This window comes from Bacillus sp. IT-79MI2, from assembly GCF_949768135.1.
GTDB lineage: Bacteria > Bacillota > Bacilli > Bacillales > Bacillaceae_G > Bacillus_A > Bacillus_A pseudomycoides.
Genome location: NZ_CATKPV010000047.1, coordinates 1 through 57,671, shown reverse-complemented (window position 1 = coordinate 57,671; position 57,671 = coordinate 1). Strand labels below are relative to the sequence as shown.

Annotated in this window: 48 protein-coding genes and 1 pseudogene (1 of these 49 running past the window's edge); 27 read left to right on the top strand and 22 right to left on the bottom strand. The window is 34.2% G+C overall.

The window, feature by feature from the left end; all coding sequences use genetic code 11:
- The 3 genes in view from ACM6HU_RS04990 to ACM6HU_RS04980 are tightly spaced (at most 18 nt apart) and all read left to right on the top strand, a layout consistent with a single transcriptional unit that may run on beyond the window.
- On the top strand, window positions 1-557 hold the 3' portion of the coding sequence (locus ACM6HU_RS04990; RefSeq protein WP_016113795.1) for a GTP pyrophosphokinase family protein. It extends 82 nt beyond the left edge of the window; 557 of the gene's 639 nt are visible here — the last part of the coding sequence; its start codon lies beyond the left edge, outside the window; it ends in the stop codon at window positions 555-557.
- A gap of 18 nt (window positions 558-575) precedes the next feature.
- On the top strand, window positions 576-1,373 hold the full coding sequence (locus ACM6HU_RS04985; RefSeq protein ID WP_016113796.1) for an NAD kinase: 798 nt from the start codon (window positions 576-578) through the stop codon (window positions 1,371-1,373).
- A gap of 15 nt (window positions 1,374-1,388) precedes the next feature.
- On the top strand, window positions 1,389-2,276 hold the full coding sequence (locus tag ACM6HU_RS04980) for an RluA family pseudouridine synthase (protein ID WP_016113797.1): 888 nt from the start codon (window positions 1,389-1,391) through the stop codon (window positions 2,274-2,276).
- 34 nt (window positions 2,277-2,310) lie between these two features.
- Here ACM6HU_RS04980 and prpE read toward each other — a convergent pair whose 3' ends face one another.
- Window positions 2,311-3,051 carry a bis(5'-nucleosyl)-tetraphosphatase PrpE gene (gene prpE / locus ACM6HU_RS04975; RefSeq protein ID WP_414848049.1) on the bottom strand — a complete coding sequence of 247 codons (741 nt, stop codon included), beginning with the start codon at window positions 3,049-3,051 and terminating at the stop codon, window positions 2,311-2,313.
- A 76-nt stretch (window positions 3,052-3,127) separates the two neighbouring features.
- Window positions 3,128-4,288 carry an FtsW/RodA/SpoVE family cell cycle protein gene (locus ACM6HU_RS04970; RefSeq protein ID WP_098205916.1) on the bottom strand — a complete coding sequence of 387 codons (1,161 nt, stop codon included), beginning with the start codon at window positions 4,286-4,288 and terminating at the stop codon, window positions 3,128-3,130.
- Window positions 4,289-4,977: 689 nt separating this feature from the next.
- Here ACM6HU_RS04970 and ACM6HU_RS04965 point away from each other — a divergent pair.
- Both ACM6HU_RS04965 and fabI read left to right on the top strand, forming a co-directional pair.
- Entirely contained in the window at window positions 4,978-5,214 is a 237-nt protein-coding gene (locus ACM6HU_RS04965; RefSeq protein WP_414848048.1) for a hypothetical protein, read from the top strand.
- Between the two features lie 141 nt (window positions 5,215-5,355).
- Complete coding sequence (gene fabI / locus ACM6HU_RS04960) at window positions 5,356-6,132, top strand: enoyl-ACP reductase FabI (protein WP_097835465.1); 777 nt, start codon at window positions 5,356-5,358, stop codon at window positions 6,130-6,132.
- A gap of 577 nt (window positions 6,133-6,709) precedes the next feature.
- Here the strand turns inward: fabI and ACM6HU_RS04955 are convergent.
- On the bottom strand, window positions 6,710-6,940 hold the full coding sequence (locus ACM6HU_RS04955) for a CGEA protein (RefSeq protein ID WP_097835464.1): 231 nt from the start codon (window positions 6,938-6,940) through the stop codon (window positions 6,710-6,712).
- Between the two features lie 536 nt (window positions 6,941-7,476).
- On the opposite strand from ACM6HU_RS04955, the gene ACM6HU_RS04950 reads away from it, so the two are divergent.
- Window positions 7,477-8,568 carry a glycosyltransferase gene (locus tag ACM6HU_RS04950; protein ID WP_414848047.1) on the top strand — a complete coding sequence of 364 codons (1,092 nt, stop codon included), beginning with the start codon at window positions 7,477-7,479 and terminating at the stop codon, window positions 8,566-8,568.
- A 330-nt stretch (window positions 8,569-8,898) separates the two neighbouring features.
- Here ACM6HU_RS04950 and pseI read toward each other — a convergent pair whose 3' ends face one another.
- Genes pseI through pseB form a run of 6 tightly spaced genes read right to left on the bottom strand, consistent with a single transcriptional unit; the run spans window position 8,899 to window position 14,623 of the window.
- Entirely contained in the window at window positions 8,899-9,948 is a 1,050-nt protein-coding gene (pseI, locus tag ACM6HU_RS04945) for a pseudaminic acid synthase (RefSeq protein ID WP_414848046.1), read from the bottom strand.
- Between the two features lie 15 nt (window positions 9,949-9,963).
- Complete coding sequence (locus ACM6HU_RS04940; protein ID WP_414848045.1) at window positions 9,964-10,542, bottom strand: formyltransferase family protein; 579 nt, start codon at window positions 10,540-10,542, stop codon at window positions 9,964-9,966.
- Window positions 10,543-10,559: 17 nt separating this feature from the next.
- On the bottom strand, window positions 10,560-11,645 hold the full coding sequence (gene pseG / locus ACM6HU_RS04935; protein WP_414848044.1) for a UDP-2,4-diacetamido-2,4,6-trideoxy-beta-L-altropyranose hydrolase: 1,086 nt from the start codon (window positions 11,643-11,645) through the stop codon (window positions 10,560-10,562).
- A 5-nt stretch (window positions 11,646-11,650) separates the two neighbouring features.
- A complete protein-coding gene (locus ACM6HU_RS04930) occupies window positions 11,651-12,388 on the bottom strand; it encodes a cytidylyltransferase domain-containing protein (RefSeq protein ID WP_414848043.1) in 738 nt (245 codons plus the stop codon).
- A gap of 20 nt (window positions 12,389-12,408) precedes the next feature.
- Entirely contained in the window at window positions 12,409-13,602 is a 1,194-nt protein-coding gene (gene pseC / locus ACM6HU_RS04925; RefSeq protein WP_414848042.1) for a UDP-4-amino-4,6-dideoxy-N-acetyl-beta-L-altrosamine transaminase, read from the bottom strand.
- 55 nt (window positions 13,603-13,657) lie between these two features.
- Window positions 13,658-14,623, bottom strand: a complete 966-nt coding sequence (gene pseB / locus ACM6HU_RS04920) for a UDP-N-acetylglucosamine 4,6-dehydratase (inverting) (RefSeq protein WP_414848041.1) — start codon at window positions 14,621-14,623, stop codon at window positions 13,658-13,660.
- A 642-nt stretch (window positions 14,624-15,265) separates the two neighbouring features.
- Here pseB and ACM6HU_RS04915 point away from each other — a divergent pair.
- The 3 genes from ACM6HU_RS04915 (at window position 15,266) to ACM6HU_RS04905 (ending at window position 20,585) form a co-directional block, all read left to right on the top strand.
- Window positions 15,266-17,962 (top strand): glycosyltransferase, encoded by a 2,697-nt coding sequence (locus tag ACM6HU_RS04915; protein WP_414848040.1) that lies wholly within the window; start codon window positions 15,266-15,268, stop codon window positions 17,960-17,962.
- Window positions 17,963-18,120: 158 nt separating this feature from the next.
- Window positions 18,121-19,356, top strand: a complete 1,236-nt coding sequence (locus ACM6HU_RS04910) for a surface carbohydrate biosynthesis protein (RefSeq protein ID WP_414848039.1) — start codon at window positions 18,121-18,123, stop codon at window positions 19,354-19,356.
- A 488-nt stretch (window positions 19,357-19,844) separates the two neighbouring features.
- Window positions 19,845-20,585: a sugar phosphate nucleotidyltransferase gene (locus ACM6HU_RS04905; RefSeq protein WP_414848038.1), complete on the top strand. Its 741-nt coding sequence runs from the start codon at window positions 19,845-19,847 to the stop codon at window positions 20,583-20,585.
- Window positions 20,586-21,043: 458 nt separating this feature from the next.
- On the opposite strand, the gene ACM6HU_RS04900 is transcribed toward ACM6HU_RS04905, so the two are convergent.
- Complete coding sequence (locus tag ACM6HU_RS04900; protein WP_414848037.1) at window positions 21,044-22,012, bottom strand: CgeB family protein; 969 nt, start codon at window positions 22,010-22,012, stop codon at window positions 21,044-21,046.
- A 912-nt stretch (window positions 22,013-22,924) separates the two neighbouring features.
- Between ACM6HU_RS04900 and rfbC the strand changes: the two genes are divergently transcribed.
- From rfbC to ACM6HU_RS04880, 4 genes are all read left to right on the top strand, one after another.
- On the top strand, window positions 22,925-23,491 hold the full coding sequence (gene rfbC / locus ACM6HU_RS04895) for a dTDP-4-dehydrorhamnose 3,5-epimerase (protein WP_414848055.1): 567 nt from the start codon (window positions 22,925-22,927) through the stop codon (window positions 23,489-23,491).
- Window positions 23,488-24,465: a dTDP-glucose 4,6-dehydratase gene (gene rfbB / locus ACM6HU_RS04890; RefSeq protein WP_414848036.1), complete on the top strand. Its 978-nt coding sequence runs from the start codon at window positions 23,488-23,490 to the stop codon at window positions 24,463-24,465. Before rfbC ends, rfbB begins: the two co-directional genes overlap by 4 nt.
- A 15-nt stretch (window positions 24,466-24,480) precedes the next feature.
- Window positions 24,481-25,344: a dTDP-4-dehydrorhamnose reductase gene (gene rfbD, locus ACM6HU_RS04885; protein WP_414848035.1), complete on the top strand. Its 864-nt coding sequence runs from the start codon at window positions 24,481-24,483 to the stop codon at window positions 25,342-25,344.
- A 340-nt stretch (window positions 25,345-25,684) separates the two neighbouring features.
- Complete coding sequence (locus ACM6HU_RS04880; protein ID WP_414848034.1) at window positions 25,685-26,488, top strand: FkbM family methyltransferase; 804 nt, start codon at window positions 25,685-25,687, stop codon at window positions 26,486-26,488.
- Window positions 26,489-26,752: 264 nt separating this feature from the next.
- Here the strand turns inward: ACM6HU_RS04880 and ACM6HU_RS04875 are convergent, their stop codons facing one another.
- Together ACM6HU_RS04875 and ACM6HU_RS04870 are read right to left on the bottom strand one after the other, a co-directional pair.
- A complete protein-coding gene (locus ACM6HU_RS04875) occupies window positions 26,753-28,126 on the bottom strand; it encodes a sugar phosphate nucleotidyltransferase (protein ID WP_414848033.1) in 1,374 nt (457 codons plus the stop codon).
- 907 nt (window positions 28,127-29,033) lie between these two features.
- The gene (locus ACM6HU_RS04870; protein ID WP_414848054.1) at window positions 29,034-29,486 is read right to left on the bottom strand and encodes a class I SAM-dependent methyltransferase; all 453 of its coding nucleotides are present in this window, start codon (window positions 29,484-29,486) and stop codon (window positions 29,034-29,036) included.
- A gap of 526 nt (window positions 29,487-30,012) precedes the next feature.
- Between ACM6HU_RS04870 and ACM6HU_RS04865 the strand changes: the two genes are divergently transcribed.
- The 4 genes from ACM6HU_RS04865 (at window position 30,013) to ACM6HU_RS04850 (ending at window position 36,488) form a co-directional block, all read left to right on the top strand.
- Window positions 30,013-31,635: a glycosyltransferase family 4 protein gene (locus ACM6HU_RS04865; RefSeq protein ID WP_414848032.1), complete on the top strand. Its 1,623-nt coding sequence runs from the start codon at window positions 30,013-30,015 to the stop codon at window positions 31,633-31,635.
- 159 nt (window positions 31,636-31,794) lie between these two features.
- On the top strand, window positions 31,795-34,143 hold the full coding sequence (locus ACM6HU_RS04860) for a glycosyltransferase (protein ID WP_414848031.1): 2,349 nt from the start codon (window positions 31,795-31,797) through the stop codon (window positions 34,141-34,143).
- Window positions 34,144-34,370: 227 nt separating this feature from the next.
- The gene (locus ACM6HU_RS04855; RefSeq protein ID WP_414848030.1) at window positions 34,371-35,456 is read left to right on the top strand and encodes a glycosyltransferase family 4 protein; all 1,086 of its coding nucleotides are present in this window, start codon (window positions 34,371-34,373) and stop codon (window positions 35,454-35,456) included.
- Window positions 35,457-35,660: 204 nt separating this feature from the next.
- Window positions 35,661-36,488 carry an SAM-dependent methyltransferase gene (locus tag ACM6HU_RS04850; protein WP_414848029.1) on the top strand — a complete coding sequence of 276 codons (828 nt, stop codon included), beginning with the start codon at window positions 35,661-35,663 and terminating at the stop codon, window positions 36,486-36,488.
- A 118-nt stretch (window positions 36,489-36,606) separates the two neighbouring features.
- On the opposite strand, the gene ACM6HU_RS04845 is transcribed toward ACM6HU_RS04850, so the two are convergent.
- From ACM6HU_RS04845 to ACM6HU_RS04835, 3 genes are all read right to left on the bottom strand, one after another.
- Window positions 36,607-37,539 (bottom strand): GDP-mannose 4,6-dehydratase, encoded by a 933-nt coding sequence (locus tag ACM6HU_RS04845; RefSeq protein ID WP_414848028.1) that lies wholly within the window; start codon window positions 37,537-37,539, stop codon window positions 36,607-36,609.
- Window positions 37,536-38,501, bottom strand: coding sequence for a GDP-mannose 4,6-dehydratase (gene gmd / locus ACM6HU_RS04840; protein ID WP_414848027.1), 966 nt, complete (start codon window positions 38,499-38,501; stop codon window positions 37,536-37,538). Before gmd ends, ACM6HU_RS04845 begins: the two co-directional genes overlap by 4 nt.
- A 342-nt stretch (window positions 38,502-38,843) precedes the next feature.
- Complete coding sequence (locus ACM6HU_RS04835; RefSeq protein ID WP_414848026.1) at window positions 38,844-39,617, bottom strand: FkbM family methyltransferase; 774 nt, start codon at window positions 39,615-39,617, stop codon at window positions 38,844-38,846.
- An 869-nt stretch (window positions 39,618-40,486) separates the two neighbouring features.
- On the opposite strand from ACM6HU_RS04835, the gene ACM6HU_RS04830 reads away from it, so the two are divergent.
- A complete protein-coding gene (locus ACM6HU_RS04830) occupies window positions 40,487-41,578 on the top strand; it encodes a CgeB family protein (RefSeq protein ID WP_414848025.1) in 1,092 nt (363 codons plus the stop codon).
- Window positions 41,579-41,701: 123 nt separating this feature from the next.
- Here the strand turns inward: ACM6HU_RS04830 and ACM6HU_RS04825 are convergent, their stop codons facing one another.
- Entirely contained in the window at window positions 41,702-42,280 is a 579-nt protein-coding gene (locus ACM6HU_RS04825) for a hypothetical protein (RefSeq protein ID WP_414848024.1), read from the bottom strand.
- A gap of 548 nt (window positions 42,281-42,828) precedes the next feature.
- Here ACM6HU_RS04825 and ACM6HU_RS04820 point away from each other — a divergent pair.
- Window positions 42,829-43,533, top strand: coding sequence for a CotO family spore coat protein (locus ACM6HU_RS04820; RefSeq protein WP_414848023.1), 705 nt, complete (start codon window positions 42,829-42,831; stop codon window positions 43,531-43,533).
- A 63-nt stretch (window positions 43,534-43,596) separates the two neighbouring features.
- On the opposite strand, the gene ACM6HU_RS04815 is transcribed toward ACM6HU_RS04820, so the two are convergent.
- On the bottom strand, window positions 43,597-44,247 hold the full coding sequence (locus ACM6HU_RS04815; RefSeq protein ID WP_414848022.1) for a CotY/CotZ family spore coat protein: 651 nt from the start codon (window positions 44,245-44,247) through the stop codon (window positions 43,597-43,599).
- Window positions 44,248-44,374: 127 nt separating this feature from the next.
- Here ACM6HU_RS04815 and ACM6HU_RS04810 point away from each other — a divergent pair, with 127 nt between their 5' ends.
- Both ACM6HU_RS04810 and ACM6HU_RS04805 read left to right on the top strand, forming a co-directional pair.
- Entirely contained in the window at window positions 44,375-44,734 is a 360-nt protein-coding gene (locus ACM6HU_RS04810) for a DUF1360 domain-containing protein (protein WP_414848021.1), read from the top strand.
- A gap of 62 nt (window positions 44,735-44,796) precedes the next feature.
- Window positions 44,797-45,003 carry a cytochrome C oxidase subunit III gene (locus ACM6HU_RS04805; RefSeq protein WP_140386064.1) on the top strand — a complete coding sequence of 69 codons (207 nt, stop codon included), beginning with the start codon at window positions 44,797-44,799 and terminating at the stop codon, window positions 45,001-45,003.
- Between the two features lie 281 nt (window positions 45,004-45,284).
- Here the strand turns inward: ACM6HU_RS04805 and ACM6HU_RS04800 are convergent, their stop codons facing one another.
- The 5 genes from ACM6HU_RS04800 to ACM6HU_RS04780 all read right to left on the bottom strand — a co-directional run bounded on the left by ACM6HU_RS04800 (window position 45,285) and on the right by ACM6HU_RS04780 (window position 49,854).
- On the bottom strand, window positions 45,285-45,752 hold the full coding sequence (locus ACM6HU_RS04800; RefSeq protein WP_088094188.1) for a CotY/CotZ family spore coat protein: 468 nt from the start codon (window positions 45,750-45,752) through the stop codon (window positions 45,285-45,287).
- A 170-nt stretch (window positions 45,753-45,922) separates the two neighbouring features.
- On the bottom strand, window positions 45,923-47,986 hold the full coding sequence (locus tag ACM6HU_RS04795) for an ATP-dependent helicase (RefSeq protein ID WP_088094189.1): 2,064 nt from the start codon (window positions 47,984-47,986) through the stop codon (window positions 45,923-45,925).
- A gap of 100 nt (window positions 47,987-48,086) precedes the next feature.
- Window positions 48,087-48,509 (bottom strand): GNAT family N-acetyltransferase, encoded by a 423-nt coding sequence (locus tag ACM6HU_RS04790; RefSeq protein ID WP_414848020.1) that lies wholly within the window; start codon window positions 48,507-48,509, stop codon window positions 48,087-48,089.
- Between the two features lies 1 nt (window position 48,510).
- Window positions 48,511-49,029 (bottom strand): YjcG family protein, encoded by a 519-nt coding sequence (locus ACM6HU_RS04785; RefSeq protein WP_016113817.1) that lies wholly within the window; start codon window positions 49,027-49,029, stop codon window positions 48,511-48,513.
- Between the two features lie 93 nt (window positions 49,030-49,122).
- The gene (locus ACM6HU_RS04780; protein WP_016113818.1) at window positions 49,123-49,854 is read right to left on the bottom strand and encodes an alpha/beta hydrolase; all 732 of its coding nucleotides are present in this window, start codon (window positions 49,852-49,854) and stop codon (window positions 49,123-49,125) included.
- Between the two features lie 376 nt (window positions 49,855-50,230).
- Between ACM6HU_RS04780 and ACM6HU_RS04775 the strand changes: the two genes are divergently transcribed.
- The 6 genes and pseudogenes from ACM6HU_RS04775 (at window position 50,231) to ACM6HU_RS04750 (ending at window position 57,377) form a co-directional block, all read left to right on the top strand.
- Window positions 50,231-51,142 carry a DMT family transporter gene (locus tag ACM6HU_RS04775; RefSeq protein WP_016113819.1) on the top strand — a complete coding sequence of 304 codons (912 nt, stop codon included), beginning with the start codon at window positions 50,231-50,233 and terminating at the stop codon, window positions 51,140-51,142.
- Window positions 51,143-51,575: 433 nt separating this feature from the next.
- On the top strand, window positions 51,576-52,157 hold the full coding sequence (locus ACM6HU_RS04770) for a DUF4256 domain-containing protein (RefSeq protein ID WP_016113820.1): 582 nt from the start codon (window positions 51,576-51,578) through the stop codon (window positions 52,155-52,157).
- 488 nt (window positions 52,158-52,645) lie between these two features.
- A complete protein-coding gene (gene ppsA / locus ACM6HU_RS04765; RefSeq protein ID WP_088094193.1) occupies window positions 52,646-55,261 on the top strand; it encodes a phosphoenolpyruvate synthase in 2,616 nt (871 codons plus the stop codon).
- 112 nt (window positions 55,262-55,373) lie between these two features.
- Window positions 55,374-55,790, top strand: a pseudogene (locus ACM6HU_RS04760) (glycosyltransferase family 1 protein); the annotation flags it as partial.
- Window positions 55,791-56,135: 345 nt separating this feature from the next.
- A complete protein-coding gene (locus ACM6HU_RS04755) occupies window positions 56,136-56,837 on the top strand; it encodes a TCR domain-containing protein (protein ID WP_016113823.1) in 702 nt (233 codons plus the stop codon).
- Between the two features lie 66 nt (window positions 56,838-56,903).
- Window positions 56,904-57,377, top strand: a complete 474-nt coding sequence (locus ACM6HU_RS04750) for a hypothetical protein (protein WP_016113824.1) — start codon at window positions 56,904-56,906, stop codon at window positions 57,375-57,377.
- Window positions 57,378-57,671 lie beyond the last annotated feature (294 nt).

Sequence of the window (57,671 nt, the reverse complement as noted above, 5' to 3'; positions counted from 1 at the left end):
CTCAGTTTACAATGTTAACAGAACACTCTCCGATCGAGTTTGTAACAGGTCGGGTAAAGTCGGTTGCAAGTATTATTGATAAGGCGGAAAAGAGAAATGTACCGCTTGACCGACTCGGAGAAGAAATGCAGGACATCGCTGGTCTTCGGATGATGTGTCAATTTGTTGATGAGATTAAGCCTGTTGTCGAATATCTTCGAAAACGAAATGACTTTGAAATTGTGGAAGAACGAGATTATGTGACGCAAAAGAAAGAAAGTGGTTATCGTTCGTATCACGTTGTAATTAGTTATCCTGTTCAAACGATTTGTGGAGAGAAAAAAGTATTAGTTGAAATTCAAATTCGAACATTAGCAATGAATTTTTGGGCAACAATTGAGCATTCTTTAAATTACAAATATAGTGGGCGTTTTCCAGAAGATATTAAAGTGCGCCTTCAGCGTGCGGCAGAAGCAGCATTTTTATTAGATGAAGAAATGTCTTCGATTCGTCTTGAAATTCAAGAAGCACAAAAGGTTTTTTCGCGCAAACAAGAAGCGAAAGAATCCGAATCATAAACTAAAGGGTGTTGGGCGATGAAATTTGCAATTATGTCAAAGGGAGATCAATCATCAAACGCACTTGCAAGTACAATGACAGATTACTTGCAAGATTTTGGGTTTACAATGGATGAGGCGGAACCCGATATTGTAATTTCTGTTGGGGGGGATGGGACGCTCTTATACGCGTTTCATCGTTACTATAATCGATTAGATGAGACAGCTTTTGTTGGTGTACATACGGGACATTTAGGGTTCTATGCAGATTGGTTGCCAACAGAAGTAGAAAAACTTGTGATTGCAATTGCGAAAACACCGTTTCAAGTGGTGGAATATCCGCTTTTAGAAGTCATTATTCGCTATGTGAATGGAAGTAAGGAATCGCAGTATTTAGCAATGAATGAAGCGACAGTAAAAAGCGCAGAAGGAACATTAGTAACAGAGGTGGAAATTCGCGGAGAATATTTTGAAACGTTCCGCGGGGACGGTCTTTGTATTTCTACTCCTTCTGGAAGTACAGCCTATAATAAAGCGCTAGGCGGAGCAATCATTCATCCTTCGATTGAAGCGATACAAATTGCGGAAATGGCTTCGATTAATAACCGTGTGTTCCGTACAGTCGGTTCACCGCTTGTTTTACCGAAGCACCATACATGTGTTTTAAAGCCATCGGCAGGAATGAATTTACAAATTACGGTCGATCATTTAACGATGGTTCATCAAGACGTAAAGTCAATTCAATACCGCGTTGCAAACGAGAAGGTGAGATTCGTTCGTTTTCGCCCATTCCCATTTTGGAAACGTGTTCGCGATTCGTTCGTTGCGGGTGAATAGAGAGGATTTATGTATTTGAGAAGATTTACATTAAAATGGTGTATGACAGAAGCAGAGAAGGGAATGCTCATTCGGGAATTTCTAAAAACGAAAGGGATTTCTAAAGCTGCTTTGACAGATATAAAGTTTCAAGGTGGGGCAATTGAAGTTGACGGTAAGCATGCGACGGTTCGGCACGTATTACAGGCCGAGGAAGAATTGCAAGTGTTTTTTCCAGTTGAGGAGAGAAGTGAAGGAATGCTGGCTGAAAATATTCCGCTGACTGTCCTGTATGAGGATGAATCCGTACTGGTAATCAATAAAGAACCATACATGTCAACCATTCCGTCAAGGGAACATCCGGCAGGAAGTGTTGCGAATGCGCTTCTTTATCATTATGACAGGCAGAATCTTGCAAGTACGGTGCATATTGTAACGAGACTGGACCGTGATACGTCAGGACTTATGCTGATTGCGAAAAACCGTTTCATTCACCATCTTTTATCAAAACAGCATCAGCAAAAACAAGTGAAACGAACATATGAAGCCATTGTTCATGGAGAATTGCTAGAAGAGTCGGGAACGATTGATGCGCCAATTGGAAGAAAAGGCGATAGCATTATTGAACGAATGGTATGTGAAGACGGTCAAAAAGCAGTTACGCATTTTCAGGTGATAGAGAGATTTCCTGATAAAACAAGAGTCTCACTGCAGTTAGAAACAGGAAGAACACATCAAATTCGTGTACATATGGCATATTTAGGCCATCCGCTATTAGGGGATGACTTGTATGGGGGGAGTAAGTCGCAGATGAAACGACAAGCGCTCCATAGTACGAGTTTAACCTTCTATCATCCTATTTTAGAAAAACAGATGACCTTTCATGCGGATGTGCCAGAAGATATGGAAGAATTATTAAAATAAGCTGCCTTCGCATGAGGGCAGCTTTATTTTTTAGTTATGTAATTGGACGAAATTTCTCAGGCACAAACGGCATCGAAGAAGGTACAGAAACGGTCTCCATTTCAGGGTACCGAAGGGCTGTTAGCTTCCCGCCAAATACAGCTCCTGTATCAATATTTACCGTATGATTGACAAAACGGGGTTCTGCCACAGGGGTATGTCCGTATACAATCCAAGCTTCTCCTTCATAATATTTCGCCCAATCACGGCGGACAGGTGAACCATCAGGGTGTTTTTCTCCAGTAATGTCCCCATATAATACGAAAGTTTGGACTTTCTTATCACTTCTTCCGATATAATCTTGGCGAATACCAGCGTGACAGACGATGAGTTTTTTGTTATCAAGCACATGATAGAGAGGTGACTGTTCGTAAAGATCGATAAATTTTTTCTGTACTATTTTTTGTTCGCGAGTTTGAAGGGCTTCATATTCAGCGACGGTTGTTTCTAATCCGTGTGCGATTGTTACGTTACGTCCGATGAAAAATCGGTACAACTTATTACAATGATTTCCCGGAGCGTAATAAGCTGCTTTTTTATTTATTACAAGCTCCCATACAATTTCAATCATTTTTAGGGATGCTGGACCACGGTCAGTAATATCTCCGACAAAAGCAAGTTGTCTTTTCTCTGGATGGATAGGAAGACCGCTATCCCAGTTATAACCGAGCTGCTCTGTTAACGTTTGAAACTCTTCTAAACAGCCGTGTATATCTCCGATAATATCATACTGCATTTTATAACCTCCATCTCAGTTTTTTCTTAGTATACCTAAATTGGATATAGAAAAAACCATACCCACTGGATATGGTCTAATCAAACATAAACGTTTTTGTTCGCGATCGTACGTTCAGTACAAAACCAATCGCAATCATATATGTCAGTAAGGAACTACCGCCATAACTCATAAGAGGAAGAGTAATCCCCGTAATTGGAAGCAGTCCAATTGTCATCCCAATATTTTGGAATACTTGGAATGTAAACATTCCAATCGTTCCTGCACATAAATAGCTACCGAATGGATCATTACTTTCTAAAGCGATATGAATCATTCGATAAATAAGGAGGAAGAAAAGTGAAATAACAACACTTGCTCCTAAAAATCCAAATTGCTCAGCAATGTTTGTAAAAATAAAATCTGTATGCGGTTCTGGGAAATATACTTGACCATTCTCCCATCCTTTACCGTGCAATTCACCTGATCCGGTTGCTAAAACAGCTTGCCTTAACTGATACCCTTGCGTTTCGTATTCATAAGGTGCTAACCAGCCGTAGAAACGATCTAATTGATATTCTTTTAAAATATGTTCTTTAAAGAATGCTGTATGCGCAAAGTAAGTGTACGTTAACGCAGAACCAGCCGCTATAACAAGTGTAGCTAAACCGAAAATAAAGCGCCAGCGTATACCTGAAACTAAAATCATCGCTGCTAACATCGCTGAAATAACCATTGTATTTCCTAAGTCTGGTTCTTTCGCAATTAAAAGTAGTGGTGGTAAACTTGCGCCAAATATTTTGCCGAGTAAAATGAGATCCTCACGCGGCGTCCGAAACGGATACTTTTCATTATGATTGACGATAATGCGGCCAACGACAATGATTAAAAATAACTTCATAATCTCGGAAGGCTGGAAGTTACCAAGGCCTGGAACACTGTACCAAGCAGTAGCCCCTTTAATTGTTACAGCTCCAGGAACTTTTAATTCAAGTCCAATAAGTAAAATCATCGCAAATCCATATAAGTACCAAGCGATTTGTTTATATCGGTCAAAATCAATAACCATAATCGCAAAAATTGCGATGGCCCCAATGACATACCATTGAATTTGTTTCGCAACAAAGTTTACCTGTTGTAAAGCCGGTGGTAAAGATGGTTGTGCACTTGCGATAGCAAAACAACTCACAGCCCCGATTACGAGTACAATCAGGATTAATATGTAATCTATTCGATATTGAGAATTCTTATCTTTCAACGTACGTAGTCCTTTCTATTGCTCTTTGCGTAATACAAAAAAGACGCTATTACCATATTAGCGGATTTTGGACTGTTTGCAAATATGTTGTTTGGATTTTGAGTGTGAGATGTTAGATTATATAAATATAAATTGAAGAACTGAGATAAAACCTTTCTTTTTTAGATGGGAGGGAGTGTCCGACCATGCATAGAAGCGGTCAGTGCCTATTTTAGCCCCGTGCCAAGTTTAAAACAAAGGGAGGAAGTGAGAGTAGGTCAGCTTGAGTTTTCGTAGCAGTAATTTATATGTTAAACCCGAAAAGTATGATTGGTGATGGAAGTGTGACTTTGTATAAATACAAATAAAAAACCACTCTTTTTGGATGGAAGAGAGGATCCGTCCGTGTGTAGAAGCGGTTAGGGCCTATTTTAGCCCCATGCCAAGTTTAAAACAAAGGGAGGAAGTGAGAGTAGATCTCTTTGGGTTTTCATAGCAGTAATTTAGATACGAAAGCCGAAAAGTGTGATTTTACATAAATACAAAATAAAAAACTACTTTTTTGGATGGGAGAGAGGATCCGCCTGTGGGTAGAAGCGGTCAGTGCCTATTTTGGCTCCCATGCCGAGTAAAAACAAAGGGAGGAAGTGAGAGTAGGTCAGCTTGAATTTTCGTAGCAGTAATTTATATGTGAAACCCGAAAAGTATGATTGGCGAAAGAATTAGAGAGTCGTGTTGGAACAATTGAAACGACGAGAGGAAATAAAAGCCAACGTGTAGAAGAATTTATTAGACATCGCCTTGGTTATTTTACAAAAGAAGATATTCGAAATGCTTGTCCAGATGTAGCAGAAGCAACAATTAACCGAGTACTAAAATCCTTGCGAGATCAAAAGAAAATTGAACCCGTTGGTAAAGGTAGAAATGCGAAGTGGATGAAAATATAATGAGGGAATGACGTTGAAATAGCCCGCATTGCTGAGAATCGGTGATTTTTTATTTTGCCTTCTCGTATATTTGTGATATTATAAATATATTACCAGGTACTAATAACTGATATTATTTAATAAATTTAGGGGGATAAATAAATGAATCTTCTCAACTTAAAAGGAAAAAACATTATCGTAATGGGAGTTGCGAACCAACGAAGCATCGCTTGGGGTATCGCTCGTTCACTACACGAGGCAGGAGCAAACTTAATTTTCACATATGCAGGTGAGCGTCTAGAAAAAAACGTACGTGATCTAGCAGAATCATTAGAAGGACAACAATCACTTGTGTTACCATGTGATGTAACAAACGATGAAGATATCGCGCGTTGCTTCCAGTCTATTAAAGAAGAAGTTGGAGTTGTTCACGGATTAGCACACTGCATCGCATTCGCAAATCGTGATGACTTAAAAGGTGAATTCGTTGATACATCTCGCGACGGCTTTTTACTTGCACAAAACATTAGCTCATTCTCATTAACAGCTGTAGCAAGAGCAGCGAAGCCATTAATGACAGAAGGCGGCAGCATCGTTACATTAACATACCTTGGCGGAGAGCGCGTTGTAGCAAACTACAACGTAATGGGCGTTGCAAAAGCATCACTAGACGCAAGCGTAAGATACTTAGCAAACGACTTAGGACAACACAACATTCGCGTAAACTCTGTATCAGCAGGCCCAATCCGTACGCTATCAGCAAAAGGTGTTGGCGACTTCAACAGCATCTTAAAACAAATCGAAGAACGCGCACCACTTCGTCGTAACGTAACACAAGAAGAAGTAGGTAACACAGCGTTATTCTTATTCAGTGATCTAGCAAGTGGTGTTACTGGTGAGAACATTCATGTGGATTCTGGGTATCATATTTTAGGGTAATAAAGAATTTTATTAAGCTGTAGGATTAAAATTTGATGTAATATTTTAGGCGGGAAATCACCACATATGTTCATCAAACTAAGATAAGCTCGCATCCATATAACATAAAGAAAAAACGCTATCCTTTTTGCAAAAATATGCGGAAAGGATGGCGTTTTTATGCTTATTTTGATTTAAGACGAATTGTAATTCTTATTTGTTTTTCTATTATGCTTTAGATGGAAGAACTAGTACTAAGGGAAAATAAAAGAACTAATTGAATATAAAACTATAAATAGTACAAGGAAATATTCAAGAACACACAAAGATTTTTTGCAAATTTCATTTGTTAGAAAGGCGGAAGAAAGTCTCAGCTTTATAAGGAAAAAACTTTTTCATACTAGGTGTTGTCTAAAAGTATGCTGTGCCTGATACAACGATCATTTCATTTTACAAAATTAAACCTGAGAGAGTGTATTTATCATGTATGTTTTTAGGATTAGAAATAATTGTTTTTTAGATTGGATTTATTGTGAGAATGATTGGAGATCCTTTTTCTTCAGTTGAAAATATAAATTAATTTGTACAGTTCATTAATTTAAGAAGGGACAGTAACACTTTCTATATCTTCACAACTTATGAATATAATATTAGTAGATGGTGGTGTTATTGAACTTTCTTCTTCTAATATAACTAGGCAAAGATCAGAATAAAACGCAATAAGAGAAGCGGGTCCAATAATTTGTCCTGATCTGGTTGTAATTGTAATAATAGTTCCTGGTGGCCAAATGTTAAATAAAAAACAAGCTATACCTGTGCAATTTGCCATTTTTTTCACCTAACCTTAAATTTGATATTAGAATACATGTATTCTAAATAAAGATATGGTCAGTATATGTATGGGGAATATAAAATGTTTGGGAAAATAAAACATGGGTGATTTTCTCGAAATAACAGGAATAAACTGTAGTAATCATTCATCTTATTGTAACGGTTACTTGAAGCAGAAGGCACAATCTTGTCTTGTTATTTTATCCCGCTATTCGCGGGCAGTAATATCCCTACCTCAAAATTCAGCAAAAGCAAAGAAGTTAGGTGGGGGATAAACTGCCCGTAAAAGCCCGATTCGTGAGGGCTAATAATCAGTGGGGGATGAAGAAACACTCCGCTGATTAAAGTTTCACTTTATGTGAAAATAAATAGTGTAATATTTTTGTTTACGAAAATATATATTTATAAATTACCAATAGTTATTATTCATTATTGAAAATGATTATAAATGGTAAATAGGAAAATTCAGATGAAGGAGGGAGAGTATTGTTGGAGAGAGACGGTGCTCCAAAAAAGAAGGGCGTTTTATTTGTGATGAATCCTATAGGTGGAGGAGTAGAATATTATCAAAATACGTATATTGAGCAGAATAAGCATAAGTATAGAATTCATAAGATGACGTTTAGAGCTGGAATGTTTCGTATAGAAGATATGAATCAGGAAAGCACCCTGTACTATGAGTTAGAGTTTCGTAATTATAATGAAAATAGCTTTCGATTACTACTAAAGTCAATGGATATTGAATTAATTTACATAAATCACATTATTGAATTCCCTATATTAAAATTTATAGATTTTATCCGATATTCTGGAATTGATTATATTTATTTTATACATGATTTTTTTTGTATATGTCCTCTTGTTAATTTGATTAAAAGAAATGGTTCTTACTGCAATAATGAAACAGATGTGAATAAATGTAATACGTGTTTGAGTGGGGGGAGAGAAACAGATATTCAAACTTGGAGAAAAAAGTTTAAATCTTTTTTATCAAATGCTCAGAAGGTAATTGCTCCAAGCAACAGTACAAAAGAAATTGTAAAAAAACATTTCCCTGACATTGTTATAGATGTACAGGAACATCATTTATCTCCTAATATCCACTATACATATAATCCCGAATTTGCAAGTGAAAAAAAGCTTAATGTTGCCTTCGTAGGAAATATACAAAAAAATAAAGGATCGTACATTTTATATAGACTTAAAATGGAAATTGAAAGGAGGAAACTACCTTTTTCTATAAAAGTAATTGGATTAACGGATAGGCATAAAAGGAGATTTGTCAGCCCAAGCGGACATTTTATTGTAACAGGACCATATGATAACAGACAAATTTCTAATCTTTTGGCTAAACATAAAATAGCTATCGTTATAACTTCTTCTATATGTCCAGAGACATTTTCTTATACAACCAATGAAGTTATGTTTTCAGGGTATCCTGTCATTGCATTTGATATGGGGGCGCCAGCTGAGCAAATAAAAAAGTATAATGGGGGATGGATTTTGAAAGAAATTAGTAGTAGGAGTGTCTTACAATTGTTACAGAAGTTCTTGGTAAATCGCGTTGAAATTTTTGAAAAAGCGCGTAATCTATCGGTAGTTTGTCAAAATAAAGGGATTTTCTAATCTTTTCCTCAATGAAAAGGAGGAAAAGATGCATTAAGATATTATCGTGTTTTGTAACTCAAATTCAAAAATGATAATTGTGTATATAGAAGAGTCGCATTAAATCGTTCTATAATGGATGAATTATAGACTCTTAAAGACCGATAGAACATCCGTTGATAAAGAAGTTTTTAGAGGCTTTTTTTCAATTATATTAAATGAAGGGGGCTGTTTGACGGAATATGACAATAGCCCCAAATAGGAAATGCTTTCATAGGTAAAAAGAAATTTATGTGAGAATTTGATTTACAGAGATAGGAGGTTTACTTTATGTTTTTAAGAGGCTTTTCGTTAAATCAAATCCCAATTTACAGGTGTTCCCTTAGCAATATCTTTTTTTACTTTTTTTCCTAGTAAAATAGGAAGGTATTTTGGTGCCAAACCATAGCCAGGTCGAATGGCTTTTATATTTTCGGTTGTTAAAAGATCACCAGCTTTCATATCTTGTGCCACATATAGAGAACGTCGAAACTTTAATGAATTTTTTTCCTTATCAGTTGGTCCATAATAAATTTTCCCTAGTGCCTTCCACGCTCTTTCTGTTTCAATAACAAGAGATTTTAGTTCATCTGGTTCCATTGAAAACGTGGAGTCCACTCCGCCATCAGCTCTAGATAAAGTGAAATGCTTTTCAATTACAGTCGCTCCCATTGCAACACTTGCGATTGCAGCCCCCACTCCTAATGTGTGATCTGACAAACCCACTTCACATTGGAATAAATCCCTCATATGAGGGAGTGTATAAATGTTGGTGTTTTCTGGAGAAGCTGGATACGTACTCGTACATTTTAACAAAATAAGGTCTTTACACCCTGCTGCTCTGGTAGCTTTGACAGTTTCATCTAATTCTGAAATTGTAGCCATACCTGTGGATATAATAAGTGGTTTTCCGGTAGAGGCAGCTTTGCAGATTAGAGGAATATCAGTATTTTCAAAAGAAGCAATTTTATAACAAGGGACATTTAGAGATTCAAGAAAATCCACCGCTGTTTCATCGAATGGTGTGCTGAATAGGGTTATACCTAATTCTTTACATCTATCAAAGAGTGGTTTATGCCATTCCCATGGTGTGTAAGCTTTCTGATATAATTTGTAAAGTGTGTTTCCTTTCCATAAGCTATCTGTATCTTCTATTTTAAAATCTTTGTTATCTATATCGAGTGTCATGGTATCAGCTGTGTAAGTTTGAATTTTTAGAGCATGTGCTCCAGCTTTTGCTGCAGCTTCAACTATTTGCAATGCACGTTCTAATGACTGGTTATGGTTTCCGGACATTTCAGCAATGATAAATGGTTGGTGATTGCGACAGATTTCCCTTCCATTAATTTCAATTTCATTCATTTTATCTTCTCCTTTTTAACCATTCATTTTTGCTTTACCGATTATATCTTTTACTGACGTATTCCATCCATTAGTAAGTAAATGCAAATATATTTTTTTATCTTTTAATCTATGATAACTACCGCCAGAAGGTTGCGGTTTCCTCATAACTTTTCCAGAATGAATAAATTTCCAATTTTCAATGAAAAGTCGTTCTATTTCTTGGCATAGTCTATCGTAGGAGGTTTTTAATGTATCATTTTCTTTGTAGGGAACTTCCGATTGAGCGATAATATCTCCCGTATCTAACCCGTTATTCACATAATGAATTGTAACCCCTTTAGGTGTATCTTCAAGGAAACTCCATAAATTTGGATCAGCACCCTTATTCCAAGGAAGATAAGAGATATGCAAATTAATAATTTTGTTATTAAATTTCTCAATAATAGAAGGAGGAATCATATATCTGTATCCATAGCTGACGATAAAGTCAATATTAATAAGAATAGGTGAGTGAATGTCTATTCTATTTTCATGGAAAACAACACTATTTCCAGATGATTTAAGAAAACTGTACAAATTATTACATTTATATCCTAATAATAGAATGTTCATAATATCTTCCTTAACATTTAATATTGTAAAATCTTTGATACTACACGTGTCTTTCCAAAAGCGTCTACAATCTCCAATGCTTTTCTAGAAGATCCCTCTAAATCAAAGTTTCCGCTCCTAACAATCTCAAGGGCATTACAAATATCCTTCTCGTAAATTTCTTCTGATTTTCCAATGTAAAAATCAATCCCTAAATCTCCTACTGTTTTACATATTTCAACTTGATTATGCGCTACTGAGATTAATAGTGCGGGTAATCCTAAACAATATCTTTCCCAAGTGGTTGAACCTCCAGCACATATGGCTAAATCCGCTTCATTCATTAAGCTAGACATATAATCAATATTATGATGAAAGACCGTATTTGGATGCTTTTTGCATAAATTTTGGATGAAATCTTTTTGAGGATTTGATCGACCGATAACTACATGAATAAGAAGCTGCGTATATTCTATTGCTTCTAGAGCTTTGATTACTTTGGAAGTTTCATTAGTGGGATCACTTCCACCAAAAAATATGAGTATTGTTTTAAGGGGATTTGTTCTTTTTCTTACATTTTTTCGTGCTTTTAAAAATTCGGATCTTAACAATGCATATTTGGGGCCTAATAATTTTATACAATTTATAGGGATTAATTCTTCGTATCTTTGATCTATGTTTGCATAATAATTTTGATCTAGCAGTAGATCACATATATGTAACCTATCTGCTAAATCATCTATAACCATTAGATAGCGGGCGAACTCCTTTAACTTTTCTTCCCACTTTTTATCTAAAGCATAATGATCTACAATGAGCCAATCAGCAAAGCGAATGCTCTTACGTATCATTTCTATTGTTTGTTGAGCATCAATTTCCCAGCTCGTTTGAAGCCATTGAGCATGTGTAGTATTACAATTATTTCTTACTAACTTCATTTTGGGTAACATATATAATGTGTGTCCCTGAGATTTTATAAAGTTACACATATGACCGTCCAATTCCCTAGATATAAAGGAGATCTGATGTCCTTGATTTTTTAACTCTTCTGCTAAGGTTAAACATCGCATAACATGCCCTGTTCCAATCTCTATAGAAGCGTCAACACGAATGAGTATGTTCATTTAAACTATATCTCCAGTTTTTTTTGTTCTATATGGCTATTAATATAAAACAGGTCTGGTTCTTGTTTTAATAAATTTAAAATATCAATGAAAGAAAATTGGGGATTAACTGGATATAGTTTTGTAATAATTTTTTTTATAAAGATAAAGTCTTCTTTCGTATCTACAGTCCAGCGATGTTTACTTTCATCTAAGTGATTCTGGACATTGAACAGTTTAAACGTTTTAGGGGTGTTATATATATATGCAGTCACATGCTCGCGATAGGATGGCTGATTTGCTTCTTCATATGTTTGTTTTAAAATTCGGTAGGGCATAACTTCTGTATCTAAACCTCTTGGATAAGTACGGATTAATGTGTTAGATACATAATCATATTTATTTTGATGTTCTAAATAGCAAGTAACTATCTTATCAATAATATCAGGATCAATAACGGGACAATCTGAAGTTAATCGAACTACAACATCTACAGAAAATTGTGTTGTAGCTTCATAATAACGTGATAATACATCATCTTCTGATCCACGATAATAAGGAACAGAAAGTTGTTCGCAAAGCTCAATGATTGGATTATCATTTTGATTTGTAGTAGTCGCTACGATAATTTGGTTAATTGTTTTTACTCTTTTTACTCGTTCAATTTGATATTCTAATAGTGTTTTATCAAGAACTTTCTTCATTATTTTCCCCGGAAGTCTAGTTGAGCCCATTCGAGCTTGAATAATAGCGGCAACTTTCATTTCATCACCTTTTTATTCACTTATTTTTTATAGAAATTGATTACTTTTTTAACTGCTTGAATGACGTCATTAGCGTCTTGTTCACTCATTTCTGAAAATAATGGTAGAGTAATGATACTTTCATATAATTTTTCAGCATTAGGACAAATTCCTTTTTGATAACCTAATTTTTGATAGTAGGGTTGTAAATGAATTGGAATGTAGTGAACATTGACACCAATATTTTCTTGCTGTAACGCTTGAAAGATTTCTTTTCGATCAACTTTTAGCATTGGTAAATTTAACTGAATGATATACAAATGCCAACTTGAATCAACATGATTCAATTGTTTTGGAAGAATAATTTCAGGTAAATCTTTTAGCTCCTTATCATACATTGCTACATATTGTTTTCTTTTAGCAATAAAAGAATCTAATTTTTGCAGTTGTGATAATCCAAGAGCAGCTTGGATATCTGTCATTCGGTAGTTATAGCCAAGAAATTGCATTTCATAGTACCAAGGGCCATGATTCTCAGTTAGATTGTTGGGATCTCGTGTGATCCCGTGTGTTCGAAACTGAAGAAGTTTTTGATAGTAGTCCTTATTATTTGTTGTAATGATTCCACCTTCGCCTGTTGTGATATGTTTGACGGGATGAAAACTGAACATGGTCATATCGCTAATTGAACCGATTTTTTTCTCTTTATACGTAGCCCCTAATGCATGAGCTGCATCTTCTATTACTGTTAAGTCGTGTTCTTGGGCGATTTTTAAAATCTCGTCAAGTTCAACTGGCTGTCCTGTAAAATGTACAGGTATAATTGCTTTTGTTTTATCTGTAATCTTATCTTTTATTAACACAGGATCAATATTGTAAGTATCGGATTTAATATCCGTAAATACTGGCACTCCGCCTTGATAAAGAACACAGTTGGAACTGGCAGCGAACGTCATTGATGTCGTGATGACTTCATCATCATTGGATATCTCCGCTGCAAAACAGGCGCCATGTAATGCCGCCGTTCCGTTTGAAAATGCTACGGCATATTTTGCACCTACATATGTTGCCACCTGATCTTCAAATTGTTTTATTGTGGGACCGGTTGTAATAAAATCACTTTGTAAAGCGTTTATCACTGCATGGATATCATCTTTATCAATGGATTGCTTGCCGTATGGCAAATAATGATCCCGCACGGGTTTTCCTCCATGAATCGCTAGAAGATGCTTCATCATCATTAATACTCCCTTATATATTGTTTTAATTAATGTAAGTCATTCTCTTATCTTATTCATTAATTAATCTTTTTAATTCGTCCTTTGTTAACCAATGTTCATTTTTGTCACTTGTATAACTAAAACCTTCTGGAAGCGGTTTGCTTTCACTTGAATTTGTTTTATCCCACCAATTAAATTCTGGTTGAATTATATAATGATCTTTAAATTCCAAAGTATGACGTGCATCATCTTCAGTTATCATAGTTTCATGAAGTTTTTCTCCTGGACGGATGCCTATAAACTCAATTTTACATTCGGGTGCAATTACTTTTGCCAAGTCTGTTACTTTCATGCTCGGAATTTTAGGAACAAAAATTTCCCCACCCTTCATCCGTTTAAGATTATCAATAACAAATTGAACTCCTTGATCAAGTGTTATCCAAAATCGTGTCATACGTTCATCCGTAATAGGAATTTTCCCAGTTTTTTTTATGCTTTTAAAAAATGGAATTACACTTCCTCTACTTCCTACGACATTTCCGTAACGTACTACTGAAAATCTAGTATTCTTCTTCCCAGCATAAGCATTTGCAGCAACAAAAAGTTTATCTGATGCTAATTTTGTTGCACCATATAAGTTAATTGGAGATGCAGCTTTATCTGTGCTCAAAGCAATGACACGTTTCACACCACAATCTATAGCAGCTTCAATTACATTCTGAGCACCATAGATATTTGTTTTAATTGCTTCAAACGGATTGTACTCACATGCACCTACATGCTTCAGAGCAGCTGCATGAACTACAATATCGACCCCAGCAAATGCTCGGTATAAACGAGCTTTATCACGTACATCCCCAATAAAAAAACGAATACGTGAATCTGTATACTCTTGAGCCATTTCATATTGTTTCAACTCATCACGACTAAAGACAATGATCTTGCTTACACCAAGTTCCAGAACTTTTTTTATAAATCTCTTACCGAAAGAGCCTGTTCCACCTGTAACTAAAATTGTTTTTTCTGTTAAATCCATTTTATTCACAGCCTTTTTTATTGAATACATTTTCTTTATCTATTACTATGACTACTTCAGAAAAACGTTTGGGTATCATATCCATATTTCCTTATAAATTTACCGAAATAGTGAATAAACCTAGATTGAAATTTACTTTTAACTGTGTTTTACCGTTTTTTATTTATTTCTTGGTTCCGGAAATGATAAATCTGTTAAATAGTTTCTTTTATATTATTGAAAGGCTAGAAATCAAAATTCTCATTTTTAGATATAAGAGGTATCATCAGGTTTTTTAATCAAAAAGTGTTACAGGTTTATAAGCGTCCAAGCTCAGAGAAGGGATTATTTATTAAATATAGAGCATAATGCATCATCTGTTTTCAAGCTAGGCTATGTAACTATACAAAAAGACAAACAAAACATAGCATGATAAAAGTAAAAGCCTAAGTCCGATTTTTATTGTTCGATCGCATAGTTTACACCATTAATTAGTAATTAATAAAAACATCGGTCGTATATAACTAATTAATTATAAAATTCAAATGGTAATAAAAATTTTATCATCATTGATAAAAAAATATTTACATCTTTTAATTTTAATAGTTAAATGTTTTTGTTTTTTGAATTGTAGAATGAATTATATAAGAGAGGGTGAACAATGTGTTTCAAGGATTTTTAAATTTCAAAGGGCAAGAAATAGTAATGACAAAGGATTTGTTTAGAAATATTAAAAATAATTTTACCTATGAGTTTTGGATAAGACCCCAAAAGGAACTTAACTTAAATTTGGAATCGAATGAAGGAAAGCATGGGATTTTCGGTCAAAGATTCATTATTGGTCCAGGAAATCCTGAAATTGAACAACAAGATCAATCGGGCGCTGGAGTATCAGTTGGAACGAATGGTATAACGGTATATGAATATAGCTGTAATTATTTATTTCCTCTACTCACATATGAAATAGAAATAGAAAATTGGACTCATATAGCTATTGTTTATGAAAATAAAACCCCAAACTTATATGTGAACGGAAGTTTTGTAAAAAAAGGATTAAAAAGTACTAAGATTAGTGTCTTTGTTTCAGGAAGTATTGGAGGATATGGGTCATATGGCAATTTTGAAGGACAAGTAAATAATTTGAGAATTTGGGATTATTCAAAAAACGAAAAAGAAATTAAGTTCCATATGGATAAATATTTAAATGGTGACGAACAAGGGTTGATTTTAAATTTGAACTACGAAAAGCCAACATGTATCCAATCTATTTCCAGTACAAATGAGGAAGCTGATGAACTATCTTTTTTAAATGATTCTATACTTAATCAATTTAGTTTAGAAACATTTAATGAGCTAAATTATATGGCATACGATGATAGCTTATTTAAAGATATTGAAGTAGATGTAATTATACCAATATATAATGGTTATGAATTTACAAAGAGATGTATAGAAAGTATATATAATAATGCAGATCTTCGTTTTAATTTATTTTTGATTAATGATGCTAGTTCAGATGAAAGAATCTATAGTTTTCTAGAAAATTTGAAGTCTCATGACTTACCTGGAAAATTAAAAAAATTAGTGGTTATACACAATGAGATAAACCTTGGATTTGTGAAAAGTATTAATAAAGGTTTACTTTTAACAACAAATCACCCCATTTTATTAAATAGTGATACAGAAATTCCTCCACATTGTTTTCAGCGTTTAATTAATCCAATTCTAGTAAATGATAAGGTCTCATCAGTTACCCCTTTTTCAAATAGTGCTACAATTTGTTCTTATCCTAATTTTGTTCAAGATAATGAATTACCCTACAATATGACTGTAAACGAAGTGGATTCCTATTTTTCAAAATTCGTTATTAACAAAGGGATAGAAATTCCAACAGGTGTAGGCTTTTGTATGGCATTAAATCGAAGTGTTATCAATGATATTGGAATGTTTGATGATGAAGTTTTTGAAAAAGGATATGGTGAGGAAAACGATTGGTGTATGAGAGCTTGTAATAAAGGGTATAAAAATATATTAATTCCAAATTTATTTGTTTACCACAAACATGGTGTAAGTTTTAATCAAATAAACAGTAGTAAAAAAGAAATGATGGCAAATAATTTAAAGAAATTACTTGATCGATACCCAGATTACAATAAGATAATACAAAAATTCATAGCTTTGGATCCAATAAAAAATATAAGAGAATTTATGAAAAGTGTAATGGTCGCTAATAAATATGCTTACAGAAAGGGGATATTATTTATCGATCACGGTTTAGGCGGTGGTGCTTCAATATATCAAACTAACTATATAAAAACATTAAAAGATGATCAAAGAGTATTCACACTAACACCTGGAACCGATTATGTAATTTTAACTGATCATAATCATGAAGAAAATATAATTTATAAACTTAGCATCGATAGGTTAAATGAAATTAATTTTAAAAAATTATTAAATGCTTTAAGAATTGATCTAATTTATATTAATCACTTATTTAAGTATCCAATTGAAAAGATGTTCAGTTTAATAACACACTCACTTGTGGATTATTGTTTTTATGTTCATGATTTTTATTGTATTTGCCCCAGCTATAATTTAATTAATCATCAAAAGAAATATTGTAATGCTGAAACAAACCCAGAAATCTGTCAGGGGTGTATTGCAAAATTATATCCAAAACAAACTATTAATATTGAAGATTGGAGAAAAGCGTTTCATTCTTTTTTAGTAGGGGCAAAAAATGTGATAGCACCTAGTCATAACACGAAAGAAATTCTTTTAAAATATTATAAAGATATTGAGATAGAAGTAAGAGAACATTCCATTGATTCAAAAGTAACATACACTTTTAATAAGGATGTTTTAAATAAACAAGATTTAAATATTGCTTTTGTGGGAGCAATTGATTTTCCAAAAGGCTCAAGTATCATATATGAATTAAAGGATTTAATTATTAAAGAAAATTTACCAATAAACGTAAAGGTGATTGGTATAACAAATATTCATTTTAACCCATGCAAAAGTGATGAGGGCAAGTTTGAAGTAACAGGGAGATATGAAGTTGATGATTTATCATATATATTAGCTGAAAAAGAAATAGCATTGGTTATTACTCCTTCAATTTGTCCTGAAACGTATTCATATACAACAAGTGAAGTGATGTTATCGGGATACCCTATTATTACATTTAATCTAGGTGCTCCTGCTGAAAGAGTGAAAAAATACCAATGTGGATGGATTATTGATAATATGACTAGTACTGAAATATTAAACGTATTAAAAAGATTATTAAAAAACAGAGAAGAAATTAACGAGAAAGCAACAAAATTGAAAGTTTTTCAGGAAAGGGATGAATGATAGGTAAATATTAATGTATTCAGTAAGTTTATAACATGAACATTCGATTCAACAATTTTCATTATTATCTTTGTGGTTTCTTTTATAAGAAAAAATATAATATATGGTACTAAAGGCACGAGTATTTTTGATTGAAAAAATAAGAAGGGGTGATGTTTATGTCACAAAAGTTTCTCTACTTACCAATCGAATCAAAAACAAGGGAATTAGACGCAAAATTACTCTTAACCTATTATGCAATTAAAGGGAATTATCGAATTATTCTGGGAACACATACACCTATTCTCTCTCATTTGGAGTTATTACCTAAGGGTATCATTTGTTCAAAGGGAACTCCTTATGGTGATGCAAGGAAAGAATATATGGATCATGCATACAAACTAGGCTATTCTATTGTCGAATTAGATGAAGAAGAAGGATTATTCCTTAATAGTAATAATTATAGTCGTCTTGGAAAAGATGATAATTATGTTAAAATACTCGAACATGTATATTGCTGGGGAGATGCTCATAAAGAAATAGTTACGAATATTTTTCCTAAATTTAAGCAAAAATTTCATTTAACTGGTCATCCACGGTTCGATTTACTCAAGAAAAAGTTCCGAGGTTTATATAGTGATGAAGTTAAAATGATTGAACAGCGGTTTGGAGACTTTATTTTAGTGAATACAAGATTTACTCAATATAATCACTTTTTAAGAGGATTTAATCCTAATGAACGTTATATAAAGAAGGTATATGAACATTTTATTCAATTAATTAAAGAATTAAGTGAGAAATATCCGAATCTTAATATTGTCGTTCGTCCTCATATTCATGAAAATTTAGAGAGTTATCGAAAAGAATTGTCGGATTATAAAAATGTATTTGTTGCCCATGATGGTAACGTTGTTATGTGGATTTTAGCTTCGAAAGTCGTGATACACAATCGTTGTACGACAGGCATTGAAGCTTTGTTACTTGATAAACCAGTAATTGCTTATATGCCGATTGATTATGAAAAAGAGAAGAAATATTTACCTAATGCAGTTACCCATAAATCAGTAAATATTAGTGAAGTATTCAACTTAATCGACTTCTACTTATCTAAAGGAGAAATGGATGAAGGAAAAAAATTTCTATCAAAAAATTATTATGGAGCCATGGATGAAGAAAACTATGCTTATAAGAATATTATCAGTTTATTAGATAAAATCAGTTTAACGTGTGAAAGTTCCATCGAGGAATCTTCTGTAAGAGCACTCTCTACAATAAAAGGGAATCATACGTTGACTTCAGAGGATGAAATAAAAAGTTTCTTCAAAAAATTGAATTCAATAGAAATGAATGAAAATGAAGTGAGTGTTCGAACATTAGCTCCTGATTTATTTGAAATAACATCTAATAAAAGTTGAGCCCTTTCTTTCTATGAAGCTTAATGTAACTTCCTTAGTTAGATAAAAAACCCTTGTTATCAAGGGTTTTTATTGTTTTATAGAATAAAAAATCAAAGTTTATAGAGCGTGTGTTTTTTTATAATAAATCAACTTATACAGCATCTTTCTTTTGAAACTATTGTTATGAAGAAATTTACTATTGTTACTTCACTGTGTTCTCTTCAAAGGCATCTCAGTAGATAGAGGTATCCAAGAAAAGAATAAAAAGATTTTATTCATTAGGTGTCATGTGCGTAGCAAGAAAAGCATTTATTAAAAGATGAAGAATAAAAATAAGTCCTAAAGAATTGTATTAATATTGCAAAGAACTTTTATTGGTACACTGTTTGATTTGAGGATGAATACAGAAGGATACCTTTAGATGCTTTGGAAATATGGATATTTCTCTGCTCTTACTAAAACATGCGGCTACGTTTTAGATTTTTATAGAGGAAAGGAGCAATCTTATGAAAGGGATTATTTTAGCTGGAGGTACAGGATCACGATTATACCCTATCACTAGAGTAACTAATAAACACTTGCTGCCTGTAGGACGTTATCCAATGATTTATCACTCGGTTTTTAAGTTAAAAGAATGCGGGATTACAGACATCATTGTCGTAACAGGAAAAGAACATATGGGAAATGTAGTTAATTTCTTAGGGAGTGGGACTGATTTTGGTGTTTCATTTACTTATAGAGTACAAGAAGCAGCAGGGGGAATTGCACAAGCTTTAGGATTGTGTGAGACATTTATTGGTAATAATAGGATGCTTGTTATTTTAGGAGATAATATATTTTCTGATGTATTACTCCAATATGTAAAGAAATACCAGAAACAAAAAGAAGGGGCAAAAATTCTTTTGAAGGAGGTTGACGATCCAAAAAGATTTGGAGTTCCTGAAATAAAGGACGATTATATTGTAAAAATAGAGGAAAAGCCAAAGAATCCAAAAAGTCCTTATGCAGTAACCGGAATTTACATGTATGATGCAGATGTATTTGAGATGGTTAAAAAGTTAAAACCGTCTAACCGAGGTGAATTGGAAATAACGGACTTGAACAACGAGTATATTAAAAGAGGAACTTTAACTTATGACATATTAAAGGAGTGGTGGACTGACGCTGGAACCCATGATTCCCTCTACAGGGCAAACACGCTGGCAAAAGATTTATATTTTGGGAATGGATTTGACAACACAATTTAAGAGGTTGGATATAAAAAAAGAAATGCATATTGCAACTATCCCGGAAGTGATATCAATTTCATAGGAAATGGATTCGAATATTGTTATCCATTGTGTTGTTTATACAAAGATAGGCTTGGTGGAAAGGAACAAGATATGGAGTTGCAAAAGAAATTTTTCAGTGAAACAACATAACATTCACCCTTTTTTCAATTTCTGCGAGTGAGTTTGATTGTGGAACATCTCTTGTTGCATTTTAAAAACTTTCCATCTATATATTCCTGGGAAGACGGAGTGAGGAAATACTTTATAACAAGAAAAATCATCGATATTATAACCGATGATTTTTCTTGTTCAAATGTGAAAAGTAAAGTTTGCTTCAAATAAGATTGAGTTCAAGCATAAGTTGTTTGGAGCATAATGAATGGATTTTAAGATTTTATTTTTCGATAAATTATGTCTGCGATAGAATATGATTTTTATGATTGAATGATACTCATCATTTCTTTAATTCTTTGACGAAATGTATGCTGTTCTATTACTCGTTTTCGAGCCTTTTGAGCGATAATCTGTCTCTTTTCTTTATTATTCATATAGGTAACCACTTTACACAGACAATCTTCATAATCCCGGTAAGATATCATTTCTTGTTCAGTAAAGAAAGAACGAAGATTAGGTTTTTTCTCTATTAGTTGAAAAGCTCCACATGCTGCAATATCAAACGTTCGGTTATTAATACTTTCGCTAATAATTCCAGATGTATTTTGATTATGCAAGAAATTGTGGCTTCGATGAGGGTTTAATACAATGCTGGCTCCGTTGTAAAAATAAGAAACCATTTCTGGATCTACCCATGCATCTTTAATCATAACTTTGGGGTTGTTTCTCCAGAGTTTTTGCAGTCTATTACGCCACCCTTTCCCAACTAGGCGGATATGATAGTTTGTATTTTTTAAGAGAAAATGGATGAGATTTATCCTTGTGGGATATGGATATCCTACAAGGAGCAAATCACTTTTGTATGCATGGTCCACTAGAATACGGGGGTTAAAAGTTGCAGAATTTGTCCCTAAGGGTAAATGATAGGCATTTGGATGAACTAATTGATAGTGTTTTAGAGATCCTGTATCGATGGTAAAGATATAATCAAATCTATTAATAATTTGATGAGTCTTATCAAAATAATAAGGATCCTCAGTCATCCAACATGCTAGCTTAACACTATTTTCTTTAAAATATTGAATAGCCTGTACAGAAAGATAGTCTCCTAATATAGTTAGGGCCACCTGTGGTTGAAACGTGGTAACAATAGACTTTAGATTTTCTAGGGGCTCTAATGGATGAAAGGAGGTCCATTCATAACCATTATCGTTTAGCCCAGTTTGTATACTTTGATCTAAATAATCGTAAATACCGTGATAACCAGAAGAGATATACAATAACTTCACTATACATCACCAATTTGTAACAGTCATTTTCTAATCTGCTATTATGATGCTCTCAATATTATTACAACTAATTTCTATAATATTCGTCACACTTGGAGATGGTAAATCTTCTTCTAATGTGACTATGCCAGTCCAGTTATTAAAGTTTGTAAATTTGGCTGGTCCATAAACAAAACCGGATTTACCTACGACCGTTATTATAGTTCCAAGTGGTATGTTGGAGAACTGGCGACAGATGCTACTTTTGCATATTGATAGAACCATAGACAAATGCTCCTTCCTTTTCATCAATTAAGTTGATATTTAATAACACTTATAATATATGAAAATAGATAGATTTTCGTGCGAAGAATATCTTAGTAAATACACCCTTTTATAACAATTTAAATATCTTATATATTTAAAAATCGAGCAACTGACTTGAAACAGCTGGCTGCTTTTTTGTATGTACCAAGTTAAGCTGGGACTTAGTGTAGGACGTTTTATGTCGTTTTAGAATTAGCAATGAAATGAATAGAAGAAATTAAAATTGTACAGGATTTGATTAATACCTTATGGTTATAACCAGCATATATATCATGTTTAAAAAGTAAAATAAATAAAGAGATATGTTTATTCTGCTATTCGTGGGTGAATAGTTATCTATCGGTTAAGGCGATATTTTACAAGAAGAAGGGATTACAAGATCACGTCTATGTCCCATTAGTAACCACTTAATTTCTGACGGTGAATTAGTAATAATAAATTAAAATAACAAGTATCTTTAAATGTGAGTATTGATCTATGGTATATTCCGGGGGGGGGGGATGGAGTGGTTCATGATTCTCTTTGTTATGCCAATAAGCTTGCAAAAGACATCCTATTTGGAGAAGAATTTGATGAGAAGCCCGAAGAATAGAGGTGATGACAGGGGTGAAAGTAATTGAAACTTTATTCGATAATGTAAACATTGTAGAGCCAGATGTATATAAGGATTATAGAGGATTCTTTAAGGAAAGCTACAACAAAAAAGTCTTTGAACAATTACAAATGCCGTATCAATTCATTCAGGACAATATATCAAAATCGGTGGAAGCAGGGACAATAAGGGGCTTGCATTTTCAAACAAATCCTAAAGCTCAAACGAAGCTCGTACAAGTAGTGCAAGGAGTTATATTTGATGTAATCGTGGACTTACGAAAAGAATCCCCCACATATAAAAAGTGGCAAGGATTTATACTAAGTGAATATAATCATCGGCAGCTGCTTGTGCCAAAAGGGTATGCACATGGCTTTTGTACATTAGTCCCTAACACAATTGTCATCTATAAGGTCGATGAATATTACGATTTTCAATATGATAGTGGAATATGCTGGAATGATGAAGAGCTGCGAATTGATTGGCCGGTTCAATCCCCCATTTTATCCGACAAGGACCAGTCATTGCCGTCTTTACAAGATTCTAATCATAATTTTCATTTTAGGGAGAAAAGTATATGAATATTTTAGTAACAGGCGGAGCAGGTTTTATTGGCAGTAATTTCATAAGATTTTTAGTCAAGAAGTACCCGCACTATAATATTATTAATTACGATTTATTGACTTATTCTGGGAATTTATTGAATGTAGAAGAGATAAGAGACAGAAAGAATTACTGGTTTATTCAAGGGGATATTCAAAATAAAGAATTGCTTCGTTACGTAATAAATCAATATGAAATTAACAGTATTGTTAACTTTGCCGCAGAATCTCATGTTGACCGCAGTATTACAAATCCACAAATTTTTTATTCTACAAATATATTAGGTACAACAACACTATTAGAATCTGCTCTTGAAAATCAAATTGAAAAATTTATTCAAATCTCTACTGATGAAGTGTACGGTTCGTTAGGGGAAACTGGATATTTTGTTGAGGATACGCCTTTGAATCCTAACAGTCCTTACTCCTCTAGTAAAGCTAGTGCTGATTTGATCGCATTGGCTTACTGTAAAACATACGATTTACATGTAAATATTACACGCTGTTCAAATAATTATGGTCCTTATCAATATCCAGAAAAATTGATTCCTCTCATGCTTACAAACGCTTTGGAGAACAAACCTTTACCTGTATATGGAACAGGTAGAAATGTTCGAGATTGGCTTCACGTATATGATCATTGTACTGCTATTGATTTAGTATTGCATAAAGGAAGAAAAGGAGAAATATATAATATCGGTGGAAATAACGAGAAGCGCAATATTGAGATCGTGAAGAGCATTATTGAACAGCTAGGTAAATCTAAAGAGCAAATTATATTTGTAAAGGATCGCCTAGGGCATGATTGGCGATACGCTATTGATGCCGAGAAGATTAAAAAAGAGCTTGGCTGGAAACCAGTATATACATTTGAAACGGGCCTTCAGGAGATTATTCAATGGTATAAACGGAATGAAACCTGGTGGAAGCCTCTAAAATACGGTACATCTTAGTAGAGGGAGAGAATTATGAAGAAAGTAATAGCGATTACTGGGGCGAATGGACAATTAGGGAGACAGTTTGCTGAGGATTTACATGATTTAGGTTATCGAGTTTGTGCTTTAAGCCGAGAAGATATGGACATAACGGATTTTTCAAGAGTCGATCTTATTTTAAGAAAAATAAACCCTAACATTATTATTCATTGTGCTGCATACACAAAGGTAGATTTAGCTGAAACTGAAAGAGATAAAGCGTTTTTTGTAAATGCTCTTGGAACAAGAAATGTCGCTGTTGTATCCGAGAAGATTTCGACTAAGCTTGTTTATATTAGCACGGATTATGTATTCGATGGAACAAAAGGAACTGGCTATGACGAGTTTGATACTCCTAACCCGATAAATGTATATGGAGCCTCCAAATATGCAGGAGAGAATTTTGTTAAGAGCTTTCATTCACATTATTTTATTGTTCGTACCTCTTGGCTGTATGGCAAGTATGGAAACAATTTCGTTGAAACGATGTTGAAGCTTGCAAAAAATCAGCTTGGGATTAAAGTAGTGAATGACCAAACAGGATCCCCAACCCATGTAAAGGACTTAGTGCAGTGTGTGAAGGAATTGATGGAAACAGAACTATATGGAACGTATCATGTATCTAATACAGGGGCTTGTACATGGTATGAGTTTGCTAAAGAGATATTTTCTTTACGTGATATTAATGTCAATACGACACCTATTTCGACGAAGGGATTTGGTACGGGTGCTTTACGTCCTGCTTATTCGGTTTTGGATTCTTATGCGCTACGATTGAATGGACTCGATGTAATGAAACCTTGGAAAGAAGGGTTGAGGGAGTATCTTGAGAAGAAGGAGAGCTCTAGAGAAAAATGATGCATAGTATAAGAGGTATAACTGTTAAGTGAGAAAGGGGCTAGTGTTGTATTATGGATTTGTGAATATTATTATACTTCTTGTACGTACGATGATAAAAAGCTATGTAGAAAGACGTCGTCTACATAGATAAATTCATGAAAGCTATCATAATATTATTATGATAGCTTAGCATAGGATAAGATGTGAAGCGGAAACAGTGTAGTATCTAATAATAAGAATCGGGCAGCTTATGGATCGCGAATTTTCTTTTTATTCAGCATATATTAATTTTTATAATCATATTATAAGTATATTAAAAGATTAATAAGGAGATGGAGTTATATTGAATCCTTTTGTAATGGCAAATGTAATGTTTAATGGTATTCCATTTCAATTTCTCACACATCAAGAAGATAAAGTGATTAGTGATGTTTTAAGGGCAGGAATGGTTTTTGAGGCTCACGTATTAAACTATCTAAGCTCTATTATTAAGCCAGGAAATCACATTCTGGATGCAGGTGCAAATATTGGTGTAATTTCTATTCCCTTAGCAAAGCTTTCACCTACAGTAACAATATATTGTTTTGAACCTGATCCGATAAATTACTCACTTTTAAATATGAATATTGCGCTAAATGATATAAAAAATATCTATACTTTTAATTATGCTTTGGGTAAAGAACAAAAATTTATAGCCTTTTATAAAAATAATATGAATTACGGGGATCATCGTACTTCACAGCCATTAAATGAAGAGCCGTATATAGGACAATTTAGCACTTTGCCAAATCGTGTTCATTCGGTAAATATTATGGGATTTTTAAAGCAATGTTTGGACGAGCAATCACCAAATTACTTTGATGTAGTAAAAATTGATACTCAAGGAAGTGATCTTGAAATTCTTGAATCGTGTTTACCACTTGTTAAGGAACATTCAACAGTTGTTATGGAATATTCCCCCTATCATTTACTTCGAAATGGAACTTCAAAAGAACAAATAAGAAATGTACTTGATTATTTCTCAAATCTTGGAGTTGTAATGCCAGATCATCCAGATATGGCTGTTGCTTTAAATAAAGATGAAATATTAGAACATTTTGATACTCTCTCTACAACAGGTAAATTTTATGAGGTTATACTAAAGGGGAAAAAAGTGGATTGAATACAACTCCAATCCCTTGATGTTTCCGGCTTTTGAAGTACACTTACTGTTGAATTCGCGAGTGATGAAATAATTTTTTTATAATCCCATCCACCTCACTTTGAGAGTTTAATTTTTGGTATACATTTATATCATTCTTAATAAGTTTCCTTATATTTTAATGAGGGGATGGAAATGATAAAAAACGTAATGAGTAGTTCATTATAGATTCTCATAGTATATAAAAGTGAAGTGGTGAAATATCTCTAAATTATACTACAAAATTTATTTTAAATTTTTTTCAATTTCTTCCCAAGTCATATAAATGCGCACAATATCTTCTTCGATAAGTTCGCTTCCCATTTGAACTTCTATAAATTCTAAGTCAGAAGTAGCTTTTAGTGCATGTTTAGTCCCTACAGGAATTTGGATTACATCTCCAGGCTGTACAGTTTTAAATTCTCCATCAATAACGATTACGCCTTCACCTGAAATAACACTCCAAACTTCTTGTCGTTTACAATGCAGTTGATAACTTAAATTTTTATCAGCAAGTATCTTAAGTCTTTTTGTAAGTACTTCATTTCCGGCTGACAATTTACTATAGTCTAGGACACGGTACCATCCCCAGCGCCGCTCCTCATACATGGGTCTTTGGGCATAACATTCAATAAATTCTTTAATCTGCCCACTTTGCGATTTATCAGATACTAAAATACCATCAGGACTCGTTACTACAATGCTATTAGAAAGGCCAGCAACAATTACGGGAAGATTTAGTTCATTTATGAGATGTGTATTATAAGAGGTTTCACTAATCATCCCTTTTCCGACAATTGGTGTTTCTATGATTTCTGATAAGGTACTCCAAGTTCCTAAATCACGCCATGCACCTTTATATGGTATTACAACAATAGGGGAGCATTTTTCTACAATTTCGTAATCAAAACTTCTCTTAGGAAGGTTGAAATACTGCTTAGTAAGCCGTTCATATTGTAAAGGTATTTTTGTATCAGCTAAATATTGGATTAAGAATCCAAGCTTAAAAGCAAAGATACCACAATTCCAAAGAGCATGTTCATTTATGAGTTTTCTAGCTGTATCGTGATCAGGCTTTTCTATAAAATGATCAACCTCCATATATGAAGATGTTAAGGGAGAAGAATGATTTATGTTAGGTATGATGTAGCCATATTGCTCAGATGGATATGAAGGTTGTACGCCTATTAATGCAAGTGAGGCTGCAGAATATGTTAGAACGTTTTCGAAATGTAGTAATGTTTTAAAAAAGGAATCTTCTACATAAGCGTCAACAGGCATTACACAAACCGTTTCATCTAAACTAACATTAAGAACGGAGTGAAGATAAACAGATGCTAAAGAAATAGCAGGAAATGTGTCCCGACGATCTGGTTCAATGATCAGGGGAATATCGTCGCTTAATTGACTTTGAATAATATCTGTTTGAGATTTGTTCGTTGCAATGTAGGTGGAGTTGTCTAAATCAACTGAACGGATTTGCCTCCATATACGTTGTAGCATAGATTCTGGATTTCCATCCTCATCCCGAAGAACTTTCAGAAATTGTTTTGACCTAGAATCATTTGATAACGGCCAAAGCCGTTTTCCTGAGCCACCAGATAATAAAATAAGTTTCATGCTTTACCGCCTTTCTCGTAATCTTACGCCCATATTAGGGAATTTCCTCTCTCTGTTTTGCTTGTATATGCCAATAATGTAGTATGGTGTTTAATATTTGGTTTATAAGGTATATTTTTAGGAGCCTATATAAGCTAAGTAAAGCTGCATAAATGGCTACTTTATTGAAAATATTCACCTTGTTGGGAGATTGATGGTTTCTTTGTCTTCTGCTCTTGATTCTTTTTTTGATAATAGTTAATAAGTTTTAAAGATCGATTGTATTACCGGTTATTCTTTTGTAATTTCTCAAAAGAGTACATTTACTACAGCACATGAGTTCCTACACTTTAAGCTAAAGAGCTACCAATTTCTACAGCTGTTTGAACAGATTTTGAGTATACCCTTGTATTTCTTAATCTAGAAAGGGCACCTTTTACATATAGTTACTACAATTATTTAATGCACTAGCGGAGAAAATTGTTATAGGCAATCGCCTATCTTTGTAGGACATGCTGTATCATATTGTTGTTAAAGAATGTGTGTATTTGATCTTAGTCAGAGCATATGAAGCATTACCTTAAGATTTGAAACGATATGCGACATACAGGGAATACGAAAAGGTAAGGTATTGAATTCATAAGAAAAATTCAATTTTAAGTGAGGAGTTATAGAGTTTTTGGGATGTAATCAGGAATTTTGTTTTTTTTACAAGTTGAATTTCTTCAAAAGATTAGTATTGTGTACACAGGCGTGAGATGAACAATTTAAAAAGTTTAGTGTGCTAAATTTACATATACAAAATAAGTATTTAGATAAGTGTAATTAGACATTTGAATGTGGCTCTTTGTTATTTCTACATATTTTTTGTGGATACAAAAAGATGATTGTTCCTTAATGTAAACAGGATTTAAATAGTAAGAAGACATTATCTGCCTACTCTAGAAAACTGAAAACACAACATACCATGCTCAATGAGACAAATATGATCGCCTTCGCTTATGTTTAAACTATTAATTGCGATTGTTACATCGATTACAGGTGGATTACCATAGTCATGCCAACATATAATTCCACCTTTTCGTATGACTTGACGTGCTAAAAGAGTGTCTAACATAACTCCTTCTAAAGAATGATCACCATCGATGAAGATTAAGTCTGCTGTAGGAAAATCGGATGGTTTTATATCTCTTGAACCATTGGGTTTTATAATTAGCTCTACTCGAGGGTCATCTTTAACATACTCTCCAACAATTTGAGGGACTTCGTGTTGTTGGAGAGATAATGAAGTTTGAGAACCAGGGGCTAAGTCTATACCTATATATTTTTCAACCCAAGGGCTATTGTCCAAGATACATTTTGCAGTTTCTCCTCGCTGAATGCCGATTTCAATTACTGTTTTAGGTCGGAAGGTTTCTGAAAATGCTTTTAATGGTTCAACATCAGCTCCTGTAAAAAGAAGTAGTTGACCATCGAATGTGCCACTTCCGAAAATTTAAAAAACTTCTCTATTTATTATACACATATAACATATCTCCTTAGTGTAAAAAAGTAGCTAAGTGGAACTTGAGGTTATTGCTATCTATACGTATTACGTTTCCTGCAATATGATATATCTTTCTACTAGTTTAATATTATATAAGCATTAAAAAATCTGTATTTCAGGTTTAGAGGGCAGGGAAATGAGAGTAGGTATAATTTTTATATACCAATTAATATTAATATACGAAAAAATGGAACAAGTGAATTATAAAATTCATGAGAATAAAAAAATGATTCTAATATCTAAATTTTTTATGAATGTAGTATCATGTGGATAAGTCTATTTACATATATTACAAAAGACGATCTGTTAAATAATTTTTGCGATATTTTTTGATTGTTTTTTTATTATAGGAGGGAGCAATATGGGAGACTCAATAGTTCATAAAACGCTTCAATGGTGCCTTTCTCCCGTTCATGAAAATACTCATATTCCTAATTTGCTGTATGAGATTTATAAGAGTAGAAGGGATTTACAACGAGCTTTTCCAGATCCATTTGGAATTAATCAAACAAGATTATTAAAATGGGCTCAAACTTACTTAGCGCAAGAATACTTTATTGGGGATGATTTGTCTAACCATTTTAAAATGATAAAAGATACTTCTTTATTTTCAAAGTGGGATTCTTTTTTTCAATGGGCGTTAGCTCCAGTTCGTCATAATACACATATTCCTAATTTACTATATGAGATTTATAAGAGTAGAAGGGATTTACAACAAGCTTTTTCGGATCCGTTGCAGAGAAATCAAACGGAATTATTGAAATGGGCCCAATATAATTTTGCTAATGAATACTATGGAGAAGATGATTTCTTTTCGAGATTCAACATTGTAAAATCAGAAGATTATTTATTAGAGAAAGTTAATAAACAAGTATTACCATACTTAAAAAAAGGAATTAATTTAGTGGGGTTTGCTCGTCTTGAAGCTGGATTAGGAGAATCCTGTCGCTTAGCAGCAAGGTCTATTCAAAGTACAAATATTCCATTTGGTATTATTAATTACCGTCTTCCATATCCATCAATGGATTTATCTTGGATAGATAAGGAAATAAAAACTCCTATCTATAATGTGAATATTTTTCATATGAATCCAGATGTATTTCCGATAGCTCACAGGAAGCTCGGGCATCGTTTTTTTTATGGGCGTTATAATATTGGCTATTGGCATTGGGAATTACCAGAACTTCCAGAAGAATGGATTAGTAGTTTCAGACTTTTAGATGAAGTATGGGTTCCTTCGTCTTTTGTATTAGAGGCAGTATCGAAGAAAACCAACCTTCCTGTTATTCGTATTCCGCATTGTATTCAAGTCGAGTGCCCTAAAGATATAGATCGAGGGTACTTTGGATTACCGATAGATCGATTTTTGTTTCTTGCTATGTATGATACTAGAAGTGTATCACAACGAAAGAATCCACTTTCAGTTATTAAAGCATTTCAAGAGGCATTCTCTAAAGACGATGTTTCTGTGGGATTGGTATTGAAAGTGAATGGTTCACAGAATAATGCAGAAGAATTAAAACAGCTTCAGAATTTAATTCAAGATAATAGTAATATTTATCTTATTAATCAAACATTAAGCCGAGAAGAGATAAATGCGTTAATTCAAGCTATTGATTGTATAGCATCTTTACATCGTTCGGAAGGTTTTGGACTTGTACTAGCGGAGGGAATGTATTTAGGGAAGCCAGTAATTGGTACGAATTGGTCTGGAAATACGGATTTTATGAATAGCGGGAATTCTTGTGCGGTCGATTATACACTTGTTAAAGTCGGAGAAGACTATGGTCCTTATAAACATGATCAAATCTGGGCAGAACCTGATATTGATCACGCAGTATATTATATGCGGAAACTTGTCTCTAATTCATTATGGTATAGCAATATTGCAGAAAAAGGGAAAGCAGTCATTCATAAAAATTTTTCAGCGCAAGTAGTAGGTAAAATGATTTATGGACGGCTTGAAAAGTTGAACTTAATTTAATATGGGATTTTTGTAGCGATTTGAAACAAAAGTAAGTGTAAAGAGAAAGTTTTGTTTTGAGATATTTTAAAATATTGTCTTGATAGAAATATATGTAATGAATATAGGATGATTTCTAAAAAAGGAAATGATTTTTGACGGGAGGAAAAATGGGGAATTATGAGCAAACTAAAAATTGCTTTTTTTACACCGTTAAGGCCATTAAAATCTGGTGTTTCAGATTATAGTGAAGAGCTTTTGATGCACTTAAAAGATTTTTTTGATATTGATATTATTATCGGAAGTAATTATGTACCTGGAAATCCTTTACTAAAACACTTATGTAATATTATTCCATACGCTCAATTTCAGTGTGAACTTTATGATGAAATTGTTTATCAATTTGGTTGTAGTCTTTTTCATAGTTACATGCTTCCCTTTATCCACCTGTATCCTGGGCTAACAGTACTTCATGATATCAATCAACATCTTGTATATTATTCACTTGGTATGAATGAAGATAATTCAATTTACATTCAAGAGATGAAATATAATTATGGTGAGATAGGTGAACAAGAAGCAATTGAAGTGCTTGCTGGGAGGAAAAGTCCGGATATTTATGGCAAACCGTTATTAAAGCGAATAATAGACAATTCAAAGGGGGTAATTGTTCATAGTCAATTTTCGAAAAATAAATTATTAACTGATTTTCCGAAAGTATCTGTATTTTGGCTTCCTATGGCGATGCCTTTAGATAAAACTCCTAATAATAATGTGAATATAATAAGAAGTAAATTTTTTATACCAAATGCTGTTGTAATTTCTATTCCCGGTTTTGTCGCACCTACGAAAAGAATATATGAATTCATTCTTGCATATAAACAAGCGATGCCTTTCCTTAGTGAGAATACCCTTGTGTTAATTATTGGACCTCAATTTGATACAGCATATATTACTACAATAAATAATTTAATTATGCAATTAGGTATTTCACAACGAATAAGGTTTATGGGTGAAGTAAGCGAAGAAGATTTTTCGAAGTTAATCACATTAAGTGATATTATTGTAAATCTTAGGAATCCATCTGTCGGTGAGACTTCTTCTACAATTATTCGAGCAATGGCTGCAGGAAAACCAAGCATTGTAAGTAAGATCGGATTTTTTGATGAACTTCCTGATGAGACATGTTTAAAAGTTAGAACTGACGAGCATGAAATTCAAGATATAAAAGAAGCGTTAATTCATTTAGTGAATAACAAAAGTTTAAGAATTCAAATGGGGCAAAATGCTTTACGTCATTCTACGACTGTAGAAACACTTGCTGTGGGGTACCGTGATATCATATTCTCTTTTGGCCTAAAAAATAAAGTGAGTAGAGGAGGGGGATTTATGGGACTATTTACTAAACTTCCATACTCGGATACTTTTAAGTATGGTGAAAAGAAACTTTTTTATAATCAAGTGCCGATTAATAATATATCAGAAAGATGCATCGAGGTACCAATAGGTATTAACTTTCTAATGGAGCATAAATTTAGTCGTCTACTGGAAGTTGGAAATGTATTACAGTCTTACTTGCAAGAACCTATCACAAGAGATATTGTTGATAAATTCGAAATTTCTCCAGGCGTGTTAAATGTGGATTTGATGGAATATAACCCCATTGAAAAGTATGATGCAATTATAAGTGTATCAACTGTTGAACACATTGGACAATTAAAAGATCCAACAGGTTCTTATGGAGAAGAAGATATAAGTCGAGATAAAGAAGGGCCCCTAAAAGCAATTATAAAGATTTATAACCTCTTAAAAAAGGATGGGCATGCATTAATAACAGTTCCCTTTGGAAAGCTGATGGATTTAGGATGGTTAATACAATTTGATAATCTTTATATGCAATTGTTGACTAAAAAATATAAAATGCCTGAAGATGAACTTACTATTAAATATTATAAAAAAGTTGATATGGAGATGACCTGGACTAATCCGCGGCAAATATGGTCACCGTGCTTAAAAGAGGAGCTGATTAATACTATTTTTTCATCTCCATTTCCTGCTTCAAATGGAATTGCTGTTTTAGAAATAAATAAGAAGAGTGATCAGGAAATATTTTTTGATAATACAGTACTAAAATTTCATTCTCCCTATGTTATTAATTCACTATATTTAAATTCTCCTAAACCATTTTATATTCCTACCAATTATGATTTGGAGGGGTGGATACCTGCTCAAGGTATTGGGGCAGTATTTTATGGTCCTTATGTTCATCTTGAAGCCGGTTCTTATTTATTTAATTTAGAATTAGAGATAGATCATCCTTGTGATTTTGTAGTTGAGATAACTTCTAATTTGGGAACTACAAAACTATTAGAATATAAAGTTAACAAATCTATTATATTAACTGATAACTTACATCTCAATAATCCCGAATATAACGTTGAGATACGGTTGATGAATAATGTTTTTCTGCCTCAAGTTACTAAAGTGAAGGTAAAAACAATTAAATTATCGAAAGTTAATGATGGTTAATTTAAAGTGTTTACTCTTTCCAGTTTTCATTTTATAGAATAATAGTCTCGATATATCCAAATTAATAAAAGGTTCGAATGACCAAGACAGCTTATATACTCAGTTTTAATATGTAGGTAGAATGAAGTAAGCTATTTTCTCATACAATTAGTTTAATTCAATTTGAGTGAAGTAAATAGAAATTCATCATGAAGGCTATCATAACATTTTTACCGGGGGTGTTGAAATTGAATATTGCATTTGATATGTCTTTTGCCAAAGAAGAAATTATGAATCGAGGAATTGGTCGCTATTCAAAAAATTTAATTCAGCACATTATTATGTTAAATGATAGTCATAATTTTTTTTATTTTTATCCAGACTATACGAAAGAAGACGCCTATTTAAAAGATGAACTTCAGCGGTTTATTACTGTGAATAAAATAGACGTCTTCCATATTCTCAGTCCATACTATCCTCTTGAAAATCATCGCATTCTACATAGAGAGTGGTTTGGGACAATAAAAGTGGTAGCGACAATATATGATTTGATTCCAATGTTATATCCTAATTACTACCTTTCTAATCCTGCGATGCAAGCAATCTATAATCAAGTAACAAATTTTATTCGTTCTTGTAATCTTCTGTATGCGATTTCTGAAACGACTAAGACAGACGTTGTACGTCTTTTGGAGATTGATCCTAATAAGATTAAAGTTATTATGGGGGGAATTGATGAACAATTTAAAATCGATCCTATAGTAAATCGATCCTACTTTGCTATAAAATATGGAATTTCTAAGCCGTATATTATGAATATTGGAGGTGCAGATTTCCGAAAAAATCTTAATGGCTTAGTTGAAGGATTTGCCAAAGCTAAGGCGGCATTAAACAATTCCATTCAACTTGTAATCGTGTATTCGGATAAACAGCAAATTTTAAGCTCTGGAATGGTAGCCTCTGTTTTCAATGATGTCATTTTTACTGGCTATGTCTCAGATGAAGATTTAGTAAAATTATATAATGGAGCTGAAATAGTGGCATTTCCTTCTTTTTATGAGGGGCTTGGTTTTCCTGTAATAGAGGCAATGGCCTGTGGTACACCAGTTCTTACTTCTAAAACGTCTTCGCTTAGTGAAGTTTCTGGGGATGCTGCCTACTTAGTTGATCCTTATAATATTGATGAGATCAGTAAAGGTTTAATTTATCTAATGGAGAATGCGGAATTGCGTGTTTTGCTTAGAGAGAAAGGATTGGTGCAATCAGCTAAATTTCAATGGGAGCATGTCGCACAATATGCATTGGAAGGGTATGCAAAGGTGAATCAAAAATAAAAGATTACTATGTTCTTTTCTGATACTCCATAAAGTTTTTTATATGTTCAGTTAAAAAGCATAGAATCAATAGATCATTACTAGGAAACAATTAGCATAAAACAAAGTTTAAGAGGTGGGTCAAAAATATAATTATGCTGCGTGCGTTAGCTTTAGGCAGATTGAATTACTAGAATAAGATAAAACTTCAAGGAGAAGTGAGATATGTTAAAGTCTAAAATCGTAAGTGAGTCGGATTATAACGAGTCATGGTTTGCTAGAGCTTTAACAAAATTAAGAGAGCCCTTTTTTCTCTATATGAAACACATGCCGTTACCGTTTGATAACACGATTTATCATCGGAAATTATGGGAATGGTGCTATATATATCAGGGATTACTTGAAAGTAATATGCTTATTCCCTTTAAAAAAGGTTTAGGCTTTGGAGTAGGGAAGGAACCGCTTGCCTCTTTATTCGCCTCTCATGGATGTTACATTACAGCAACAGATTTGGACTATAGTCAAGCTGTTGTTCAGGGATGGGTTGATACGAATCAACATTCTCAGCATATTATTGATCTGTGTCAATATGAGTTGTGCGACCCTAATACACTTATGCATCTAGCGGATTTTGAAACTGTGGATATGAATTGTATTCCTGATCATTTAGCTGGCTTATATGATTTTACATGGTCCTCCTGTAGCTTTGAACATTGTGGCTCAATTGAACTCGGTTTTCAATTTATCCTCAATCAGATGAAATGTCTCAAGCCTGGGGGAGTGGCCATACATACAACAGAATACAACCTTAGTTCAAATGACGATACGATAGAATCTGGTATAACCGTCATTTTTCGAAAGAAGGACATAGAGCAAATGGTAGCTGCTTTAAGAGCTGAGGGGCATTTAGTTGATATTGATTATAGTGTAGGGGCAGGCAATATTGAATCATATGTGGATGTTCCACCTTATAAGCAAAACCCTCACTTACGCTTACAATTGGCGCAGTATGTATCCACTTCCATTGGATTGATTATTCAAAAAGGAAAATAAAAAAACATCCCGAACCTATACATCATAAGGAACGGGATGTTTTTTATAAACTCTCTACGTGTTTTTCTTATAGACAGGTATAAAATAGGGAACACTTGAAGAGGTTTGGTAATCTCTATTATTTTAATTTTGAGAACCAATATTGATATATATCTTGAAGAGATTGTGTTATAGAGATTTTAGGTTCCCATTTAGTTAGATCTTTTATCTTTGTATAATTACCAATAAAATATGGGATATCAGAGGGTCTCATTTTATCAGGATCCGTTTCTATAGCTATCTTTTTATTTGAAAAAGATAGTAAGATGTTTAATATTTCTTGAATGGACGTACTTGTTCCGGAACAAACGTTATAAATTTCTCCAGCGCATCCTTTTAAAGCAATCATATAATATGCACGAACAATATCTCGTACATCTGTGAAATCCCGAAAAGATTCTAAATTACCAACTTTTATTTTATTATAGTTGCTATTATTGTTATTAATTAAGGCAATCTGATGAGCGAAATCAGATGTAACAAACCCTAGTTTTTGGCCAGGACCAATGTGGTTAAAGGGTCTAACATGGATAACATCTAAATCAAAGCCTTTATAATATTGTTTTACTAGCATACTAACAGCTGCTTTACTCGTTCCGTAAGGGTTTAGCGGGTTAAGTAATGTTGTTTCAGAGATGGTATCATGTATACTGAGAGTGGCTTTTCCATATTCTTCTGAAGAGCCAATAGTGATGACTCTTATTTCTTTATTTAGTTTTTTGACTGCTTCTAGTAGGTTTATAGTTGCAATGGTATTGGCTTCAATTGTTTGGGAAACATTCGACCAAGAGTATCTTACATTGCTTATTCCTGCTAAATGAAATATATGAGTTGGTGAAATTTTTTTTAGTAAACTTACAATTTCATCTTGCTTTTGTAAATCTAACTGATAAGTATTCTTACATATATTTGGTTGCCTTGATGTTCCAAAGACTTCATCGCCTTCCTCTATTAAAGTACTTTGCAGATAGCGACCGACAAATCCTGTAATCCCAGTTATTAAAGCTTTCATTTTAGCACACGATTTATTTCTAAATCATGATCTACCATCATTGTTACTAATTGTTTAAAAGGAACCTTTGGCTTCCAATTTAATTTTTCCTTTGCCTTGTTTGGAGAACCAAGCAATAAATCAACTTCAGCCGGACGCATAAATTTTTCATCTTGAACGACATAATCTTTCCAATTTAGCTCTGCATGTTGGAATGCTATTTCAACAAATTCTTGTACGGTATGTGTTTCTCCCATAGCTACAATGTAATCATCAGGATTTTCGTTTTGTAACATAAGCCACATTGCTTCTACATAATCACCAGCAAATCCCCAATCACGCTTTGCATCCAAATTTCCTAAACGTAGTTCATTTTGTAATCCTAACTTTATTTTAGCGACACCATCTGTTATTTTGCGTGTTACAAATTCTAATCCGCGCCTTGGTGATTCGTGATTAAATAAAATTCCTGAACAAGTAAACATATTATAGCTTTCACGGTAATTTACTGTAATCCAATGACCATATACTTTTGCAACACCATATGGACTTCTCGGATAAAATGGGGTTCGTTCGGTTTGAGGAGTTTCGACCACTTTTCCAAACATTTCACTGCTTGAAGCTTGATAAAAGCGGGCATCTGGTTTGATTAAACGAACTGCTTCTAGCATGTTTATGACACCGAGTGCTGTTACATTACTCGTATAAATAGATTGTGTCCAAGAGTCTCCTACAAACGATTGAGCGGCTAAGTTATACACTTCATCTGGCTCTGCAATTTTTACCGCATGAATTAATGAAGATAAATCTGATAAATCTCCAGGGATAAGCTCAATTTTATCTAAAATATTTAAAATGTTGCTGTAGTTCGGTGTTGCCGTTCTTCTTTTCAAACCATACACTTGATAACCTTTGCTTAGTAATAACTCGGCGAGATAAGAGCCGTCTTGCCCTGTAATACCGGTAATTAATGCTTTTTTCATGTTATCAACTCCAAGGTGCTTTCTTTTCGTTGTTTATAGTATGCGGAATAACTAAAAAATGACAGTGAGAATAATGTGTTCGTGCATCTCAATATTCTATATAAATAGGACTAACTATTAAATACTATGTGATGGAAGAATATAAATAAAGTAGGTATGTTGAGGGGGATTTAGATCATGATGCCTTGCCAAAGAAACAATATATAAAGCTTGTATTACGCTGAATGTCACGTTTTACAAGCTTTTTTATAGTTATATGTCCACAAGTATCCAAATTAATAGATACACATGATATTTCATGTAGCATTATTTTTTTGGAAGCAATTTTTGTTGTTAGGATAGTTAGTTAAATGTGCAGTACAAATCACCCCAAATAGTTGGTTTTATTAATTCTCGGAGATGAGAATAGTCAGCTACTTGCACTACTGCTGTATTAAAGTGATTGATGTGATAAATTTTAGGATATAGTGACTTTAGCAGTTCAAATAATTCTGATGGGTCAAAGCCTCCAATTGAAGAGATAGATAGTGGATTAAATTCTATGATTAAATCTGGTTTCCATTTATGAATTGTATTTAAAGCACCTTGTAATGCCTTAGTTTCAGAACCTTCAATATCTATTTTTATAAAATCGACATTTGTAATTCCGGCAGCTGGGATCCAATCATCCAATCTCACACAAGTGATAACTTGATTTGGCGTGACAGCGATTCCTGGTTCTTCAAATACAAATGACCAACCTCCACCATCGCTGTTGTTAAAAAACTCGATATTTGTATTTTTATCGTATACTCCTAAATTAATTGGAAAAATGTTTTTAAGCTGATTTTCTTTTATCGTCTGCATCAAATAAGAAAAGTTAATGTCAGATGGTTCAAAGGAATAAATTAGCCCATCTTTTGCTAAATAGCTTAATGCAAGAGAGGTTAATCCAATATTTGCGCCAATATCTAGACAAATGCTATTAGGCTTAATAATCTTTTTTAGGTGATTCATTATATGAACTTCGTAGTATCCATGTTCTTTTACAGCCTGGAATATGCTCTTATCGTGTTCATTTCCGTAAAATACAAATGATTTTTGATCAAAAGGCAAATTTAAAATAGCTTTTTCCAAATAAATCAACTCCTATATAAATTTTTAACTCATTGCTTGATCATATACTAAAATTTATACGATAATTTATTAGTTTTGTAATTGTACAGGTGTTCATGACTAAGTTGAATGGGGTTTATTGAATGCTGCATCACGTTTACATATTATGAAAGGATTCTCCATAAGGTTTAAAATTCACATAAAGTAAAATTAAGTGCTACTAATAATTTAAAGGTAATAGCATTCACTTATTGGATCGTATGAGTGTATATCTAAATTCTTTTGATTAGTAGTAGAGAGAAAGTAGAACAAAGTGGGGAAGTACAAGTTTCAGGTTAATATTAATATACTAAAATGTAATGAGTTTCATGGATGGATATACTTTTGTAATCGAAATAATTATAAGTATCTATGGCAGAGTAAAGGTTATTATATGTCTAACGTATTCAAGCGAGTGAGAAGTGTTTCCTAAATACATCCTCTTATTTTTGAGTTATTCCATAATCAATATATAACCTAGAGATTAAGTAAGATAACTATGATTGTCGTTAAACGATTACCTTATGGGGAAACATGGAGGTTAAATGCTAAAGATTTGTACCTGTTTATTAATAGAAAAATCTAAGGTTTTAAATTAAGATATCAGGATGCTTTAAATAAAGGGAAAATAATTTGTTTTAGTTCTATCATAATAGCTTGTGGAATACATTAACATGGATGAATAGGTCCTAAAATTATTTGATAAGTAAACTAATAATAAAGAGGTTTCAGTGCATATGATGTTTAGAAAATAATACTCCCATGTTGATTGAAGTTGTAGTTGAATTGTTAAATTCGTGTAATGCTCTTCTCTTCCGTTTCATGTAAAAATTCTTATGCAAGTAATTACTATGAATAAAAGAAAGGGATGGAGTGAAATTATGCAGGGGAATTATGGAGAATCAAATTCTTCTCAAGATAGTCTGAATTCTTTTTGTATACAGGAGAATTTGAAAAATCTCATTATTATATATGTAGCCTCTGAATACGATGTACCATATTGGCCATTAGAGATGGGAATTATTGATAGCCTAAAAAAGGTAGTTCGAGAACTACATGTAGTATCACCAAAGCAAGATTTACTGCGAGTTTCCCAAAAAGTAAAACCAGATCTTGTCCTTGTCTTTAGCGGATTCAAGTTACCTTGTCATCAAGTGGAACTGCTGAAGAGGAATGGAATAAAAACAGCTGTATGGATGACGGATGATCCGTATGTTATAGACCAAAGCAAGAAAATTGCACCTTTTTATGAATTTGTTTTTACACAAGAAATAAATTGCGTTTCTTTCTATAAATCGATAGGATGTCAAAATGTTTATCATCTGCCGCTTGCTGCAGATCCTAATGTATTTTATCCGCGAGAGGTTGATGAAAAATATAAAACAGATATTTTGTTTATTGGAGTGGCATTTTCAAATCGTGTAAAATTTTTCGATGAAATCGCAGACTATTTAGTAAATAAAAACATGCTCATTTCCGGTGTCGGTTGGAAAAGCCTGAAGAATTACCATTTGCTGCAGCGAAGAATCAATGCAAATCATTGGTTATCTCCTGAAGAGACAGCGAATTACTACAATGGAGCGAAAATTGTGCTCAACCTACATCGTTCACATGATGACCCAACTATTAATAAAAATAGTGAAAAGATAGAGGCCTTATCTCTTAATCCAAGAACATTCGAAATATCTGCTTGCGGGGCGTTTCAACTAACTGATATTCGTCCGGATGTAAGTGAATTTTATAAACCTGGCTATGATATAGAAACATATCGTACACCACAGGAGCTTATAGAGAAGATAGAATATTATTTAAACAATGAAGAAGAAAGAAAAACGATAGCTTCAAGGGCTCTAAACAGAATTCAAAATGAACATACTTTTTCACATAGAATCTTAGAATTGCTCGGTATAGTTTTTCCTGAAAAAGAACTGAATGTAGAGTGATAATATATAGGATTCGTATAAAGAGATAGTATAGGTGAGAACATTCATGTAGTCTTCAAATGTTATATTGGGGGATGAAAAAGAAAGCAATGTATAGAGAATTCTCTATACATTGCTTTTTCATTAAAAAGCAGACTCAATTGTTAATACAGCAGATGTAACAGTAAGGAGATCAGAAGACATGCCTGGAAGTAAAAACATAAAGGCCTGAATTCCGATTTGAGTTCCTGCTGTTAGGAAAACAGGTGTAGCTGGTCTTTGAGCAAATGGAACTTCAACTAATTTAGGAGTTCCCATTAGCGTAAGTGTTGCTACTGCTTGGGAGCCTGGAATAGCTGTCCCATTAGCAGTTAATTGAGTACTTGCAGAGTCAAGGTTTCCGCCTCTAGAAATAGCTTTAAATTCATAATACAAATTATAAAATCCTGATATTAAAATTACAAGTTTTCCGGTAACAGGATCAAATCCAATACCATTTCCCTTACTAGCTACAGTTAATGGAACATCAAAACTAAAACCATTTGTAACTAGGATATCAAAAGATGTAGCTAAGGCTGCAGTTCTAGCCAAAAAAGTACCAGGAGCGAGTGGTGGAGTAGGACAAGGGTTAGGGAAAGGAACAGAGACAGTGCCAGGGGTAGGACATGAAACAGCTTTCTTAAAATGGGAACCATGATGATGTGATCCACAACAATCAAACATATTTTCACCTTCTTTTCTTATTTAGTACATTATATTTAATGCAAACAGGAGTAAATTTGAAATGGACAAATTCCTATTTTTTTTAGGATAAGGACGTCTAATCTCCTATAGTCCCCCCGAAAATTCAGCTTAATTTGAGACAGGACATTTGAACAGATGTTAAAAAATAAAGTTATGAAACATTTGGGATATGTATATATATCGTTATCTATTTCATGTATAAACACATTTTCTTTATGCAATATTGAATTTGATTATGACTGTTTTTTCTCATGCCAAGGCTGTCGGATATGTAAAGAATAATAAGAGCAGAATCCTTAAAGCAGTAGTTGTTTTACTAATAGTGATGTAGGCAAATACTTTAAGGTTTATAATCTCAGCAATCATAATAGATGAAGGAAATAAGGGAAGCTGATAATCAATTCATATTGTATGGAATGAGAAGATACATGAAATCACATGTCTACATAAAAAAAATAAAGCAAATTTTCGTATCACGTGAATATACATCTAACAGTGGGAGTTTGTAAGAATGGGAGGGAAGTGACTTGAAACGGAAACAGAGCAAGGGTAAAGATAAGCGATCGATAATATATATTGCACAACCTACATTTAATGAGGGTAATTTGAACATGCAAAAGTCGTTTGTTATAAAGCCGGAAAATAAATTGGAATCTGTAGCGGAAGAAAAAGAAATAAGTACCAAGGAAGAAGTGGATGTTATAGCGGAAGCTGAAGTTTTTGAAGAAGTAAAGGAAGAGGCTGAAATCATTGAAGAAGTAAAGGAAGAGGCTGAAATCATTGAAGAAGTAAAGGAAGAAGCTGAAATAGCAGAAGCTGAAGTCATTGAAGAAGTAAAGGAACAGGTGGAATTTACAAAAGAGAAGCAAACTGATGGTGAACAACTTAAAGATGAGCAACCGGAAACAAGAGTAATGGCTGCAAAAGAGAATAAATTATTTTCTAATCCAATCGTAGCAGAGAAGAAAAATGAGGAAGCAGGTTTATCTAAAGGAGTGCAGAAAAGAAAGTCCTTCAAAGATATGAATAATGAAGAAAAACTCTATTTTTTAATACACAAACCTAAGTATATTCCGAAAGTAAGATGTCAAATTAAAACAGTAAAAGAAAATTTAACTGGATACGTACTTTCTTATGAAGAAGGATATGTAGCAATCAAAATGATGGAGAAAACAAAAGAAATTAAAGTTAAATTCGAAGATATCGTTCACATTAAAATGATGGGGTTATAGGAATAAATATAGAAAGGTGACAGATACTCTGCCACCTCATAGTTTTTTAGTTTTACAATAAAGTTACACTCTTCCAATGAAAGTGTCACGCAAACATTGAATTGCACAGAAACATTGTAAGTCAACTGTGATACAGAAGCTAGTAGATACTAGACCGAAGAATTCTGTAGTAAGTCTAGGCGAGACTCCTGAACCTCCTCCAGTATCTCTGAAAGTGATACCGTTTTGATATTTGCAAATTAAAGTTCTTGCGATTGCTTGGAAATCAGCATGTGTTGACGGGTGGTTTGTAGTTGGCAAGAACAGTGAAAGCTCTCTTACAAGATCATCTAAGGCACCAGAGCTAAGGTTTGAAACATCTGGTACTAGTACTCTAAGAACTGCACAGCACTCACAATCTACGCTTTCCACTCGTAAAAACGGAGAAGGAACTGGGATAGGCAGCTCAAAAGCATCAGATGTCATAGAGCCCGGATTAATAATGTTAAAGCAGCTTGCTGGTAGGAAAATTCCACCTTTTTTATCAAATAGTACGAAAGGTCGAGTATTAGCTAGTGGAGAAGTACCGCCACAGTTTGCGCCTAGAATTGGATTCTCGCAACCAGTTGGGCAGAAATTATCATGTTGTACGTCTTGTAGTTCGTTAATAAAATTCACGACGTCACATACACAATTAGTATCGTGACTATGCTTTTTGTCATCTTTGCAACTCATTATATACACTCCTTATCATTAAGTTTTGATTTACATTAATAGAATATTGAAGTGGGATTGAATCGGTTACTCCTCTTACAGAGTTTTTTTTATATGGGTAGAAGTAATGAAAAGGCAGGAGAGGGAAATGTTATTTACAAGTTGGCTTATGTTTTTTATTTTTGCATGTGCGGCTTTCCGGTTAACGAGGCTTATTGTCTATGATAAAATCACAGCATTTTTACGGGCGCCTTTTATTGAAGAGGTACAAATCACAGAACCTGATGGTAATATTTCCACCTATATGAAGATAAAAGGAACGGGATTGAGAAAATGGATAGGGGAATTGTTAAGCTGTTATTGGTGTACAGGGGTATGGGCGAGCGCCTTTTTATTGTTAGGTCATAATTGGATTCCCAAAATAATGGAACCAATTATATTATTATTAGCAGTTGCAGGAGTTGCGGCGATTATTGAGACAATTGTTAGTCGATTGATGGAAGAATAAGGAATGAGAGAACGAAACATAGGGATTGTTCATATAGTAAATCGAGCGTAAAAATAGAGGAGATGTATGCGATGGCAAATTATCAGCAACCTAATCCGTATCATAACCTTCAATATTGGCATCAAATGCAGCAACATATGAAGAATCAACAAGCACAACAGCAACTGCAGCAACAACAGTTATTAGAGCAACAAGGATATGTGAAAAAGAAAAATTGTAACTGTGGCGGTAAGAAAAAGAACATTTCTGATCAGCAAAACCAAGGTTAAAAAAACACTCATGTTACTGTGAGTGTTTTTTGTATACAAATATTTGCAGGGAAGAAGCTGAAGCTATAATGGCTTCGGATGGTTAGAGTGATTTCTTTTATCGTTATGGTGTATATGAGAAATGTACTAGCAAGTTGTATTTTGTCCTAACATACGATGTGATTGGAAGAGGAGAGGTGAGGAAAAGGCAACTAATTATATTCAAAATCATTCTTCGGTTGCACATAATTGTACCCATTTTGAAGATATATTGAGAAACGATTGCTAATAATCATCGGAATTCAGCAGTTTCCAACAAACGTATCACGCAAACATTGAATACCACAAAAACAAGTTAAATCAACAGTGATACAAGACGGTGTTGCATGTAATTCAGCATGAGGGATAGTTAAGTAAGTACACACAGGATTTGGACTAGTGTCAGGTTTTTTGCCTACAACAACGATTAACGCTCGAAGTACGGCAAAGCAATCTTCATCTACACTTTCTACACGGAAAATAGGTGAAAGGCAATATTTATTTGTAGAAGGAACATATATTTCGAATGGGTTTCCTGACTTTGTGAATAAAATAAATGGACGTGTGTTTGCTGCTTTTGCGACATAGTGCCGACCGAGGAATGGGGCATTATATTGTGATGAATAAGCAGTGGGTACACATTCTTGTAATTCATATATGAATTTGACGACATTACATACACAGCTTTCATCAAAGTATGTATCGTGCCCGTTGTTGCAATTGCGACTCATATTGTTCACTCCTTATTTCTCAAGTTCACACTATTAGAATATGAGTCGAGACGAGTCGATATTACGGGAGACAAAGCTGATTTCTGTTAAGGCAATTGATATTTTTTTATGAATAACAACAATTAGGGTGTTGTTATTCATAAGAAAATAGAAAAAGCCAGCACCACATGTTAAGGCGCTGATTTTTTCGGTAAATCTTTTCGAGCAATATATAAAAATCTCGATACATCTAATTTTTTCCCTCTAAAAAATTGCGGAGAGGAAATGTATAGTTCTTCTTTTGCGCGCGTGATGGCGACATACATGAGCCTTCTTTCTTCTTCTAACGCCTCAGAAGTATCAGTTACACGGTCATTCGCATCTTTTAAAGAAGACGAATGAGGCAGTATGCCGTCGCTTGCTCCAAGTAAAAAGACACATGGAAATTCCAGTCCTTTTGCATTGTGAATAGACATAAGGGACACAGCATCTTTTTGTTGCATTGTTTTTAATGCTTCCATTTCTTTTTGGCTTTGAATCGCCGTGCTTACAAATTCTAAATAGGAAGGGATATCGGTAAATCGAGTAGCCGATTCCATTAATTCTTCGAGCATTTCTTCTTGTATGTCTTTATGCATCGTAAAGGAAGAACGGTCATTGCTTTGTAAGTACTCTAAGTATTTGCCTTTACCTTTAATAATTTCTTTTAGTGCCTTCTTTGGTTCTAATTCTTTTATGAATTTAATGAAGTCAATCCGGTCGTTTATTTTTTTGACTTGAAATGGTTTTAAACTCGGGTTTAGCAATAGAAAATGAAGAAGGGAAGGGAATCTTCCTTCACCGTATTTCCATTGTTCACGTTCAATAAATGAGATGCATTCATCACGGCCAATATACATCGTTGGTAATATACTTGAGAGCGATTCGATTCGAAACGGTTCATATGCGAGACGTAGATGATCGAGTACTGGCTTAATTAAAGAATGCTCATAGAACGATTGGATTGCACCGTGTTTGATAAACGGGACTTTATGAATCGTCAGTTGATCGAGTAAAGAACGGCTGACAGAATGTGTACGATACAATAAGCAAAAGTCTTTGTATTCTCGTTCGCCGCTCGCTACTTTATCTTGAATGAGTTGCAGAATTTGATTTGCCTCATCAAGAGTAGTTGCAGGGCGTGCATAAAATGGCTGTATACCTTCTTCATGAACAGAATATAATTCTTTTTTAAAGCGTTCTTGATTCAGTTTAATGACTTCGTTTCCAAGTCCAACGATAAATGGATTAGAACGATAATTTGTATTTAACGCAATAATGGTTGTATCATCAAATTCTTTTGGAAAGGATAAAATAATTTGATGGCTTGCACCGCGCCAGCCATATATCGCTTGATCGTCATCTCCCGCGATAAATAAATTATTTCGCGGCGAAGCTAACAGTTTTACAATCTCATATTGCGCATACGACGTATCTTGAAATTCATCGACTTCAATGTAATGGAATCTATTTTGTAATTGTGTTAATAAAGGTGCGTTATTTTCAAGCATATAGAATGTTTCTAGTAAGATATCATCAAAGTCTATATATCCGTATCTTTGTTTTACATCTTCATAGCGTTCATATACTTCACGGAATTCTTGTTCAACGGGTGTTTTTGCTTGTACATCTTTTGGACGATTTAATTTGTTTTTTTCGAGTGAAATCATTGCGAGCATCGTTTCAGCGTCATAATCATCTTTTAAGCGCAATTCTTTCAAAATTTTCTTTATCATAATTTGTTTATGTTTTTCATTTGCTAAAATCTGCTGGTTGTATCCTTGGCTACGAAGTAATTTTAAAAAGACGGAATGGAATGTACCTGCGACAACATAGCGGCTTGCAGCATGATTCATACCAGGTAAGTTTGCCACGCGGCTTCGTATTTCTTCAGCAGCTTTTTGTGTAAACGTAAGCAGTAAAATGTTGCGTGGGTGGACATTTTTTACATTGATTAAATAGCCAACGCGCGTTGTTAAAACAGATGTTTTCCCGCTTCCAGCTCCGGCTAGTGTAAGAACAGGACCTTCTGTCGTTCGCACAGCTTCTAATTGTTTTTCATTTAAATACACACCTTGCTGTTCTAGGGCGCGAAAATAAGCCGCATCGTTATCTTTCTCTACAATTAAATTGGCAGAAGTTTTTGGAATATGATATGTTGCTTGCGGAACGTTAGCGTGTGTTAATGATTTTTGTGAAAATTTTTCTTGAGTCATATATTCACCTTCAAAACTATAGCATCAACTTTTAACTTTAGCGGAAGAAAAAGAAAATAGCAATGTAAAAAACAGGAGGGGGTACCTCCTGTTTAGAAAATCATAATTCTTTTATCATCACAACATGTGGTATATCAGCCTCTATAAATACATCAGAAACAGTTTCATATCCGAGTTTCTTATAAAAGGATTCCGCCTGCGTTTGAGCATGGAGTTTCAATTTTGGTAGCGACTCCTCTTTGGCATACGCCTCGAGTGAGTCCATAATGATTTTTCCGACTCCCTTTTTGCGATGGGAAGCGAGAACGCATATCCGTTCCATTTTCCCGATGTCATCCACAATGCGAAAGCGACCTGCTCCGACTGGAATATCCTCATCATATATAACGATGTGTTTAGAAGTTTCTTCAAATTCATCGTATTCTTCTTCAGCAGACACATGTTGTTCTTCAACAAAGACTTGTTTACGTACAGAGAATGCGTCTCTTAGCTGTTCATCTGTTTGCACGATTTGTGCTTGCAAATTAGTTGTTCCCCTTTCCAATATGGAATGTTTCATATACTGTCCATGTTTCATTTTCTAATTGATATAGAAGGTGGAAACGGTCGATTGGTTGCTCGTAATAAAAGTCTTTCATACGTAAGCGACCTAGTACATCAGCATGCTCTGCATCTGATAAATTTTGTCCAATTGTTAAGTGTGGTATAAAAGCGTACTCGCGTTCTTGCGTGAAGAATCCTTTATGCATTTCTTCGTTTAAGAATGTGAGTTCAGGTGTTTTTTCTACTTTAAAATAAATAACATTATTAACAGGTGCAAATGAGCTTACCTTTCCAACATGAAGGGTAAACGGATTTGTTTTGTTTGCAATTGTATGTAGCTCCTCGACAATCGCTTCTAATTGTTCATCTGGTGCCTCAAAGGGTGCTTTTAATGTGATATGTGGTGGAACCAATGCATAATGCGGATCGTAACGCTTACGCAATCCGTTTGCTTTATCTTGAATCATTTTTGATGGAAAAATTACAATGCCTAGTTTCATCTTTCAATTCCTCCCTTTGTAAGTCTAGTTAGATTTTGAGAAAAACAAATCTCTTTTTCTATTATATCAAATAATTCTGAATACTGCTTCCTATTATTTCATTGATAGAATATAAGAAAATGCCTTTGGTAAGTCTGTTTGCCAATATTTCCATGTATGATTTCCTTCAAATTCTTCGTAATGTGTTGTGAAGTTTTTTTCTGTAAGCAATGCATGTAATTCACGATTTGGACCTACGAAATCAGAAGTTTGTCCATCAGTGCGCTTCACATTTGTTTCTTCTGTACCAATTACATGATAAATTTCTAACGCTTGTGGATCTGTAAAATCTTTTGCAAGGTTAAGTACTGTTTCATCGACAAACGGGGACTGCATAACGACTTTACCGAATGTATGCGGATACATAAGTGCTGTCATAAAGGACACTGTACCGCCAAGGGAATCACCGATTAATACACGACCTTTTCCCATTTGATAGGTTGGATAATTTTCATCAATATATGGAACGAGTTCGTGAGCAAGAAAGCGAATATATGCTGCATTCTTTATATCGTTTGGAAAGTATTTTTCTTTACGATCGTGTACATTTTTATATGGAATACCGACAATAATTGTTCGGTCAATTTCTTCATTTTCACGAAGGCGTTCAATTACGCGGTGCGCTTTACCAAGCTGAAAATAATCTCTGCCATCTTGTGCAATGACAACGGTGTGCTTGTGCAGCGGCGTATAATTAACTGGTAAATAGACAAGAAGCGTAATGTCTTCTTGAAGTGATGTACTGTAAAATGAAAGTTCTTCTATTCTCCCGATTGCTTGAGTCATGTATGATCCCCCTAAATAAAAAATATGCTGTAGTTGCCCTGTGAGGATAGCGCAGGTAGTGAAGATGTAAGGATGCATCTACTACTGTGCTTCTCATTTTCTATTTTACCATAATGGTAAGAAGAATCTAAAAAATTAGTATTTATATGATAAAAGAAAAATCGATATAAAATCTAATCTTTAGGTGGAAGAGAGAATCCGCCATGGATAGAAGCGGTCAAATCCTTTTCCTGCCCCATGCGAAGTGAAAATAAAGAGAGGAAGTGAGTGCGGGTCACCTTCTGTTTTTCGTAGCAATGATTTATATGTTGAAAGATTAAATTGGGTTTATATATAATGAAGTGGGGATTTTTACAGAGAGAGGGGTAAAATAACTTTGAAACAAGAAAAATCAATTGCACTACCGTTAGCAGTTTCCATTATAGCTATTTCATTTGCAGCTGTTTTCGTTAAGATGTCCTCAGCACCATTTTCAATTTTAAGCATGTATCGGTTATGGATTATTGTAATCTTTATGCTTCCGATTGTTTGGAAAAAGCGTGAAGAATTTCGCGGAATTCAAAAGCGAGACTGGTATTTCTTAATAGGATCAGGCTTCTTTTTAGCACTGCATTTTCTTTTATGGTTTGCATCTTTAAAATTTACAACTGTTGCCAGCTCAACCATTATTTTAGCGCTCCAGCCAATCGTATCGCTAGTTGGAGGTTTTTTTCTGTTTAAAGAAAGAACGACTTATTCAGCGATTGCTACAATGGGGATTGCTATCCTTGGTGTAATGTGCATTGGATGGGGCGATTTAGGGTTAAGCAGAGAAGCGATATTCGGGGATATTTTATCCTTTTTAAGTGTAATTGCAGTTGTTGGTTATTTATTTATTGGGCAAACAACAGTAAAAAAAGTTTCGCACTGGATTTATAGTTTTACCGTGTTTGCATTTGCCGGGATATTCATCGCTATTTATAACGTAGTAATGAATGTGCCTTTTACAGGATATTCTACATGGGACTGGTGGATTTTCATTTTGCTTGCGATTGTACCAACTGCTTCACATATGATTAATAACTGGTTATTAAATTATGTGAATGCGACAACAATTTCAATGAGTATTTTAGGAGAACCTGTTGGGGCATCAATTCTAGCATTCTTCTTACTAGGTGAGAAGCTGAATAGTATGCAAGTTATTGGTAGCGTTCTCGTATTATGTGGTGTGTTTATTTTCTTGTTGCAACAGCAAAAACGTGTGCAGAAGGAACCAGTACAAAGTGCAGCATTTACGCAAGAGCTGTAGTGTGTTTATAGATAATTAGTAGGCTGTTAGGGGCAATCCTAGCAGCTTTTTTCTACATAAATTGAAAAAATGATATAAAAACCTTTCTTTTTGGGTGGAAGAGAGGATCCGGCCTTGTATAGAAGCGGTCAGTTCCTTTTTTAGCCTCATGCCAAGTGGAATCAAAGAGAGAAAACGAGTGAAGATCTCCTTTTTGTTGAGTAACAATAAAATTGTTTACTTACAAATAAAATCGTTACATTTACAATAAAGATGTTTAAAGACGTCAGTCATGTTATGCCATTAAAGGGCCAGATTGTGGAGAAATGGATTTACTAAATCATATAATTTATTGTAAACTGAATCCACACAATTATTTAAACGATTTATTATAAAACAAATATTTATATATACTTAAACCATTATGAGTAAAAACAATAAGGGGGGAACTAACATGACGAAGAGAAGTAAAATCAACAATGAAAAGGAGTTGTTACTAGAACAACGTGAAGAATTACTCAGAGCATTGAAAGCCCGTTTTGAGAAAAACATGAACCGCCATAAAGGTCTTGAATGGGCTAAAGTCCAAGCAAAGCTGGATGCTAATACTGAAAAACTGTGGTCGCTCAATGAAATGGAAAGAACTGGCGGTGAACCGGATGTTGTTGGTCATGATAAAGAGAAGGGCGAATACATTTTTTATGATTGTTCAGCGGAAAGTCCTAAAGGTCGCAGAAGTGTTTGTTATGATCGTGAAGGGCTAGAGTCAAGAAAAAAACATAAACCAGAAAATAACGCTATTGATATGGCAACTGCCATGGGCGTTGAACTATTAACGGAAGAACAATATCGGGCGTTGCAAAAACTTGAAAATTTCGATATGAAAACGTCGAGTTGGGTGCAAACACCCTCTGATATTAGAGAACTCGGCGGTGCCCTTTTTTGCGATTGTCGCTTCGGGCACGTCTTTGTGTATCACAATGGAGCAGAATCCTATTATGCCGCCAGGGGTTTTCGTGGTTCGCTAAGGGTTTAAATTTTGCACAGATAGCTAAATTTGAATTTGAGAACGGATCACCTAGGGAAAAGTTTTAATTTCATTCTTCAACTATCGGGCGCTATCCTTGAAAAAGGGTAGTGCTCTTTTGCGTAAAAGGGCCAGATTGTTGAATAACTCTTTATAAGGAAAATGGAGATTGTGAAGAACTGTACTTATGCCAGCGGGCAGGTTAGTTTATTAAGAACGTGATATCTCATATTAATATAAGATATTTTAGGGAAAATAAACAGATTAAATTGAAAAAAGTTGATTTTAACCATATCCATTGTGGGCTAAAAGGCATATGAGCTACTTTCGATTGGATGAACCGAGGCATCAGTTTACCACTGTATGGTAAGGTTTAGCTGTTTTTTGAACTCTTCCTAATTTAATTATAGCATTTAAAAAATGGTTAATATAGACTTTTTATTCTCATTTACTACTGCTAAAATCAATAGAACATTAATGGTTAGGAGAGATGTAGAATGAGTCCTTTGGTTCTCGGTTTTCAGGAGATAGAAGAAACACAGCTTTTGCTCGTTGGCGGAAAAGGGTTAAATTTAGGGAAATTATCAAAAATTCAAGGAATACAAGTACCAGAAGGATTTTGTATTACAACAGTAGGATATCAAAAAGCCATCGAACAAAACGAAACGTTTCAAGCATTGTTGGATCAAATAACAATGCTAAAAGTAGAGGATCGTAATCAAATTAGTGAAATCAGTAGGAAGATTCGACAAATTATTATGGAAGTAGAAATTCCTTCCGATGTTGTGAAAGCAGTTGCTGACTATCTCTCCCAGTTTGGCGATGAACATGCTTATGCAGTGCGTTCTAGTGCGACCGCTGAAGATTTGCCACATGCCTCTTTTGCTGGTCAACAAGACACTTATTTAAATATCATCGGAAAAGAAGCAATCTTGCAGCATATCAGCAAATGTTGGGCTTCCCTATTTACGGATCGAGCGGTAATATACCGAATGCAAAACAGATTTGACCACAGTCAAGTTTATTTATCCGTTATCGTCCAAAGGATGGTTTTTCCACAGGCTTCAGGGATTTTATTTACCGCTGATCCGATTACTTCTAACCGAAAGCTGCTATCAATCGATGCCAGTTTTGGACTTGGAGAAGCACTGGTCTCTGGCTTGGTATCTGCCGATTGTTATAAAGTACAGGAAGATAAAATCGTCGATAAGATGATAGCAACCAAAAAATTGGCTATCTATGCACGAAAAGAAGGCGGAACAGAAGCGCGGCAAATTGATCCTGATCAGCAAAAGACTCAAACACTTACTGAACAACAGATATTACAACTAGCACGCATAGGAAGACAGATCGAAGCTTATTTTGGTTGCCCACAAGATATCGAATGGTGTTTGGTTGATGATACATTTTATATTGTCCAGAGTCGTCCAATCACTACTTTATACCCCATCCCTGAAGTGAATGATCAAGAAAATCACGTCTATGTATCTGTTGGTCATCAACAAATGATGACCGACCCCTTGAAACCATTGGGAATGTCTTTATTCCAGTTAACATCTTTTGGACCCAGGTTTAAAGCTGGTGGAAGGTTATTTGTTGATATCACGCATAATCTGGCTTCACCTGTCAGCAGAAAAACGATAATAGATACATTGGGACAATCCGATCCGCTCATAAAAGACGCACTCATGACTATAATAGAGCGAGAAGATTTTATAAAATCGTCACCAGATGGTAAAAAAGTACCGAGTCCCAGTAAAAGCAATAAAGGTATATCATCTTCGGGTTTTCAAGCACAAATCGAAAACGATCCGACAATCGTTTCTAATTTGATTAAGAGTAGTCAAACATCGATAGAAGAGTTAAAACAAAACATCCAAACGAAATCAGGATCAGATTTATTTGATTTTATTCTAGAAGATATCCAGCAATTAAAGAAGATTTTATTTGACCCACAAAGTTTGGGTGTGATTATGGCTGCTATGGATGCTTCAACATGGATCAATGAAAAAATGAACAAGTGGTTAGGTGAAAAAAACGTAGCAGATACGCTTTCTCAATCTGTACCAAACAATATTACTTCGGAAATGGGTCTGGCGCTATTGGATGTCGCAGATGTGATTCGTCCTTATCTAGAAGTAATTGATTATTTACAACAAGTAAAAGATGATGACTTTTTGGATGAACTGGTTAAGTTTGATGGTGGACAGGAAACCCAAGACGCTATCTATGATTATCTCAGCAAATACGGAATGCGATGTACCGGAGAAATCGATATTACTAAAACTCGTTGGAGCGAAAAACCAACTACACTTGTCCCCATGATTCTTGGTAATATCAAAAACTTTGAGCCGAATGCTAGCAATCGGAAATTTGAGCAAGGGCGACAGAAAGCTTTGAAAAAAGAACAAGAGTTATTAGATCGATTGAAGCAATTACCGGATGGTGAACAAAAAGCCAAAGAAACAAAACGAATGATCGACCTAATCCGGAATTTTATCGGTTATCGGGAATATCCAAAATACGGCATGGTTAATCGCTACTTCGTTTATAAGCAGGCTTTACTGAAAGAAGCCGAACAACTCGTACAAGCCAACGTTATTCATGAAAAAGAAGATATATACTATCTCACTTTTGAAGAACTTCACGAAGTCGTACGCACAAATAAACTAGATTACCAGATCATCAGCAAACGAAAAGACGAGTACAAATTATATGAAAAACTAACTCCACCACGTGTTATCACGTCTGATGGTGAAATCATTGTAGGTGAGTACAAACGAGAAAATCTCCCAGCCGAAGCGATTGTAGGTCTACCTGTTTCTTCCGGAGTTATAGAGGGACGAGCACGTGTCATCTTAAACATGGAAGATGCTGTTCTAGAAGATGGAGATATATTAGTCACCTCCTTTACTGACCCTAGCTGGACACCATTGTTTGTATCCATAAAAGGCCTAGTCACCGAAGTTGGTGGACTGATGACCCATGGAGCAGTTATCGCACGTGAATATGGCTTACCAGCAGTTGTCGGAGTGGAAAATGCTACCAAACTGATAAAAGATGGGCAACGAATTCGCGTGCATGGAACAGAAGGGTATATCGAAGTATTTTAATTTCTGAATACGTCCAGATTTAATTAGTAGCACCGCTCCAGTGGATACCAGAGCGGTGTCTCACAATCTTTCCATTGGGACAAAAAATTGAAGCCAACTTTATCGGTGGTGCAAACTTAAAACAGATACTTTTATAAAGCCTATCTCTGAAGACGTTGATGTATTATTTATCGGTGCTATGAATGAGCGCCGTAAAGCAGTTTTTGATCAGTTAAAAAAGCTTGCACCAGATTTAAATATTATTTTTAAAAGCAATGTATGGGGAATTCTCAGAAATGAACTTATAGCGAGATCCAAAATTATTTTAAACATTCATTATTATTTAACTGGTATTCTTGAAACGCCGAGGATTTCTCACGCTGTCGCGAATCATAAATTCATTATCTCTGAAACTAGTAACCCTGACGATGAAGCAAGAATTGATTATGAACAGCTCAAACTTAATTTAGCAAAGTTAAATAAAAATAATAAAAATAAATACGTAGAAGAGAAAACTGCTTTCGTTAAATCAATTTTAGAAAAGATTTAATGTTTTTTTATTAAGTTAACAGGGGGATAAGCTGAAAAAGAAAGGACATAACATATTTTATACGACCAATATGTTATGTCTTTTATCTATCTTTTTTCAATTTAGGTCTGGATAAGCTATATTTTCTCTGAATTTTATCTACTCTTGCATGGACTTTAAGATATCAATATAATGTCTCCTAAGACTCATACCAATATCTGAACATCCTAAATCTACATTCCCCTGATTTCTTTCAACACCGTTTTATCTTCTTCTTGCAATTCTAAATCAGCTAAAAATTACATTTGATGATGACTATAAATACCTATATTTTTATGGAAATTAAAGTTTTTCGGGGGGATAAAGATGTGGCAAAATGAACAAGGATATTCCGGTGGTTATCCTTATTATCAACGTAATTGTTCCAATTCAGCTTGTTTGAATCCCTATTGTCAGTGTGGAGAAAATTGTAGGTGTGACCATAACCATCAATGTCATGGGGGAGGCAACCTTGTTTATACGCAACAGAAAGTTAATTTAAGTAATTCTATGCGTTCAGTTTGGGAACAACATGTATATTGGACTAGGATGACAATCATTAGCATAGCTTTTGGTTTACCAGATATAGACGTTGTTACCGCTCGTCTACTTCGCAATGCTGTAGATATGGGGGATTTGCTAAAACCTTATTATGGAAATGAAATAGCAACAATGTACAACAACTTAATAAGGGAACACCTGGTAATTGCTGCGGAACTTGTCAAAGCTGCAAAAGCCGGCAATCAAGAGACTGCAACGGCTGCCGAGAGAAAGTGGTACGTAAATGGAGCTGAAATTTCCCAATTTCTAAATAGAATAAATCCTTTTATTTCAAGAGAGGGATTCCAAAAAATGTTTTTCGAGCATCTGACACTTACTAAAACGGAGGCAGTACTTATGCTCCAAGGTGATTTTAAATCCAGTATTACTGTATTTGACAAAATTGAAGCAGAAGCCTTACAAATGGCGGACACAATAACGATTGCAATTGTAAAGCAGTTCCCGAAAATGTTTTACATATATATTTAATAGGGCAGAAAGGACCTCAAAAAAACCCGAATATTGCCTGAAATACCAAGTGGGAGGGAAATATAATTGGGACATGAAATGAACCATATGAATACTGTGGGTATATCGTGGCTCTTTGCCGTTGTTATCTTATTTATTTGTGCACTGCTCATTTGTCATATTATTTTTACACTCTGGAAGCAACGAAATCGTTTATACAAATTCAATGAACAATCTAATATAATCGTCCATTCACTTCCGATGTCCTTAGGAATGGTTTCTACAATGACAGTTTGTGTAGTTATTGGAGCCATTATGAGTCACCATCTAAGTACGGCCTATGTTTTAGGACTCCTGATTGGTGTTTTTGTTAGTGGTATTATCAGTTTTCCATTTCAAGATATGATCCTCATATTAAACGGGATTGTAGCAGGAGCAATGGGAGGATTAATGGGCGTAATGATTGGTATCATGATACCTCAAACCGGATTGTATATCATTGTAATACTATTAATGATATTGTTTACAGCCACTTGGGTTACCATGAATCGACGAAAGTAGGATCTGCTCCCTTATTTTTGGGTGTGAGGCAAAGATTGGGGGAGCGAAGCAAGGGGCTAACCCCTAAATATGCGTAAATTTATAAAACATTTTTATTAAAGCATTGTTCTAAAAGAAAAACGAAAGACGTATAAAATGACAATAAAGTTATTTAATGTAGTGTAGTGCTATCCTAAAGAGAAGGAAAAAATCCCTCTTGGAAATAGCACTATTTTTGTGCTGAAAATAGCTGTTTTTTACCTTTTAAAACACTTACAGGAAGTTAGTTTTTTAAGTCTTAACGGGGGCCCGCCC

Bases quoted from the DNA above. Each gene is read 5' to 3' on its own strand.
- ACM6HU_RS04770 (WP_016113820.1), top strand. From the start codon at position 51,576: ATGACGAAGAGAAGTAAAATCAACAATGAAAAGGAGTTGTTACTAGAA.
- ACM6HU_RS04910 (WP_414848039.1), top strand. From the start codon at position 18,121: ATGTCACAAAAGTTTCTCTACTTACCAATCGAATCAAAAACAAGGGAA.
- ACM6HU_RS04800 (WP_088094188.1), bottom strand. From the start codon at position 45,752: ATGAGTCGCAATTGCAACAACGGGCACGATACATACTTTGATGAAAGC.
- ACM6HU_RS04930 (WP_414848043.1), bottom strand. From the start codon at position 12,388: ATGAAAGTTGCCGCTATTATTCAAGCTCGAATGGGCTCAACTAGACTT.
- ACM6HU_RS04825 (WP_414848024.1), bottom strand. From the start codon at position 42,280: ATGTTTGATTGTTGTGGATCACATCATCATGGTTCCCATTTTAAGAAA.
- pseC (WP_414848042.1), bottom strand. From the start codon at position 13,602: ATGAAGCATCTTCTAGCGATTCATGGAGGAAAACCCGTGCGGGATCAT.
- ACM6HU_RS04905 (WP_414848038.1), top strand. From the start codon at position 19,845: ATGAAAGGGATTATTTTAGCTGGAGGTACAGGATCACGATTATACCCT.
- rfbB (WP_414848036.1), top strand. From the start codon at position 23,488: ATGAATATTTTAGTAACAGGCGGAGCAGGTTTTATTGGCAGTAATTTC.
- rfbD (WP_414848035.1), top strand. From the start codon at position 24,481: ATGAAGAAAGTAATAGCGATTACTGGGGCGAATGGACAATTAGGGAGA.
- ACM6HU_RS04940 (WP_414848045.1), bottom strand. From the start codon at position 10,542: ATGAACATTCTATTATTAGGATATAAATGTAATAATTTGTACAGTTTT.
- ppsA (WP_088094193.1), top strand. From the start codon at position 52,646: ATGAGTCCTTTGGTTCTCGGTTTTCAGGAGATAGAAGAAACACAGCTT.
- pseB (WP_414848041.1), bottom strand. From the start codon at position 14,623: ATGGATTTAACAGAAAAAACAATTTTAGTTACAGGTGGAACAGGCTCT.
- ACM6HU_RS04850 (WP_414848029.1), top strand. From the start codon at position 35,661: ATGTTAAAGTCTAAAATCGTAAGTGAGTCGGATTATAACGAGTCATGG.
- ACM6HU_RS04955 (WP_097835464.1), bottom strand. From the start codon at position 6,940: ATGGCAAATTGCACAGGTATAGCTTGTTTTTTATTTAACATTTGGCCA.
- pseG (WP_414848044.1), bottom strand. From the start codon at position 11,645: ATGAACATACTCATTCGTGTTGACGCTTCTATAGAGATTGGAACAGGG.
- ACM6HU_RS04985 (WP_016113796.1), top strand. From the start codon at position 576: ATGAAATTTGCAATTATGTCAAAGGGAGATCAATCATCAAACGCACTT.
- prpE (WP_414848049.1), bottom strand. From the start codon at position 3,051: ATGCAGTATGATATTATCGGAGATATACACGGCTGTTTAGAAGAGTTT.
- ACM6HU_RS04810 (WP_414848021.1), top strand. From the start codon at position 44,375: ATGTTATTTACAAGTTGGCTTATGTTTTTTATTTTTGCATGTGCGGCT.
- ACM6HU_RS04875 (WP_414848033.1), bottom strand. From the start codon at position 28,126: ATGAAACTTATTTTATTATCTGGTGGCTCAGGAAAACGGCTTTGGCCG.
- ACM6HU_RS04830 (WP_414848025.1), top strand. From the start codon at position 40,487: ATGAATAAAAGAAAGGGATGGAGTGAAATTATGCAGGGGAATTATGGA.
- ACM6HU_RS04845 (WP_414848028.1), bottom strand. From the start codon at position 37,539: ATGAAAGCTTTAATAACTGGGATTACAGGATTTGTCGGTCGCTATCTG.
- ACM6HU_RS04805 (WP_140386064.1), top strand. From the start codon at position 44,797: ATGTATGCGATGGCAAATTATCAGCAACCTAATCCGTATCATAACCTT.
- pseI (WP_414848046.1), bottom strand. From the start codon at position 9,948: ATGAATGAAATTGAAATTAATGGAAGGGAAATCTGTCGCAATCACCAA.
- ACM6HU_RS04780 (WP_016113818.1), bottom strand. From the start codon at position 49,854: ATGACTCAAGCAATCGGGAGAATAGAAGAACTTTCATTTTACAGTACA.
- ACM6HU_RS04815 (WP_414848022.1), bottom strand. From the start codon at position 44,247: ATGAGTTGCAAAGATGACAAAAAGCATAGTCACGATACTAATTGTGTA.
- ACM6HU_RS04950 (WP_414848047.1), top strand. From the start codon at position 7,477: ATGAATCCTATAGGTGGAGGAGTAGAATATTATCAAAATACGTATATT.
- gmd (WP_414848027.1), bottom strand. From the start codon at position 38,501: ATGAAAAAAGCATTAATTACCGGTATTACAGGGCAAGACGGCTCTTAT.
- fabI (WP_097835465.1), top strand. From the start codon at position 5,356: ATGAATCTTCTCAACTTAAAAGGAAAAAACATTATCGTAATGGGAGTT.
- ACM6HU_RS04785 (WP_016113817.1), bottom strand. From the start codon at position 49,029: ATGAAACTAGGCATTGTAATTTTTCCATCAAAAATGATTCAAGATAAA.
- ACM6HU_RS04860 (WP_414848031.1), top strand. From the start codon at position 31,795: ATGAGCAAACTAAAAATTGCTTTTTTTACACCGTTAAGGCCATTAAAA.
- ACM6HU_RS04880 (WP_414848034.1), top strand. From the start codon at position 25,685: ATGGCAAATGTAATGTTTAATGGTATTCCATTTCAATTTCTCACACAT.
- ACM6HU_RS04795 (WP_088094189.1), bottom strand. From the start codon at position 47,986: ATGACTCAAGAAAAATTTTCACAAAAATCATTAACACACGCTAACGTT.
- ACM6HU_RS04865 (WP_414848032.1), top strand. From the start codon at position 30,013: ATGGGAGACTCAATAGTTCATAAAACGCTTCAATGGTGCCTTTCTCCC.
- ACM6HU_RS04755 (WP_016113823.1), top strand. From the start codon at position 56,136: ATGTGGCAAAATGAACAAGGATATTCCGGTGGTTATCCTTATTATCAA.